At 67.0% G+C, this 56080-nt stretch carries 54 protein-coding genes and 1 pseudogene (2 of these 55 only partly in view); 21 read left to right on the forward strand and 34 right to left on the reverse strand.

From position 1 onward, the window contains the following. Window positions 1–12: the end of a LysR family transcriptional regulator gene (locus tag KVT39_RS02715; RefSeq protein ID WP_034180949.1), read on the forward strand. Its footprint begins 882 nt before the window's first position; 12 of the gene's 894 nt are visible here — the last part of the coding sequence; its start codon lies beyond the left edge, outside the window; its stop codon occupies window positions 10–12. A gap of 75 nt (window positions 13–87) precedes the next feature. On the opposite strand, the gene KVT39_RS02720 is transcribed toward KVT39_RS02715, so the two are convergent. After that, window positions 88–1452 carry an MFS transporter gene (locus tag KVT39_RS02720; protein ID WP_217587699.1) on the reverse strand — a complete coding sequence of 455 codons (1365 nt, stop codon included), beginning with the start codon at window positions 1450–1452 and terminating at the stop codon, window positions 88–90. Between the two features lie 432 nt (window positions 1453–1884). On the opposite strand from KVT39_RS02720, the gene KVT39_RS02725 reads away from it, so the two are divergent. The 4 genes from KVT39_RS02725 to KVT39_RS02740 all read left to right on the forward strand — a co-directional run bounded on the left by KVT39_RS02725 (window position 1885) and on the right by KVT39_RS02740 (window position 5520). Next, window positions 1885–2904 carry an AraC family transcriptional regulator gene (locus KVT39_RS02725; protein ID WP_217587701.1) on the forward strand — a complete coding sequence of 340 codons (1020 nt, stop codon included), beginning with the start codon at window positions 1885–1887 and terminating at the stop codon, window positions 2902–2904. A 98-nt stretch (window positions 2905–3002) separates the two neighbouring features. Next, window positions 3003–3566: a GNAT family N-acetyltransferase gene (locus KVT39_RS02730; RefSeq protein ID WP_034180330.1), complete on the forward strand. Its 564-nt coding sequence runs from the start codon at window positions 3003–3005 to the stop codon at window positions 3564–3566. Between the two features lie 9 nt (window positions 3567–3575). Next, window positions 3576–4415 (forward strand): MerR family transcriptional regulator, encoded by an 840-nt coding sequence (locus tag KVT39_RS02735; RefSeq protein ID WP_217587703.1) that lies wholly within the window; start codon window positions 3576–3578, stop codon window positions 4413–4415. Between the two features lie 124 nt (window positions 4416–4539). Next, the gene (locus KVT39_RS02740) at window positions 4540–5520 is read left to right on the forward strand and encodes a sulfonate ABC transporter substrate-binding protein (protein ID WP_174416934.1); all 981 of its coding nucleotides are present in this window, start codon (window positions 4540–4542) and stop codon (window positions 5518–5520) included. Window positions 5521–5851: 331 nt separating this feature from the next. Here the strand turns inward: KVT39_RS02740 and KVT39_RS02745 are convergent, their stop codons facing one another. From KVT39_RS02745 to KVT39_RS02755, 3 genes are all read right to left on the reverse strand, one after another. Beyond that, window positions 5852–5992 (reverse strand): hypothetical protein, encoded by a 141-nt coding sequence (locus KVT39_RS02745; protein WP_181152276.1) that lies wholly within the window; start codon window positions 5990–5992, stop codon window positions 5852–5854. A 251-nt stretch (window positions 5993–6243) separates the two neighbouring features. Further along, entirely contained in the window at window positions 6244–6540 is a 297-nt protein-coding gene (locus KVT39_RS02750; RefSeq protein ID WP_081938434.1) for a cupin domain-containing protein, read from the reverse strand. Between the two features lie 104 nt (window positions 6541–6644). Further along, entirely contained in the window at window positions 6645–7472 is an 828-nt protein-coding gene (locus tag KVT39_RS02755; protein ID WP_034180334.1) for an SDR family oxidoreductase, read from the reverse strand. 99 nt (window positions 7473–7571) lie between these two features. Here KVT39_RS02755 and KVT39_RS02760 point away from each other — a divergent pair, with 99 nt between their 5' ends. Beyond that, window positions 7572–7946, forward strand: a complete 375-nt coding sequence (locus KVT39_RS02760; RefSeq protein ID WP_217587705.1) for a heavy metal-responsive transcriptional regulator — start codon at window positions 7572–7574, stop codon at window positions 7944–7946. Window positions 7947–8174: 228 nt separating this feature from the next. Here KVT39_RS02760 and speB read toward each other — a convergent pair whose 3' ends face one another. Beyond that, window positions 8175–9143, reverse strand: a complete 969-nt coding sequence (speB, locus tag KVT39_RS02765) for an agmatinase (protein WP_217587706.1) — start codon at window positions 9141–9143, stop codon at window positions 8175–8177. 408 nt (window positions 9144–9551) lie between these two features. Here speB and KVT39_RS02770 point away from each other — a divergent pair, with 408 nt between their 5' ends. The 5 genes from KVT39_RS02770 to KVT39_RS02790 all read left to right on the forward strand — a co-directional run bounded on the left by KVT39_RS02770 (window position 9552) and on the right by KVT39_RS02790 (window position 14826). Further along, window positions 9552–10223, forward strand: a complete 672-nt coding sequence (locus KVT39_RS02770; protein ID WP_175747540.1) for a lysoplasmalogenase — start codon at window positions 9552–9554, stop codon at window positions 10221–10223. A 247-nt stretch (window positions 10224–10470) separates the two neighbouring features. Then, window positions 10471–12051, forward strand: a complete 1581-nt coding sequence (locus KVT39_RS02775; protein WP_175747538.1) for an NAD(P)/FAD-dependent oxidoreductase — start codon at window positions 10471–10473, stop codon at window positions 12049–12051. A gap of 21 nt (window positions 12052–12072) precedes the next feature. Continuing rightward, window positions 12073–13008 carry an SDR family oxidoreductase gene (locus KVT39_RS02780; RefSeq protein ID WP_131949467.1) on the forward strand — a complete coding sequence of 312 codons (936 nt, stop codon included), beginning with the start codon at window positions 12073–12075 and terminating at the stop codon, window positions 13006–13008. Continuing rightward, complete coding sequence (locus KVT39_RS02785; protein WP_217587707.1) at window positions 13005–13910, forward strand: metal-dependent hydrolase; 906 nt, start codon at window positions 13005–13007, stop codon at window positions 13908–13910. The genes KVT39_RS02780 and KVT39_RS02785 overlap by 4 nt, the downstream gene beginning before the upstream one ends. A gap of 4 nt (window positions 13911–13914) precedes the next feature. After that, the gene (locus KVT39_RS02790; RefSeq protein WP_217587708.1) at window positions 13915–14826 is read left to right on the forward strand and encodes an alpha/beta fold hydrolase; all 912 of its coding nucleotides are present in this window, start codon (window positions 13915–13917) and stop codon (window positions 14824–14826) included. Here KVT39_RS02790 and KVT39_RS02795 read toward each other — a convergent pair. After that, a complete protein-coding gene (locus tag KVT39_RS02795) occupies window positions 14781–15341 on the reverse strand; it encodes a putative glycolipid-binding domain-containing protein (RefSeq protein ID WP_105392474.1) in 561 nt (186 codons plus the stop codon). The two genes, KVT39_RS02790 and KVT39_RS02795, sit on opposite strands and share 46 nt — an antisense overlap. 266 nt (window positions 15342–15607) lie before the next feature. Here KVT39_RS02795 and KVT39_RS02800 point away from each other — a divergent pair, with 266 nt between their 5' ends. From KVT39_RS02800 to KVT39_RS02820, 5 genes are all read left to right on the forward strand, one after another. Continuing rightward, window positions 15608–16501 carry an urea transporter gene (locus KVT39_RS02800; protein WP_217587709.1) on the forward strand — a complete coding sequence of 298 codons (894 nt, stop codon included), beginning with the start codon at window positions 15608–15610 and terminating at the stop codon, window positions 16499–16501. Next, window positions 16476–17252 carry a class II aldolase/adducin family protein gene (locus KVT39_RS02805; RefSeq protein WP_105392472.1) on the forward strand — a complete coding sequence of 259 codons (777 nt, stop codon included), beginning with the start codon at window positions 16476–16478 and terminating at the stop codon, window positions 17250–17252. Before KVT39_RS02800 ends, KVT39_RS02805 begins: the two co-directional genes overlap by 26 nt. A gap of 60 nt (window positions 17253–17312) precedes the next feature. Then, window positions 17313–17501, forward strand: a complete 189-nt coding sequence (locus KVT39_RS02810; RefSeq protein ID WP_105392471.1) for a 4-oxalocrotonate tautomerase — start codon at window positions 17313–17315, stop codon at window positions 17499–17501. A 105-nt stretch (window positions 17502–17606) separates the two neighbouring features. Further along, on the forward strand, window positions 17607–17828 hold the full coding sequence (locus KVT39_RS02815) for a hypothetical protein (protein WP_034180346.1): 222 nt from the start codon (window positions 17607–17609) through the stop codon (window positions 17826–17828). A gap of 143 nt (window positions 17829–17971) precedes the next feature. Then, window positions 17972–22813 carry an NAD-glutamate dehydrogenase gene (locus tag KVT39_RS02820; RefSeq protein ID WP_217587712.1) on the forward strand — a complete coding sequence of 1614 codons (4842 nt, stop codon included), beginning with the start codon at window positions 17972–17974 and terminating at the stop codon, window positions 22811–22813. 14 nt (window positions 22814–22827) lie between these two features. On the opposite strand, the gene KVT39_RS02825 is transcribed toward KVT39_RS02820, so the two are convergent. From KVT39_RS02825 to KVT39_RS02840, 4 genes are all read right to left on the reverse strand, one after another. Further along, the gene (locus KVT39_RS02825; protein WP_217587713.1) at window positions 22828–23700 is read right to left on the reverse strand and encodes a class I SAM-dependent methyltransferase; all 873 of its coding nucleotides are present in this window, start codon (window positions 23698–23700) and stop codon (window positions 22828–22830) included. 65 nt (window positions 23701–23765) lie between these two features. Then, the gene (locus KVT39_RS02830) at window positions 23766–24635 is read right to left on the reverse strand and encodes an arylamine N-acetyltransferase (protein ID WP_217587714.1); all 870 of its coding nucleotides are present in this window, start codon (window positions 24633–24635) and stop codon (window positions 23766–23768) included. A gap of 123 nt (window positions 24636–24758) precedes the next feature. Beyond that, window positions 24759–25445, reverse strand: a complete 687-nt coding sequence (locus KVT39_RS02835) for a hypothetical protein (RefSeq protein ID WP_217587715.1) — start codon at window positions 25443–25445, stop codon at window positions 24759–24761. Between the two features lie 262 nt (window positions 25446–25707). Beyond that, the gene (locus KVT39_RS02840; protein ID WP_217587716.1) at window positions 25708–27192 is read right to left on the reverse strand and encodes an amidase; all 1485 of its coding nucleotides are present in this window, start codon (window positions 27190–27192) and stop codon (window positions 25708–25710) included. A 369-nt stretch (window positions 27193–27561) separates the two neighbouring features. On the opposite strand from KVT39_RS02840, the gene KVT39_RS02845 reads away from it, so the two are divergent. Together KVT39_RS02845 and KVT39_RS02850 are read left to right on the forward strand one after the other, a co-directional pair. Then, complete coding sequence (locus KVT39_RS02845; protein WP_217587717.1) at window positions 27562–27996, forward strand: universal stress protein; 435 nt, start codon at window positions 27562–27564, stop codon at window positions 27994–27996. Window positions 27997–28625: 629 nt separating this feature from the next. Continuing rightward, on the forward strand, window positions 28626–28874 hold the full coding sequence (locus KVT39_RS02850) for a hypothetical protein (protein WP_034180352.1): 249 nt from the start codon (window positions 28626–28628) through the stop codon (window positions 28872–28874). A 33-nt stretch (window positions 28875–28907) separates the two neighbouring features. Here the strand turns inward: KVT39_RS02850 and KVT39_RS02855 are convergent, their stop codons facing one another. Further along, window positions 28908–30290, reverse strand: a complete 1383-nt coding sequence (locus tag KVT39_RS02855; protein ID WP_217587718.1) for a lysozyme inhibitor LprI family protein — start codon at window positions 30288–30290, stop codon at window positions 28908–28910. A 225-nt stretch (window positions 30291–30515) separates the two neighbouring features. Between KVT39_RS02855 and KVT39_RS02860 the strand changes: the two genes are divergently transcribed. Then, window positions 30516–30989, forward strand: a complete 474-nt coding sequence (locus KVT39_RS02860) for a nuclear transport factor 2 family protein (protein WP_217587721.1) — start codon at window positions 30516–30518, stop codon at window positions 30987–30989. A 744-nt stretch (window positions 30990–31733) separates the two neighbouring features. Beyond that, window positions 31734–34319 (forward strand): bifunctional aconitate hydratase 2/2-methylisocitrate dehydratase, encoded by a 2586-nt coding sequence (gene acnB / locus KVT39_RS02865; RefSeq protein ID WP_034180355.1) that lies wholly within the window; start codon window positions 31734–31736, stop codon window positions 34317–34319. A gap of 104 nt (window positions 34320–34423) precedes the next feature. On the opposite strand, the gene KVT39_RS02870 is transcribed toward acnB, so the two are convergent. The 18 genes from KVT39_RS02870 to KVT39_RS02955 form a co-directional block, all read right to left on the reverse strand. Beyond that, window positions 34424–34837, reverse strand: coding sequence for a PPC domain-containing DNA-binding protein (locus KVT39_RS02870; RefSeq protein WP_217587723.1), 414 nt, complete (start codon window positions 34835–34837; stop codon window positions 34424–34426). 128 nt (window positions 34838–34965) lie between these two features. Then, window positions 34966–35988 (reverse strand): 2Fe-2S iron-sulfur cluster-binding protein, encoded by a 1023-nt coding sequence (locus tag KVT39_RS02875; protein ID WP_217587725.1) that lies wholly within the window; start codon window positions 35986–35988, stop codon window positions 34966–34968. A gap of 13 nt (window positions 35989–36001) precedes the next feature. Beyond that, on the reverse strand, window positions 36002–37669 hold the full coding sequence (hcp, locus tag KVT39_RS02880) for a hydroxylamine reductase (RefSeq protein WP_217587727.1): 1668 nt from the start codon (window positions 37667–37669) through the stop codon (window positions 36002–36004). Between the two features lie 196 nt (window positions 37670–37865). After that, window positions 37866–38084, reverse strand: coding sequence for a DUF3079 domain-containing protein (locus KVT39_RS02885; RefSeq protein ID WP_034180359.1), 219 nt, complete (start codon window positions 38082–38084; stop codon window positions 37866–37868). Between the two features lie 200 nt (window positions 38085–38284). Next, entirely contained in the window at window positions 38285–39685 is a 1401-nt protein-coding gene (locus KVT39_RS02890; RefSeq protein ID WP_217587729.1) for an MFS transporter, read from the reverse strand. 27 nt (window positions 39686–39712) lie between these two features. Then, a complete protein-coding gene (locus KVT39_RS02895; protein ID WP_217587731.1) occupies window positions 39713–40957 on the reverse strand; it encodes an NAD(P)/FAD-dependent oxidoreductase in 1245 nt (414 codons plus the stop codon). Further along, window positions 40954–41916, reverse strand: coding sequence for a VOC family protein (locus KVT39_RS02900; protein ID WP_217587732.1), 963 nt, complete (start codon window positions 41914–41916; stop codon window positions 40954–40956). Before KVT39_RS02900 ends, KVT39_RS02895 begins: the two co-directional genes overlap by 4 nt. Before the next feature lie 18 nt (window positions 41917–41934). Next, complete coding sequence (locus KVT39_RS02905; protein WP_105392105.1) at window positions 41935–43425, reverse strand: aldehyde dehydrogenase; 1491 nt, start codon at window positions 43423–43425, stop codon at window positions 41935–41937. Window positions 43426–43514: 89 nt separating this feature from the next. Continuing rightward, window positions 43515–44330: an aspartate dehydrogenase gene (locus KVT39_RS02910; RefSeq protein WP_175747506.1), complete on the reverse strand. Its 816-nt coding sequence runs from the start codon at window positions 44328–44330 to the stop codon at window positions 43515–43517. Next, window positions 44323–45990, reverse strand: a complete 1668-nt coding sequence (locus KVT39_RS02915; protein WP_131949453.1) for a thiamine pyrophosphate-binding protein — start codon at window positions 45988–45990, stop codon at window positions 44323–44325. The genes KVT39_RS02910 and KVT39_RS02915 overlap by 8 nt, the downstream gene beginning before the upstream one ends. Further along, window positions 45983–46780 carry an SDR family oxidoreductase gene (locus tag KVT39_RS02920; RefSeq protein ID WP_217587733.1) on the reverse strand — a complete coding sequence of 266 codons (798 nt, stop codon included), beginning with the start codon at window positions 46778–46780 and terminating at the stop codon, window positions 45983–45985. Before KVT39_RS02920 ends, KVT39_RS02915 begins: the two co-directional genes overlap by 8 nt. Next, the gene (locus KVT39_RS02925) at window positions 46777–47631 is read right to left on the reverse strand and encodes an IclR family transcriptional regulator (protein WP_034180367.1); all 855 of its coding nucleotides are present in this window, start codon (window positions 47629–47631) and stop codon (window positions 46777–46779) included. Before KVT39_RS02925 ends, KVT39_RS02920 begins: the two co-directional genes overlap by 4 nt. After that, window positions 47628–48524 carry an alpha/beta fold hydrolase gene (locus KVT39_RS02930; protein ID WP_105392101.1) on the reverse strand — a complete coding sequence of 299 codons (897 nt, stop codon included), beginning with the start codon at window positions 48522–48524 and terminating at the stop codon, window positions 47628–47630. Before KVT39_RS02930 ends, KVT39_RS02925 begins: the two co-directional genes overlap by 4 nt. 18 nt (window positions 48525–48542) lie before the next feature. Further along, window positions 48543–49070 carry a cupin domain-containing protein gene (locus tag KVT39_RS02935; RefSeq protein ID WP_105392100.1) on the reverse strand — a complete coding sequence of 176 codons (528 nt, stop codon included), beginning with the start codon at window positions 49068–49070 and terminating at the stop codon, window positions 48543–48545. Between the two features lie 29 nt (window positions 49071–49099). Then, window positions 49100–49870, reverse strand: coding sequence for an SDR family oxidoreductase (locus tag KVT39_RS02940; protein WP_217587734.1), 771 nt, complete (start codon window positions 49868–49870; stop codon window positions 49100–49102). Beyond that, window positions 49863–50933: an aromatic ring-hydroxylating dioxygenase subunit alpha gene (locus KVT39_RS02945; RefSeq protein ID WP_105392098.1), complete on the reverse strand. Its 1071-nt coding sequence runs from the start codon at window positions 50931–50933 to the stop codon at window positions 49863–49865. The genes KVT39_RS02940 and KVT39_RS02945 overlap by 8 nt, the downstream gene beginning before the upstream one ends. A gap of 55 nt (window positions 50934–50988) precedes the next feature. Beyond that, entirely contained in the window at window positions 50989–51300 is a 312-nt protein-coding gene (locus KVT39_RS02950; protein WP_131949524.1) for a recombinase-like helix-turn-helix domain-containing protein, read from the reverse strand. Between the two features lies 1 nt (window position 51301). Then, window positions 51302–51619, reverse strand: a complete 318-nt coding sequence (locus tag KVT39_RS02955; RefSeq protein WP_027789384.1) for a non-heme iron oxygenase ferredoxin subunit — start codon at window positions 51617–51619, stop codon at window positions 51302–51304. 447 nt (window positions 51620–52066) lie between these two features. Between KVT39_RS02955 and KVT39_RS02960 the strand changes: the two genes are divergently transcribed. Continuing rightward, a complete protein-coding gene (locus KVT39_RS02960; RefSeq protein ID WP_131949447.1) occupies window positions 52067–53146 on the forward strand; it encodes a porin in 1080 nt (359 codons plus the stop codon). Window positions 53147–53230: 84 nt separating this feature from the next. Here KVT39_RS02960 and KVT39_RS02965 read toward each other — a convergent pair whose 3' ends face one another. The 5 genes and pseudogenes from KVT39_RS02965 to KVT39_RS02985 form a co-directional block, all read right to left on the reverse strand. Then, window positions 53231–54124 carry an IclR family transcriptional regulator gene (locus KVT39_RS02965; RefSeq protein ID WP_034180374.1) on the reverse strand — a complete coding sequence of 298 codons (894 nt, stop codon included), beginning with the start codon at window positions 54122–54124 and terminating at the stop codon, window positions 53231–53233. Between the two features lie 288 nt (window positions 54125–54412). Next, window positions 54413–54949 carry a type 6 secretion system effector deamidase TecA gene (gene tecA, locus KVT39_RS02970; RefSeq protein WP_254640307.1) on the reverse strand — a complete coding sequence of 179 codons (537 nt, stop codon included), beginning with the start codon at window positions 54947–54949 and terminating at the stop codon, window positions 54413–54415. 40 nt (window positions 54950–54989) lie between these two features. Beyond that, a pseudogene (locus tag KVT39_RS02975) lies at window positions 54990–55241 on the reverse strand (YbaB/EbfC family DNA-binding protein); the annotation flags it as partial. A 123-nt stretch (window positions 55242–55364) separates the two neighbouring features. Further along, a complete protein-coding gene (locus KVT39_RS02980; RefSeq protein ID WP_034180396.1) occupies window positions 55365–55571 on the reverse strand; it encodes a hypothetical protein in 207 nt (68 codons plus the stop codon). Window positions 55572–55913: 342 nt separating this feature from the next. Further along, window positions 55914–56080 carry the end of an alpha-ketoglutarate-dependent dioxygenase AlkB gene (locus KVT39_RS02985; protein ID WP_175747496.1) on the reverse strand. It continues 439 nt past the right edge of the window, so only the last 167 of its 606 coding nucleotides appear in the window; its start codon lies off the right edge, out of view; it ends in the stop codon at window positions 55914–55916.

Here is a 56080-nt window from a genome sequence, read left to right on the forward strand (position 1 = left end):
GGGCGGCTCTGACGCCGCAGCCCCTTCGGAACCGCCGTTGCGGGCCGGCCGTGATCCCCGGCCGGTTGCGCCCTGCCGATGCGCCGCTCAGGACTGCCGGACAGGCGACGCCTGACGCTCGCCGGCACTGGCCGGGCGATCGCGATGCGACGCCGAGCGCCGATGATCGATCAAGCCGACCGCGACGGCCGCCGCCAGCGCGGGCAGCCCGATCGCCATGAAGTTCTGTTCCAGCGGCAGATCGATGCCGACCAGCAAACCGATGACGATCGGCGCCAGGATCGCGCCGCTGCGGCCCACGCCCAGCGTCCAGCCGATGCCGGTCGAGCGGATCGCCATCGGATAGAACTGCCCCGCATACGCGCAATTGACGATCTGCGTGCCGATCGTCGACGCGCCCGCGAGGCCGACCAGCACGAACAGCAGCGCGGTCGGCATCTTGTAGCCGAGCAGCGTGATCGATACCGCGGCGAGCAGATACATCGACACGAGCACCGTCTTGATCGGAAAGCGATCGGCCAGCCAGCCGCCGCCGATTGCGCCGACCATCGCGCCGGCGTTCAGCACCAGCACGAACGTCAGCGCGGAGCCGAGACTGTAGCCGGCGCTCGCCATCAGCCGGGTCAGCCACGAGCTGAGCGCATACACCATGAACAGGCACATGAAGCACGCGATCCAGAACATGACGGTGCTGAATCCGCGGCCGTCGTCGAACAGCTGGCGAACCGGCGCGCTGCCGGCGTTGCCTTCGCGCGGGACGACATAACAGTCGCCCGGTTGATGCCGGTATGCGGGATCGAGCCGACGCGCGATGCGCGCGAGCTCGTCGGTCCTGCCGCGCCGGATCAGGAACGGCAGCGATTCCGGCATCCATTTCACGAGCAGCGGAACGAGCAGCACCGGCGCACCCGCGGCGACGAACACGGACTGCCATCCGTACGCCTCGATCATCCCCTTGCCCATGACCGCCGCCAGCATGCCGCCGACCGAATAGCCGCTGAACATCAATGTCACCAGCGTGCTGCGCAAGCGGCGCGGCGCGTACTCGGTCATATGGGCGATCACGTTCGGCATCACGCCGCCGATGCCGATGCCCGCCAGGAAGCGGGCGGCGCCGAACAGCGTGGGCGTCGGCGCCAGCCCGGCCGCCGCGGTAAAGACGCTGAACAGCGTCAGGCAGGCCGCGATGGCCCAGCGGCGCCCGATCCGCTCGGCGACGGTCCCGAACACGATGTTGCCGAACATCATGCCGAACAGCGCCGAGCTGACCATGAAGCCGGCCTGCGCCGGGTTGACGCCCATCTCCTTCATGATCGCCGGCAGCGCGATGCCGGCCACCGCGAGGTCGTAGCCGTCGAACACGATGATCAGCGCGCACCAGAACAGCACGACGCCGTGCAGCGGGCCCAGCCGCGCATCGTCGGACAGCGCCTGCAGGTTGATTTGACGCATGGAGCTTCGTTCCTTTTTCCAGTGGGGATCGGGCCCGGCAGTAGCCGTCGCATCACACGCGTTCGAAGTAATACGATCGCTCAGCTCATCGATTTAGTAGCTGTACGAAATTTCATCGTGAAATGCGCCGCTTTCCGTCCGGATGCCGGCGCAGTGTAGGAAGCCACAATGATTCCCACTATCCGGAATTTGCACGTGCTCGCGAACTCAGTCCGCTTTTTCTAGTGCCGCGTACCGCGGGCCGCGCGCTATCCGGATTTTTCCCTGGCGGAAGCGGGACTATCCGATTCTTGCGATACTTTCGACAAGTCTGACGAAGATCAATATCATCCTTTCAGGATATCTCGCTCACAAGAGAAACCGATGTGGCACGACGCGCATCCACGGCCCGCTGGATGCGCTGCACGAAAAACGCCACACAGGAGACGCCCCATGCCCCTCACCCCGAATGCGGAAGTGCTGTCCGCGCTGTATCGGAATTGCGTGTTCCGATCCGGATTGCGCGCGGACGCGCACGAGCAGGTCTCGCTCGAACTGGCCGAGCATGCGCTGCGCTGGAAGCAGGGTGTGCCGGACGCAGCGCTGTTCAAGGGGCAACTGAATCATCTGAGCGTCTACGCGCTGCAGTACGGCGCCGAAGTCGAGGTCGCCCCGCGCCCGTTCGACGGCTTTTCGCTCGTCCACACGTCGCTTGCGGGCGGCGCCGAAATCGAGTGCGACGGGCACGTGATGGGCGTGTCCGAAGGGCGCACCGCCGTGCTGGCGCCGACGTCGCGCGTCCGCCTTCGCTGGCGGTCCGGCACCCGGCAACTGATCGTCAAGGTGCCCGATTCGCTGATGCGCGCGGTCTGCGGCCGCCGGCCCGACGACGCGGCGCCCGGCCTCGCGCCGGGATTCCTGTTGCCGACGGCGCTCGCGTCGCAATGGGATCTGATCGCGCAATCGCTGCTCAACGTGCTCGCCGTCGCCGACGACGGCGGCATCCGGGCCGAATGGCGCGACCATTTCGAACGAAGCCTCGCGCTGTTCCTGCTCGTGCATTGCCCGCCGTCGCCCGCCGCCGCGCATGCCGGCGCGGTGCCGCCAGCGCTCGGCGCGCCGACGCAAGCCGGGTCGCGTGGCGGCATCCGGCAGATGGATGCGCTGCACGAATTCATCCACGCGCGGCTCTGCGCGCCGATCTCGCTCGAAGATCTCGCCAGGGCGGCCGGCGTCAGCCTGCGGACGCTGAACGTGCTGTGCCGGCGCTACCACGGCGCGACCCCGATGGAGCTGCTGCGCAACATCCGGCTGGACGCCGCGCGCGTGCAGTTGCTGACCGACCCGGTGGCCAGCATCACCGATACGGCGCTGACGTTCGGTTTCGGGCACCTCGGCCGCTTTTCCGCGTACTACTTCGCCCGCTTCGACGAGTTGCCGCGCGACACGCAGAAGAAGCGGCCGCCGAACTGAACGCCGCGGCGCCGGGAATGCGGCCGCCGCTTTACGCGCCACGCGATCGCCCGCATAGTCATGGTTTGCCCGCATCCCCGCCCTGTCGCCCCATCACCATGTCTGATACGCCTGCCGTCTGCATCGTCCGCGATTCGACCGAAGCCGATCTCGCCGCCATCCACGCGATCTATGCGCACCACGTCCGCCACGGCGTCGCGTCGTTCGAGGAAACGCCGCCCGACGCCGCCGAGCTGCGCGCGCGCCGCGACGCAGTACTGGGCCACGGGCTGCCGTATCTCGTCGCCGAATGCGACGGCCGCGTGGCCGGCTACGCGTACGCAACGCCGTACCGCACGCGCAGCGCATACCGCTTCACGATCGAGGATTCGATCTACATCGACGATGCGCAGCGCGGGCGCGGGATCGGCCGCGCACTGCTCGCGGCGCTGATCGCGCGCTGCGAGGCCGGCCCGTGGCGGCAGATGATCGCGGTGATCGCCGACGGCGGCACCGGCGGCTCGACGTCGCTGCATCGCGCGCTCGGCTTCGAGCCGGCCGGCACGCTGAAGGCGGTCGGCTTCAAGCACGGCCGCTGGATCGACACGGCGCTGCTGCAGCGCCCGCTCGGAGACGGCGCACGCACGCTCCCCGCCTCGCCCGAGCCTGCCGCGTCGCGCTAGAATGGCCGCATGTCAAAACAGACTCATTCCCCCCACGACGAGGCTGCGGCGGATTCCCGCAACGAGTACACGGTCGACGAACTGGCGCGCGTGTCCGACACGACCGTGCGCAACGTCCGCGCGTACCAGGATCGCGGTTTGCTCGCGCCGCCCGAGAAGCGCGGGCGCGTCGGCATCTACGACGACACGCACGTCGCGCGCCTGAAGCTGATCAACCACCTGCTCGCGCGCGGCTACACGCTGTCGAACATCCAGGACCTGATCAAGGCGATCGACGAAGGCCACGACCTGCGCTCGATCCTCGGCCTCGAAAACGCGATCGGCGGCCGCTGGTCGCATGAACTGCCGAAAACCTATTCGCTCGCCGCGCTTGCGCAGATGTTCGGCCCGCAGGCGACCACGCAGCTTTCGCGCGTGACCGAGCTCGGCCTGCTCGAACGGCACGGCCTGTCGTTCGTCGCGAAGAGCCCCGCGCTGCTCGAGGCGGCGGCCGCGATGACGAAGGAAGGGATCCCGCCGCGCGAACTGCTCGACGTGATCAGCCTCGCGCGGCCGCACTTCGACGCGATCGCGCGGCTGCTCGTCGATCTCGTCGTGAAGCGGCTCGACCGCTACGACGCCGACACGCTGCCGCCGGCCACCGACGTGCCCGAACTGGTCGACGCGATCTGGCGCCTGCGCCCGCTCGCGGCCGTGTTCGTCGAAGGCGAGACGAACCGCGCGCTCGAAACCGCGGCGGGCGCGTATCTCGGCGGCCGCGTCGCGACGATCCTCGACAAGAAGCTCAGCGACGAAGCGGCGCGCCAGTCCGGTACGCCCGATACGCAAGGCGACGACGACAAAGCATAGGGCCGCCGCCGTCATATTCTTATCGGCAATGCTTCGTTTGCGGGCGCAACCGCCCATGCGACGATTCTTCCAACCGAGCGGCACCGGCCGCTCTCCCGAAGACGTTTCGCATGGAGTCCGTTCGATGATTCGTTTCACCCGCTGGATCACCCGCACCGCCGCCGTCACGCTCGTCGCGCTGTCCGCCGCGTCGGCCTTCGCGCAGGGCGGCGCCGACAAGGTCGTGCGCATCGGCTATCAAAAGGCCGGCCTGCTGTCGATCATCAAGGCACAGGGCTCGCTCGAAGCGCGGCTCAAGCCGCTCGGCTATGGCGTGCAATGGTTCGAATTCCCCGCTGGCCCGCAACTGCTCGAAGCGCTGAACGCGAACAGCATCGACTTCGGCTACACGGGCGCGCCGCCGCCCGTGTTCGCGCAGGCAGCGGGCGTGCGCTTCGTGTACGTCGGCGCGGAACCGCCGTCGCCGCACAACGAAGCCGTGTTCGTGAAGGCCGATTCGCCGATCCGCTCGCTCGCCGAGCTGCGCGGCAAGAAGGTCGCGCTGCAGAAAGGCTCGAGCGCGAACTACCTGCTGCTGGAAGCGCTGAAGAAGGCCGGCGTGCGCTACGACGAGATCCGCCCCGTGTACCTGCCGCCCGCCGACGCGCGCGCCGCGTTCGAAAGCGGCAACGTCGATGCGTGGGCCGTCTGGGATCCGTATTACGCGGCTGCGCAGAATTCGCTGAAGATCCGCACGCTGTCCGACTACACGGGCCTCACGCCCGCGAACAACTTCTACGAGGCGACGCGGGATTTCGCGGAACAGCATGCCGACGTGGTCGGCGCGATCCTGAAGCAGGCGCGCGAGACGGGCCTGTGGGTCAACGGGCATCCGGCCGAGACCGCCGCGCTGATCGCGCCGAAGGTCGGGTTGCCGTTGCCGCTCGTCGAAACGTGGATCAAGCGTGTGCCGTTCGGTGCGGTGCCGGTCGACGAGAAGATCGTCGCGGTTCAGCAGGGTGTCGCCGATGCGTTTTATGCGGCGAAGCTGATTCCGCAGAAGCTGAGCGTTGCGGACAACGCGTGGAGCGATAAACGCGTGGCAAGCGCGCTCGCGGCGAAGTAACGCACGGCGCGGCTCAGCGCGCACTTATACGAGAAAGGCCGACTGGCACCCTGCCCGTCGGCCTTTTTTGGTTCTTCCCGAATTTTCGGGGAATGTCGGGCGAACTGTTGGCGTTCGGCCAGAAGAGGACAATCGTTGACGCCGCCGCCCGGACCTTCAAACGTCGGCTATGCACGCAACAAAGGACATCGGCAAGCGTAACGGTATGCGCATGAAGAGCCACGCCTGCGTTGTGGCAAGCGACGCTTCGTTGAAGCCTCGACGGGTGAACTTGCGACAACGTTGTCGGGCATCGATGCGATGCCGACGATTTGCCTGGGCAACTTCATCCTCAGCGCTTTTTTTGCCCTTCCGCAGGACTAAACCGCACGCTGGGCTGGACCGATTTGGAAGGTGACAAAACGGGCGGCGGCTTCTTCTGCTGCTTCGGTTTCTTTGCTTCGCGATTGCTGCGCAACTGACCTTTTGCCATCACACTACTCCAGTGGTATTAGTGCTCGACAGAAAGCTCGAGTACACAAACAGTATGCGCTGATTTCAGCTCGCCGTCGCGAAGCGTGTTCACCGATCTGTCCGTAGCACAGCCCCGTTTTCGACTGACAAAACTATTCCGAGGCAAAAATGCTGGAGCCCGCTGATCCAGTAACTCAGATGGACAGGTGTGGGCCAGAAGCTCTCAGTCGGCTTGGCCGCTTCGAAGCGGCCGTTCGTCTGTGCTTCCTCTCAAGAGCTGCCTTGGCGAATCTCCACCTCGATGAATACCACCTCGCGGTCGGTCGCGTTGACGACGTTATGTTCCACTCCCTTCAACCCGGCGTAACTTTGCCCCGCGCGCAGTTGCGACTCCCGGTTGCCTTGCGCTGTCTCGAGGAGAAGTTCGCCGTCCGTTTGCGGCACCACGACATAGTCATGCCCGTGAACATGCCAGCCGGTCTCGGCGCCAGGTGCAAATCGCCACTCGGTGACTATCACGCGTTCATTGAATACCTGCTGCGTTGGAACTGCCTGCGGACGATCCATGAGCGTTTCCTCGGCGAAGTGGGCAACGAGGTTAGTCGGGTATCCGCCGAAGACGATCTGCGGATCGCAACGTCGAGAGACTACCATCTGAAAACAGCGCAGCCCTAAGCCTTCAGATCTGTTGCCGCGAAATCCGGATCTTCTCTTGGCCGAAGGATTTTTTCAACGAGCCGAGCCGACATCTGGCGGCTCAGTAGTCTCTGCAAGTTCGCCAGCAGTCGATTTCGCGCCCCCACAACCCGATAGCTCAGGTTGCGATCGAGCGCCCACAACGCATCCCGCACCACGTTCGCGACCGGCATCGGCACGCCGACAGCAGCCTCCTTCGCGCCAACAACGTCGAAAAAGGCCGTTTGCGTCGCGCCAGGACATAGCGCGACGACCCGGATGCCCCGATGCCGGTTCTCAGCCCAAACAGCTTCCGAAAATGACAGGAGAAAGGCCTTCGTCGCGCCGTAGACGGCCATATACGGATCGGGCTGGAATGCCGCGGTTGACGCGACGTTGATGACTGCGCCACCGGATCGCGCTTGCATCCCCGGCAGCAGAAGATGAGTCAGCTCGAGCGCGGCGACGCAGTTCACCAGGACTTCATCGCGCTGGCGCGTCAACGGAATCGTTTCAAAGCGCCCGTATGCTGCGAAGCCCGCATTGTTGATCAGCACATCGACGAACGTGCCGGTCTCCTTCAGATGACGATCGATCGTGTCGACGGCGTCGGCCGCGCTCAGGTCGACCGTCAGAAAATCGGCGTCGCACGCATGGTCGCGCCGCAGTTCTGCGGCCAGATCGCGCAGCTTGTCGCGAGAGCGTGCGACCAGCAGGAGTCTCGCACCGCGTTCGGCCAACGCATAGGCAAACGCGCGCCCGATACCCGACGATGCACCGGTGACGAGTGCTGTTTTTCCGCGAAAATCGAAAGATTGACTCATGGCTTGCTGATGGAGTGGAACGGGAGTTGCACTCTAAACCGTTGACTATAGGCAACGGTCAAGCGTAAATGACGCTCCACGACATTGATTGGAGGCAGCATGCGCATCGGCGAGCTATGCAAGCGGACGGGTGTATCGCGCGACACCGTCCGTTACTACGAGCGCTTGGGTCTGCTGGACAAAGCAACACAACCGAACGCGACGAACACTTACAAGCGCTATTCCGAACTTTCGTTACAGCGGATACGGCTGATCGTCCACGCGAAGGCGTTGGGCTTCACGCTGGCGGAAATTGGCGACGTTGTCCATGTATGGGAAAGTCCGACGTTCGGCGTTGACCAAAAGGTCGCGTGCCTGCAAGCAAAACTCGCCGAACTCGACGCGAAGAGTCTCGCGTTGATCACGCTGCGAACAGGGCTGCTGAATGCATTGGCCAAAGTTGGCGGCGATTGTGTCGAAGAAGAAATAGCGTGATGAGTCGCGGCTGCGCAAATGTCATGCTGCATCGAACAGGAACGTCGATGGCCGCGTCAGGTCGGAAAGCGCCATCCACGGAAATCCGCGAAGCGCCTTTTTTGCGTGCCCCACGGCGGGCAATCAGCACACGGCCATCGATCCGGCGAAGTCACGCGTAGCGCATGAAAAAAGCCGGCGGGCACCCTGCCCGTCGGCCTTTCGCATTGCGTGTTCGTGCGCGCCGCCCTACTTCAACGCGCCCGCCACCTTCTTCTGCCGCCACAGACACAGCAAATCGCACGCAACGTGCGCGGCCGCGATCGCCGTGATATCCGCATGATCGTAAGCAGGCGCCACCTCGACAACATCCGCCCCAACCAGATTCACCGCCCCGAGCCCACGCACGATCGCCAGCGCCTGCGCGGACGACAACCCGCCCGCGACCGGCGTGCCCGTGCCGGGCGCGAATGCCGGATCGAGGCAGTCGATATCGAACGTCAGGTACGCGGGCCGCGCGCCGACGATGTCGACGATCCGCTCGACCGCCGCGCGCGAACCATGATCGTGCACCCACGCTGCATCGAGCCGCTCGATCCCGAGAAAATCGTCGTTCCACGTGCGGATACCGACCTGCACCGACGTCGCGGGATCGATCAGCCCTTCCTTCACGGCCTTGTAGAACATCGTGCCGTGATTGAGGCTGTCCGGATCGTCGTCGGCCCACGTATCGCAGTGCGCGTCGAAATGGATCAGCGACAGCGGCTTGCCGTAGCGCTCCGCGTGCGCGACCAGCAACGGATACGTGATGTAGTGGTCGCCGCCGAGCGTCAGCATCTTCGCGCCCGAGCGCAGGATCGTGCGCGCATGCTCGACGATCGCGGGCTTGATCGACAGCGGGTTGTGCGCATCGAACCAGCAGTCGCCGTAGTCGACGGCCGCGAGATCGTCGAACGGATCGAAGCCCCACGGATACGGATTGAGCTCCGCGAGCTGCACGCTCGCCGCGCGGATCGCGGCCGGCCCGAGCCGCGCGCCCGAGCGATAGGTCGTCGCGAGGTCGAGCGGCACGCCGGAAATCGCGACGTCGACGCCGTCGAGCACGCGCGAATAGTTGCGGCGCATGAACGACAGCACGCCCGCATAGGTGTTTTCGATCGAGGAGCCGTACGGCGTCGTGCGACGGATCGCACCGTCGCCGTGGAGAAGTTCGGTCATGGTCGAACCTGTTTTCGTGGGGGCCGGCTCGGCCTCGCGTTGCATGGGCGCGCGGGCCGGGCACGGCGTGGATTCATCGGGCACGCACGGCTTGCGCATCCAGTCGCGCGGCCGTGCGGGACAACGACAACGGCAATACCGCGGCGATCATAGCAAGCCGAACTGGAGCCGTTGCCCCGGTTCAGCAGGGGCAACGCGTTGAAAAAATCCGGCGGCAACGCCCGCGCATCGTCACCCGGCAGCACCGGATCGCGGCGGCGGCGGGCACACACCTGCACGTGCCGTCCCGACTGCGTCCTAGAAGGATTCGCCGGTTTTCGCCCGTCCTTTCTTCCGGATAATGGCCGCAGCCGCGCCCTCGACGGCGCGCCGTCCACCGCAGACAACAACAAACCGGAGACACCCGCCTTGATCGCCACGCTTCCCGCCACCTACCGCCGGCTCTGGCCGCTCGCCATCGCCGCCGCGCTGCTGTACGGGCTGTCGCTCGCCGCCGCGCCCTATCCCGGCCAGGCCGCCACGAAAGCCGCAATGGGCATCCTGCTGCTCGCGGCAGGCAGCACCTGCGGCGCGCCGCGCGAACGCGCGTGGCTGTGTGCAGCGCTCGCGACGGCCGTGCTCGGCGACGTGCTGCTCGCGCTGCCCGACTGGCCGCTGTCGTTCGTCCTCGGCCTCGGCGCGTTCCTGCTCACGCATCTGTGCTATTGCGCGATCTTCATGCGCTGGCGCGCGCGGCCGCACGGCTGGCGCATCGTCGCGCTGGTCGGGCTGTGGATTGCCGCGCCGGCGTTCTACCTCGCCTTCCTGCCGCACCTCGGCGAGCTGCTGGCGCCGGTCGCCGTCTACATGCTCGTGCTGTGCGCGATGGCGAGCTTCGCGCTCGCCGCCCGCACGCATGGCGCGCTGGTGGCCGTCGGCAGCCTGACCTTCGTCGGCTCCGATACGCTGATCGGCGTCGGCCGGTTCCTCGGCGGTTTTCCGGGCATCGATTACCTGATCTGGGGCCTCTACGCGCTCGCGCAGGTCACGATCGTGGCCGGGGTTTTCCATGAGACGGCCGCCGGATCGATCCGCCCCTGATTCCGTTTCAAACAGACCGCCGCACGCCGGCGGTCTCGTCTCCGCCCCGCTCCGCCCGTGTCGACGAGCCTTTCCGCGTATCCCGCATTGCGGAAAGTGCGCTGTTCCAAACCCCGCTCAGCCTTTTCCCGCCTGGTTTCCGGCCCTTAGAGCGCGGCTTCTAGCCTCTTGCGGTTTCCGGGCTCACCCTCTATCGTTACATCAACCAATGTAACATTAAAAAATGAGCCAAATCGGAGACACCCGGATGAATGCTCGCACGTTGCCTTTCGGTCCGCCCGGCCACGACGGCCTGGACGAATCCATCGACATCGCCATCATCGGCACCGGCTTCGCCGGTCTCGGGATGGCGATCCGCCTGCGGCAGACAGGCGTGACCGACTTCGTCGTCCTCGAGAAGGCCGCGTCGGTCGGCGGCACGTGGCGCGACAATCATTACCCCGGGTGTGCATGCGACGTGCAATCGCACGTCTATTCGTTCTCGTTCGCGCCGAACCCGCGCTGGACGCGCATGTTCGCGCCGCAGCCGGAAATCCGCGCGTATCTGGAAGACTGCGTGCAGCGCTTCGGGATCGGCCCGCACCTGCGCCTGAACCACGAGCTGCAGCGCGCCGAATACGACGAGGCCGCGCAGCGCTGGCGCCTCACGTTCGCGAACGGCAAGCGGCTGTCCGCGCGCGTGCTGGTGTCGGGGATGGGTGGCCTGTCGCGCGCCGCGCTGCCGGCGATTCCCGGCGTCGAGAATTTCAAGGGCCGCGCGTTCCATTCGCAGCAGTGGGATCACGATTACGCGCTCGAGGGCAAGCGCGTCGCGGTGATCGGCACCGGCGCGAGCGCGATCCAGTTCGTGCCGCAGATCGCGCCGCGCGTGAAGGAACTCGCGCTGTTCCAGCGCACGCCGCCGTGGATCATGCCGAAGCCCGACCGCAACCTGACCGGGTTCGAGAAATGGCTGTTCCGCACGCTGCCGTTCACGCAGAAAGTGGTGCGCAGCGGCATCTACTGGATGCTCGAATCGCGCGTGCTCGGCTTCGCGATCCATCCGTCGCTGATGAAGAACGTGCAGAAGCTCGCACTGCGCCACATCCGCAAGCAGATTTCCGATCCGGAACTGCGCAAGACCGTCACGCCGAACTACACGCTCGGCTGCAAGCGCGTGCTGATCTCGAACGACTACTACCCGGCGCTGTCGCGCAAGAACGTCGACGTGATCACGACCGGCATCGACCACATCGAGGCCGACGCGGTCGTGACGACCGACGGCCGCCGCCATGAAGTCGACTGCCTGATCTACGGCACCGGCTTCCAGGTCGCCGATCCGTATCCGCGCGGCGCGATCGTCGGCCGCGGCGGCCTCGACATCGTCGACGCATGGCGCGACGGCGCGCACGCGTATCTCGGCTCGACGCTGCCCGGCTACCCGAACTTCTTCATGATCGTCGGCCCGAACACGGGCCTCGGCCACAACTCGATGGTGTTCATGATCGAGTCGCAGATCGAATACATCCTCGGCGCGCTGCAGGCGATGCGCCGCGAGCGCGCGGATGCGATCGAGGTGCGCCCGCTCGTCGAGGCGCAGTTCAACAGCGACCTGCAGGGCAAGCTGAAGAAGGCGATCTGGTCGACGGGCGGCTGCAAGAGCTGGTATCTCGACCCGCGCACGGGCAAGAACACGACGCTGTGGCCGGGCTTCACGTGGCGCTTCCGCCAGGCGACCGCGCGCTTCTCGATCGCCGATTACCACGCGTATCGCGCACCGCACGACACGATCGCGCGGCCGGTCGCCGCGCCCGCCGCTTCCGCATCCACTTCCGCCGAAGCGGCCTGAGCCAGACAAGGAGCCAACGACATGAGAGATTTCGCCAACAAGGTCGCCGCGATCACGGGTGCCGGCTCGGGCATGGGCCGCTCGCTCGCGATCCAGCTCGCGCAGGCCGGCTGCCATGTGTCGCTCGCCGACAAGAACGGCGTCGGCCTCGCGGAAACCGAACGGATCGTCCGCGCGATCGCGCCGAACGTGCGTGTGTCGACACGCGTGCTCGACGTCGGCGAGCGCGACGCGATGTTCGCGTGGGCCGACGACACCGCGAAGGAACACGGCAAGGTCAACCTGATCTTCAACAACGCGGGCGTCGCGCTGTCGAGCACGATCGAAGGGATGGACTACAGCGATCTCGAGTGGATCGTGAACATCAACTTCTGGGGCGTCGTGCACGGCACGAAAGCGTTCCTGCCGCACCTGAAGGCATCGGGCGACGGCCACGTGATCAACACGTCGAGCCTGTTCGGGATCTTCGCGCAACCTGGGATGAGCGGCTACAACGCAACCAAGTTCGCGGTGCGCGGCTTCACCGAATCGCTGCGCCAGGAGCTCGACATGATGAAGTGCGGCGTGTCGGCGACCTGCGTGCATCCGGGCGGCATCCGCACGAACATCGCGCAGGCCAGCCGCGTGTCGAAGAACATGGTCGGCTTCATGGTCGCGAGCGAGCAGCAAGGCCGGGACACGTTCGAGAAGTTCTTCATCACGACCGCCGACGACGCCGCGCGCACGATCCTCGCCGGCGTGCGCCGCAACAAGCGCCGTGTGCTGATCGGCCGCGATGCGAAGGCCGGCGACTGGATGGCGCGCATCCTGCCGTCCGCGTACCAGGCGCTCGTCGTGCTCGCGACGCGCCGCGAGGCCGCGAGAGCCCGCCGCGACGCCGCCCGCGGCGCGCCGGCGCCCGCACCGCTGCACGCAACCTACAACAACGCAGGTAATCAGGGAGGAGAACAATCATGACGACCCCGAACATGATGCCCGTGCGGCGCGACATCCGTTTCGCGCTGCCGCCCGAACGCGCGAAGGACTGGCACGTGCAGGGCGTACCGGTCACGCACTTCATGAACGCGCTGTCGCTGCTGTTCCCGGCCGGCGAACGCTTCTTCATGGATTCGGTGCGCAACTACCGCGACCGGATCGAGGATCCCGAGCTGAAGAAGCAGGTGCTCGGCTTCATCGGTCAGGAAGCGATGCACACGCGCGAGCACATCGAATACAACGACCTGCTGCAGGCGTCGGGCCTGCCCGCGCACAAGCTCGACAAGCGCCTGTGGACGATCCTCGGCTGGTTCAAGAAGGTACTGCCGCATTCGATGCAGCTCGCGATCACGATCGCGCTCGAGCACTACACGGCGATCCTCGCGAACCAGCTGCTGTCGGGACACGAGCACCGCATCGACGGCTCGGTCGAAGGCTACCAGCAGATGTGGATGTGGCATGCGATGGAGGAAACCGAGCACAAGGCTGTGTCGTACGACGTATGGACCACCGTGATGAAGCCGGGCCTCGGCAGCTACCTGCTGCGCACGGGCACGATGCTGACGACGACCGTGTTCTTCTGGACGATCGTGTTCGACTTCCACGTGCGCCTGATGCGCGCGCACCGTCGCGAACACGGCAAGTTCGGCGGCATGTGGCGCCTCGTGAAGTACCTGTACGGCCCGAAGCACGGCGTGTTCCCGAGCATCGCGCGCGAATGGCTCGACTACTTCCGCCCGGGCTTCCACCCGTGGGACCACGACAACCACCAGTACCTGCAGGGGCTCGACACGCTGCTCGAGAACATCGACGCGACCAACGCGCGCTACGCGGCGCAGGCCGCCCCGCGCCGCGTGCCGCTGCACCCGGTTCCTCAGGCATGACGCGATGGCGCGCGCTCACGAGATGCTGACCGTCCAGTCCGGCGACGTGAAACTCGCCGTCTACGTAAGCGGATCGCGTCGCGCGCCGCCGCTGATCCTCGTGCACGGCTACCCCGATTCGGCGGCCGTGTGGGCGCCGATCCGCGCACGGCTCGCGAAGCGCTACCGCGTGATCGCGTACGACGTGCGCGGCGCCGGCGCGTCCGATGCGCCGCGCCGCCGTGCCGACTACACGCTCGCGCGGCTCGCCGACGACCTGAAGGCGGTGGCCGACGCGACCTGCGGCGGCCGGCCGTTCCATCTCGTCGGCCACGACTGGGGCTCGATCCAGTGCTGGGAGGCCGTGACCGACCCCGCGTTCCGCGGCCGGATCGCGTCGTACACGTCGATCTCGGGCCCGTGCCTCGACCACGTGTTCCGCACGAAGCTGCGGCTCAAGCAGAGCCTGAAATCGTGGTACATCGCGTTCTTCCACCTGCCGCTCGTGCCGTCGCTGGTGTGGCGGCTCGGCGGCGCGGCGCTGTGGCCGCGCTGGCTGCAGCTCACCGAACGCGTGCGCGCCGAGCGCGATCCCGTGCAACTGAAGAATGCGCTGAACGGCCTGCAGCTTTACCGTGCGAACTTCCTCGCACGGGCACGCAAGCCGCGCGAACGGTATGCGCAGGCGCCGGTGCAGATCCTGGTGCCCGTGCGCGACCGCTACGTGACGCCCGAGATGTCGGTCGATCTCGATCGCTGGCTCGGCGACCACGTGCGCGAGGAGATCGACGGCACGCACTGGATCGTGCTGCGTCACCCGGACATGATCGCGTCGCGGATCGACCGCTTCGCGTCCGCGCAGGAGCGGCCGGCGATCACGAATGCCGCGGTTCAGCGCCCCGCCGGCGCCGGTAGGCGCCTGAACAGCGTCTCGTAGTCGACGACGAGCCCGTCGTCGTCGATGTCCATCTCGGCCGTGAAATTCCGGAAGATGCCTTCGTAGCGGTAGCGCCGGCCCGGCTCGATGCACGCGTAGGCCTGCTTGACCGGCGTGACCTTCAGGTCCGGCGTCGAGATGTACGCGACGTCGATCGGCCGCCGCTCGCCGCGCGCGAGCCCGAGGCGGCCGATCGGCAGCGAATTCGTGAACGGCGTCGCCGCGATGTCGATGTCGATGCAGCCGTCGAGCTCGTGCAGCGCGCGGCCCGCGCCGTCGTGCCAGTGGCCTGCGCCGTCGCCGCGCAGTTCGAGCGTGCCGCCGCCCATCACCTTGAGCACCGCATACGTCACGCGCCAGTGCGAATCGCACTCGACGCGATACGCGAGCCCGTATGCGCGACCGTACCGCTGGCCGACCACCGCGCTTTCGACGACGATCCCGCCGCCGCTCCGGTCGAACGTCAGATGTTCGACCCCGTCGCCTTCGAGCGACGCCCAACGCACTTCGCGCATCGTTCCGCCTCCCGGTTTACTCAATACGGGGGATCGTCGCACAAATTCCCGAACGAAGACGTCAACAAACGCGTACTTGCGTGGAAAGGCTAGCGATTGCCCAAATTCGCTACCGAAACCGACAAATCGCCCAAAAACGTTAACGCAGGCCGGCTGGCACGCCCCAATTCCGAGCATCAACCACAAATCCTGACTATCCAGGATTCCCTATTCCGGTGCATGGAATTGTGTCCTATGCTCGCGGCTCGTCCTGTCCCGCCGCCACCATGCCTACCGCCCGCTCCGCCTCGCCGTCGATCGACCTGCGCATCCTGCTGCGCGGCATCGGGCAGATCGTGCTGCAGGCGAATGCATTCACCGGCGCGCTGCTGCTCGCCGCGCTGGCGCTGACCGACGTGCGGCTCGCGTGCGCAGCGCTGGTCGGCTCGGCCGCCGCGAGCATGACCGCCGTGCTGACGGGCGCCGAGCGACGCGACGTCGAACTGGGGCGGCACGGCTTCAACGGCGCGCTCGCCGCGCTGATCGCCGTGCTGTTCGCGCCCCATCCGCTCGCCGCGCTCGCGCTGGTGCCGCTGGTCGCAATCGGTGCGGCGCTCGTGCAACGCGCGATGCGCGCGCCGCTGGCCCGCTGGCGCCAGTGTCCGTATTCGAGCCCGTGCCTCGCCGTTACCGCGCTGTGGATGTCGTTTGTTGCGCCGCCACATGCGAGCGGCGCAACGGCTGGCGCAACCCTGACGCTGTCTTCCATCGCCGACGCGCTGCTCTCGGGTATCGCGCAGACCACCTTCGCGCAAGGCGCGTGGGCCGGCGCACTGATCGTCGCAGGCATCGCCGCCGCGTCGCGCCGCGCGGCCGCGTTCGCGCTCGGCGGCGCCATCGTGTCGGCCGTGCTGCTGCTCGCGCTCGGCGCGAACGGCACGTCGTTCGCCGACGGCCTGCTCGGCTTCAACGGCGCGCTCGCCGCGCTCGCGTTGGCGCCGCGCGGCCCGCGCGCGGCATTCGCGGCGGCCGCCCTCGCCGCACTGATCCAGTGGCTCGCGACATGCGCGGGCATCCCCGCGTTCACGGCCCCGTTCGTGCTCGCGTCGTGGGTCACGGTGGCCGTCGCGCGCCGCTTCACCCTCGGAGAACACGATGTCGTCATTCGCACACCGTCCTGATGCCGTGAAACCCGGCGCCCCGATCTCGGACGCCGAACGCCGGCTGCGCGTCGATCTCGCCGCCGCGTATCGGCTCGTCGCGCTGAACGGCTGGGACGACCTGATCTACACGCACCTTTCCGCGACCGTGCCCGGCGAGCCCGGCCATTTCCTGATCAACCCGTTCGGCCTCGCGTTCGACGAGGTCCGCGCATCGAACCTCGTGAAGATCGACCTGGCCGGCAACCGGATCGGCGACAGCGAACACGCGGTCAACGTGACGGGCTTCGCGCTGCATGCGGCCGTGCATGCCGCGCGCGCCGACGCGGTGTGCGTGATGCATCTGCACAATACGGCCGGCATTGCCGTGTCGATCCAGCGCGACGGGCTGTTGCCCGCATCGCAGCACGCACTGCGCTTTCATGGCGACCTCGCGTACCACGACTACGAGGCGCTCGCGTTCTCGCCGGCCGAAGGCGCGCGGCTTACTTCAAGCCTCGGCGCGAAATCCGCGATGCTGCTGCGCAATCACGGCACGCTGACGGTCGGCCGCACCGTTGGCGAAGCCTATGTGCTGATGGATACGCTGATCAAGGCGTGCGACATCCAGATCCGCGCACAGGCAGGCGGCGGGCCGCTCGTGCTGCCCGACCCGGCCGTCGCCGATCGCACCGCCGAACAACTGCGCGACGGCGGCGCGATCGAAGGCGAACTGGAATGGCCGGCGCTGCTGCGCCGGCTCGACCGGATCGATCCTTCGTATCGCGACTGACGCCGCAACCATGGCCGCCACCCGCGGCCGAATCGTTCAAACCCAACCGGAGCACCTGTCATGCCGACTTTCAATATCCAGTTGTTCGAAGGCCGCACCGTCGAACAGAAGCGCGAATTCGTCGAAGCAATCACGCGCGTCACATGCGAGACGCTCGGCTGCGCGCCGGGCTCGGTCGACATCATCCTGACCGACGTGAAGAAGGAGAACTGGGCGACGGCGGGGAAGCTGTGGAGCGACGAGGGCTGACAAACGCCGCCTCCGCCCCGGCGGAACCTGCCGGGCAATATGCGCTCGAACTGCGGTGACACCCGAACGAACGCGCCGCACGACACGGCACTCGATGGAGACCGCATGATCGAAGACAAGCACATCGCCACGACGCTCAACGAAATGATCCTGTCGATGGGCGCGAAACTGGATCAGTCGCTCCATCAGGTCAAAGAGACGTGCACCGAGCACGAATTCGTCGCCTACCGCGAATTCGTGTCGCAAGTGCTGACCACGATGCTGGCCGACTTCATGAATCCGCTGTACGCAAGGCATCCCGACCTGAAGCCGCCGGAACTGACCTGACCCGCCTCTGCAGCGCCCTGCAACGGGCGCTGCCCGCGGCCTCCTCCCGCCCCTCCCGTTGTGCGCCCGCACATCGCTTTGTCACGCAATCGGCGCATAATGCCGGACAGACGCAGCAGCCAATGGCCACCCGGGAGACCGCCATGGAAGCGAAGAACGAGGAAGTCGTCGCACACCTGCTCTCCGACGTCGTCGAATTCGCGCGCGAGCGCCTGCCCGAAGCCACATTTCGGATCGTCGAACCCTTCCTGCATCATTACTACGATTTCGTCGACGCCGACGATCTCCAGGACCGCAGCATCGCCGACCTGTACGGCGCCGCGATGGCGCACTGGCAGACCGCCCAGAAATACGTGCCCGGCAGCGAACGGCTGCGCGTATACAACCCGATCCTCGAACAGCACGGCTGGCATTCCGACCACACGGTGATCGAGATCGTCAACGACGACATGCCGTTCCTCGTCGACTCGGTGACGATGGCCGTCAACCGCCTCGGGCTCGCGCTGCATTCGGCGCTGCATCCCGTGTTCCGCCTCTGGCGCGGCGCCAACGGCGGCATCGAGCGCGTCGACGCGGGCGGCGCAACACCCGGCGACGGCCAGTCGCAACTCGCGTCGTTCATCCATTTCGAAGTCGATCGCTGCGGCGACGCCGCGCTGCTCGACACGCTGCGCGAGGACATCGCGCGCGTGCTCGGCGACGTGCGCGCGTCGGTCGAGGACTGGCCGAAGATCGTCGACATCGCGCGCGCGACGATCAAGGAGATGAAGACGCGCGAATCGACCGCGGAAGACATCGAGGCGCGCGCGTTCCTCGAATGGATGGCCGCCGATCACTTCACGTTCCTCGGCCACCGCGACTACGCGCTGGTGTCGGACGGCACCGGCTTCGGCCTGCGCGGCATCGAGGGCACGGGCCTCGGCATCCTGCGCGAATCGCTGCGCACGTCGGGCGCGTCAGACGTGACGCCGCTGCCGAAGGCCGCCGCCGACATCATCACCGGCTCCTGGCCGATCTTCCTGACCAAGGCGAATTCGCGCGCGACCGTGCACCGGCCCGGCTATCTCGACTACGTGGGCGTCAAGCTCGTCGGCGCCGACGGCAAGATCACCGGCGAACGCCGCTTCATCGGGCTCTACACGTCGACCTCCTATTTCGGTTCGTATACCGAGATCCCGATCGTGCGCCGCAAGTGCGCGAACATCGTGCGGCGCGCGGGCTTCCTGCCGAAGGGGCATCTCGGCAAGACGCTCGTGACGGTGCTCGAAACCTACCCGCGCGACGAACTGTTCCAGGCCGACGAAGACCAGCTCTACGACATCGCGCTCGGCATCCTGCGGCTCCAGGAACATCAGCGCACGCGCCTGTTCGTGCGCCGCGACCGGTTCGACCGCTTCGTGTCGTGTCTCGTGTTCGTGCCGCGCGACAAGTACAACACCGACCTGCGCCGACGCATCGCGAAGCTGCTCGTCGACGCGTACAACGGCGTGAACGTCGAATTCACGCCGCTGCTGTCGGAATCGGCGATCGCGCGCATTCATTTCGTCGTGCACGCGGAGCCGGGCACGATGCCCGACGTCGATACGCGCGAGCTCGAGACGCGGCTCGTGCAGGTGGCGCGCCGCTGGCAGGACGATCTCGCCGACGCGCTGCTCGACGCATTCGGCGAAGAGCAAGGCAACCGCCTGCTGCAACGCTATGCAGACTCGTTCCCGGCCGGCTATCGCGACGACTATCCGGCGCGCACGGCCGTGCGCGACATCGAGCTGATCGAGCGCGTGAAGGATTCGGGCCAGCTCGCGATGAACCTGTACCGGCCGATCGAGGCCGGGCCGCGCGCGTTCCGCTTCAAGGTCTATCGCACGGGCGACCCGATCGCGCTGTCGCGCAGCCTGCCGATGCTCGAGCATCTCGGCGTGCGCGTCGACGAGGAGCGGCCGTACCGGATCCAGACGCCGGACGCCGCGCACGCATGGGTGCACGACTTCGGGCTCGAACTCGCCGACGATACCGAGTTCGACATCGAGCGCGTAAAAGGCTTGTTCGAGGATGCGTTCGACCGGATCTGGAGCGGCCGGATCGAGAACGACGATTTCAACCGCCTCGTGCTGCGCGCGCACCTGAGCGCGCGCGAAGTGACGATCCTGCGCGCGTATGCGAAATACCTGCGGCAGGTCGGCTCGACGTTCAGCGACGCGTATATCGAACGCGCGCTGACCGGCAATCCGGCGATCGCGCGCCAGTTCGTCGAGCTGTTCCTGCTGCGCTTCGACCCGCGCACCGGCGACACGCGCGACGTGCAGGCCGAACGGCTGCTGAAGGCGATCGAAGGTGCACTCGACCAGGTGCCCAACCTCGACGAGGACCGCATCCTGCGCCAGTTCCTCGGCGTGATCAACGCGACCGAGCGCACCAACTACTTCCTGCTCGACGCGAACGGCGAATCGAAACCCTACCTGTCGTTCAAGTTCAATCCGGCAAAAGTGCCGGGCCTGCCCGAACCGAAGCCGATGTTCGAGATCTGGGTGTATTCGCCGCGCGTCGAAGGCGTGCACCTGCGCGGCGGCCGCGTCGCGCGCGGCGGGCTGCGCTGGTCGGATCGCCGCGAGGATTTCCGTACCGAGGTGCTCGGGCTGATGAAGGCGCAGATGGTGAAGAACGTCGTGATCGTGCCGGTCGGCTCGAAAGGCGGCTTCGTCGTGAAGAACCCGCCGCCGCAGAGCGATCGCGAAGCGTGGATGCGCGAAGGCATCGCGTGCTACCAGACGTTCCTGCGCGGCCTGCTCGACCTGACCGACAACCTGGTCGGCAACGCGATCGTGCCGCCGCCCGACGTCGTGCGACACGACCCCGACGATCCGTATCTGGTCGTCGCCGCCGACAAGGGCACGGCCACCTTCTCCGACTACGCGAACGCGATCTCGCACGAATACGGCTTCTGGCTCGACGATGCGTTCGCGTCCGGCGGCTCGGTCGGCTACGACCACAAGAAGATGGCGATCACCGCGCGCGGCGCGTGGGAATCGGTGAAGCGGCACTTCCGCGAGATGGGCGTCGATACGCAGACGACCGACTTCACGGTAGTCGGCGTCGGCGACATGTCGGGCGACGTGTTCGGCAACGGAATGCTGCTGTCGCCGCATATCCGGCTCGTCGCCGCGTTCGATCACCGGCACGTATTCCTCGACCCGAACCCCGATCCGGCGGTCAGCTTCGCGGAGCGCCAGCGCATGTTCGCGCTCGAACGGTCGAGCTGGGCCGACTACGACCCGGCCGCGATTTCGGCGGGCGGCGGCGTCTATCCGCGCACCGCGAAGACGATCCCGCTGTCGCCGGCCGTGCAGGCCGCGCTCGGCATCGACGCGCACGCGCTGCCGCCGACCGAGCTGATCCGCGCGATCCTGCAGGCGCCGGTCGATCTGCTGTACAACGGCGGCATCGGCACCTACGTGAAGGCCGCGCGCGAAACCCACCTGCAGGTCGGCGACCGCGCGAACGACGCGGTGCGCGTGAACGGCGCGGACCTGCGCTGCAAGGTGGTCGGCGAAGGCGGCAACCTCGGCTGCACGCAGTTCGGCCGCATCGAGTTCGCGCAGCGCGGCGGCCGCATCAACACCGATGCGATCGACAACTCGGCCGGCGTCGATTGTTCGGATCACGAAGTCAACATCAAGATCCTGCTCGGGCTCGTCGTCTCCGACGGCGAGATGACCGGGAAGCAGCGCAACGCGCTGCTCGCGGAGATGACCGACGAAGTCGGGCTGCTCGTGCTGCGCGACAACTACTACCAGACGCAGGCGCTGTCGATCGCGGGCCGCTACGGCGTCGAGCAGCTCGACGCCGAGGCGCGCCTGATGCGCTGGCTCGAACGCGCGGGCCGCCTGAACCGCGTGATCGAATTCCTGCCGACCGACGACGAAGTCGCCGAACGGCAAGCCGCGAAGCTCGGCCTCACGTCGCCGGAGCGCGCGGTGCTGCTCGCGTACAGCAAGATGTGGCTCTACGACGCGCTGCTCGAATCCGACGTACCCGAGGACCCGCTCGTCGCCGCGATGCTCGTCGACTACTTCCCGACGCCGCTGCAGCAACGCTTCAGCGAGCCGATGCATCGCCATCCGCTGCGCCGCGAGATTCTCGCGACACATCTGACCAATGCGCTCGTCAATCGCGTCGGCTGCGCGTTCGTGCATCGGCTGATGGAGGAAACCGACGCGAAGCCCGGCGACATCGTGCGTGCGTGCATCATGGCGCGCGACGTGTTCGACCTCGATGCGGTGTGGCGCGACATCGACGCGCTCGACAACCGCGTCGCCGACGACGTGCAGGCGCGCATGTTCGTCGACGTCGCGCGGCTGCTGGAGCGCGCAGCGCTGTGGTTCCTGCGTCATCTGCAGTCCGGCGCGGTGGCCGACGGCGGCGTTGCCGAGCTGATCGCGCGATGCCGCGACGCGGCGCAGCGGCTCGCGCCGCAACTGCCGTCGCTGCTGCCGGCCGACGCGCTCGAAGCGCTGTCCGAGCGGCAGCGCGTGCTGGTCGAAGCCGGCGTCGACAGCGTGCTCGCGGTACGCGTCGCGAGCGGCGACATCTCGGCCGCGCTGCTCGACATCGCCGAAGTGGCCGCGACCTGCAACCGCAGCCTCGAACTCGTCGCGGGCGTCTATTTCTCGCTCGGCACGCTGCTCAATTACGGATGGATCGGCGAACGCGCGGCGACGCTGCCGACGCCCACGCACTGGGACATGCTCGCACGCGCGGCCGCGCTAGCGGAAGTCGCGCGGCTGAAGCGCACGCTCGCGACGAGCGCGCTCGCTGAATCGCCGGATTCGACCACGCCGGAGACGATCGTCGGCGCGTGGCGCGAGCGCCGCGACGCCGCGCTCGCGCGCTACGAGCACCTGCTCGCGGACTTGCGCGCGTCGGGCGGCGCCAGCCTCGCGGTGCTGCTCGTGATCGTGCGGGAGATGGCCGTGCTCGAACGCGCGTAACGGTTCGGGCAGGATCAGACCGTCGCGACCAGCAACTCTTCCGCGTTGTTCGGCGGCCGCAGGCCGTCCGTGCGATCGGCGAAATAACGGCGCGCCAGCTCCGCGGCCGATACGTGCGCGGCTGTCGCGAAGCCGGCCTCCAGCGCGAGCGCCTGGATCTGAGCCGGCATGAAGAAGCTGATGAACGGCGTGCCGCTCGCGCGCGCACCCTTTGCAGCCATTTCCAGCCCCGGGCGCACGTCCGAATCCGCGTTCTCCAGCGGCAGCAGGAACGTCATCGCAAGCGTCGAGCCCGGCGCGAGCGACGCGACTTCGCGCAGCGCGGCCGCGTTCGCTTCGCGCGTCAGGTACATACTGACGCCGGTGGACACCACGACCGCCGGCTTGCCGGCATCGAAGCCCGCGCCGACGAGCGCATCGCGCCACGACTGCTTCGCCTCGAAATCGACCGGCACGAAACGCAGCCAGTCGGGCACGCCGAAGCCGAGTTCGGTCAGGCGGCGCTGCTTCCATGCCTGCGGCGCCGGCGGATCGACTTCGAAGACGGTCACGCGCGATGCCATCTCGGGCCGGCGCTGCACGAAACTGTCGAGGCCAGCGCCGAGAATCACGTACTGGCTCACACCGAGCGCGGCCTGCTCGGCCACGAGATCCTCGATGAAGCGCGCCCGCGCGACGATCGACGCGCGAAACGGCCGCGTGAACTGCGGATCCATGTCGCCGCGCTGCTGCCAGCCCGGCGCCGGCGCCGGCGCGAGCAGTCGAAGCCCGACTTCGTCGGCGAGCACGTGCGGCGGCGCGTCGAGTTCGACGTGCAGCGCGCGCCACAGCGCGACGCGCGCGGCGGTGCTGTCGGGGGCGTCTTCGCGGGGTTCGGTATCGGTCATGTCGGCGTCACTCGTGCTGGTTGCGGGTAGTCGGGTAGACGGCGTCAATTCGTCCGGATGAAATATCACGCCTTCCGGGTGGACGGCCCGGCTTCCCGCAGCGATACGGCTGCGGCCCGCGCCGCCAGCCGCGCAAACAGCGCGTCGAGATCGAACCCTGCCGTATCGATGCCGATCGTGTCGCGCAGGCATGCGCCCCACGCGGCCGCGTCGTCGAACGTGACGGTGCGCCCGGCCCCCGCCGCGTCGCGCAGCGTCAGCGCGGTGTTGAGCAGCGCCGCGCGGCCGTCCGGCAGCACGCGGCACGCGATCAGGTCGTTCACGAAGATCGATTCCGGATACGTCGACGTAAACCAGTTCGCGGCGTCGTAATCGATCCACTCGGCCGGCTTCAGCGAGAAACGGTAAGTGGTCTGCCAGCCGTCGGGGATCTCGAACTGCATGTCGAATTCGCCGTCGACCGGCGCGTCGATCACGCGAAACGCGCCATGCGGCGTCAGTTGCCGCTCGCCCGGCACGAAGCGCAGCGGCGCGGTCAGCGTCGCGCTGCCGAAGCCGATGTCCGCGAGCCAGACCGCATCGTCGAGATCGATGCGCAGCAGCATGTGCGTCTGCGCGGTGACGATCTCGGGCGGCCGCATCCAGCGCACGCGCGCGATCAGCGGCGTCACGCGAAAACCGATCGTCGTGAGCGCGGTATAGAACAGCTTGTTGAGTTCGAAGCAGTAGCCGCCGCGGCGGCGCCCGATCACCTTGTCGACGATCGCGGGCAGGTCGAGCGCGACGCGCGCGCCGGTCAGCGGATTGAGGTTTTCGAACGGAATCGCCTGCGGGTGCAGCAGATGAAGCCGGCGCAGCACGTCGAGCGTCGGCTCGGCCGGGCCGTCGTAGCCGATGCGGGAGAAATAGCGCGAGAGGTCGAACGAGTCAGTCATGAACCTGCACCGATAAAAGGGACACGCCACGATAGCATCGCGCGAAATCCCCATGTTGTGCGGGGCGATTGTCCGTCATCGCGCGCGATGCCGGCACCGCACCGCACGCAGCCCCGCGCAACGTTACGGCAGCAGCTTCAGCGCCGACGACGCGACCGACGGCACCGAAATGCCCTGGCTCGTCGCGAACTGCACGGCCTGGCTGAGCGTCGCCGCGAGCGACTGCAACTGGCCCGGCGCGCTTTGCGCGATATACGACGCGGCCTGCATGTTCTGCGGATTCAGGCCTGACTGCAGCAGCGACGCGGCGCTCGTCGAACCGAGATTGCCGAGCCCCGACTGCAGTTGCGAGTACTGCGTGAGCCCCTGGCCGAGCGACGCGAGGCCGTTGCTGAACGCCTGCTTGTCGATCGGGCCGTGCGACGCGCCGCCGCTCGCGAAAGCCTGGCCGAGCGCCTGCGACACCGACTGCTGCGCGCCGCCCATCTGCGACAGCGCGGCCGGCGTCAGCGCATCGCCGCCGGCCAACTGGCTCGCGGCCTGCTGCGCCTGCCCGGCCGCGCCGGTCAGCCCCATCGCCGACGCGAGCGACGACTGGCCGGACAGCACTTGCTGGTTCGCACCGACGTAGGCCTGCAGCAACTGCGCGAGGCCGCCTTGTGCGGGCGCAGCCTGCTGCTGGCCGCCGCCGAGCAGCGACGCGCCGAGCGACTGCAGGTCGAGCTGCGCGTGCGCGGCGCCGCTCACCAGGATGCCGAATGCGATGCCTGCCGAGGCCAGATGCCTGCCCGTCGCGCGAATGTGCTTCATGTGTTTCCCTCGTGCCGGAATGATTGAGGCCGATATTGTCGAAGCGCGCCGCGCGCCGCCGCAACGACTGAAACACATCGAAACGAAATCACGCGGCGCGGCCGCTTGCAATTCCGCGACCGACGGACACGGCCGAGTGGATTCGTCCGCGGTTGATGCGCGATATCACGCCTGTGCCGGAATTCGTTCTCCAGTTGCATGAATGACGGCGGGTTTCGGGCTTTGCGGGCGGTGCCGCAAAACGTATCGCGGCCGGGAAACGTTACGCAGCCATCCATGCCGGCAGCCGCCGGCCGACCCAGTCGGCCGCCTGCTCGTAGCCGCGCGCGAGCTGCAGCACCGCGAGATCGGCGCGCGGGCGCCCGATCAGCTGCATCCCCATCGGCAGCCCCGCGTCGTTGAAGCCGACCGGCACGTTGATCACCGGGCAGCCGGCCAGCGTCCACGGCACGACCGTTTCCATCCAGCGGTGATAGGTATCCATCGCGCGGCCCGCGATTTCCTTCGGCCAGCGCTGGTCGACGTCGAACGGAAACACCTGCGCGGTCGGCGCCGCGATGAAGTCGTAGCGATCGAAGAAGCTCAGCACGGCCTGGTGCCACGCGGTGCGCTCGACGCTCGCATCGAACACGGCCGCGCCCTGCATCGCGAGCAGCCCTGCGACCTCGTAGATCGCCTCGGGCTTCAGCAGCGCGCGGCGCGCCGGATCGCGATAGTGCGCGAGCAGCCCGCCGCCGGACAGCAGGTGCCGATGCACGAGCCACAGGCGCCAGATCCGCTCGGGCGCGAATGCCGGCAGCGCGGCATCGACGTCGCAGCCGATCTCGCGCAGCGTTGCCAGCCCCTGTTCGCACTGCGCGAGCACGCCGGCCTCGGTCGCGAGATAACCGTTCCAGTCGCCGACCCACGCGATGCGCTTGCCGCGCAGGTCCGCGTCGAGCGGCTGCGCGAACACGGCCGGATCTTCCGCGCGCGACAGCGGATCGTTGCGGTCGTAGCCGGCCTGGATCGCGAGCAGCTGCGCGACGTCGCCGACCGTGCGGCCCATCGGCCCTTCGATGCCGAGCTGCTGCACGAACACGTCGACGGCCGGCCAGCGCGGTACGCGCCCCTGCGACGGGCGGAAGCCGTAGATGTTGCAGAACGCGGCCGGATTGCGCAGCGAGCCGCCGAAATCGCTGCCGTCCGCCACCGGCAGCATCCGCGACGCGAGCGCCGCCGCCGTGCCGCCGCTGCTGCCGCCCGCACTCTTCGTCAGGTCGTACGGATTGCGCGTCGCACCATAAACCTCGTTGAACGTGTGCGAACCGAGCCCGAACTCCGGCGTATTGGTCTTGCCGATGAAGATCGCGCCGGCCGCGCGCATCCGCGCGACGCCGACGGAATCGGCCTGCGGCACGTTCTCGCGGAAGATCGGCGAGCCGTAGGTGGTCCGCAGCCCCTTCGTCATCGCCAGATCCTTCGGCGCCTGCGGCATCCCGTGCATCCAGCCCTGGTACTCGCCGCGCGCCAGCGCGGCATCCTTTTCCGCGGCTTCGGCGAGCAGCGCATCGCGCTCACGCAGCGCGACGATCGCATTGACCGCGCCGTTCACGCGCTCGACGTGGTCGAGATACGCGCGCATCGTCTCGACGCACGAGACCGCCTTGCCGCGGATCGCCGACGCGAGCTCGCCGGCCGACAGGCGCACGATCGGGTCGACGGAGATGGAGGCGGGAGCGAGAAGCTGCGGGGCGCCGTGCGGCATGCGAGTCTCCTGAAATCGGAATGGAATGGCAGGCCGCGTGGCGGCGGCGGTCGCCCCCGAACCGGCCGGGAGGGGCCGCGCCGCGGCCGACGCTCTACTCTACGCGACGCCGATTCGGCGACCTTCGATATTTTCCGTCGCGATTCATTGCGGATCCGACTGAATCGGGGCTGGGCGTACCGGGCCGCCCACGCCGGCCCGATCGATGAAATCGTTTATGCGCATAAACTAAAATTTCTTATATTTCTAATAGGCGCGACACGAGACGGCGCGCGTTAACGACATTTTTACGCGACCGCCCGATCTCTTTAGATGGTTCGTTCCGGCGGCGCGCTACGCTGGAAGCATCTCGTTCCCTGGACATCGTTCATGCTCAAGCTGCTGGTTCCGGTCGGTCACTCGCCCCGCTCGCTGCAGGCGGTTCGCCACGCGACATTCCTGTATCGCGAGCGGTGCGCGTCGGAGATCGTGCTGATCAATGTTCAGGCGCCGCTCGAATCGACGCGGCTCGAGGCCTACCACCCGCTGTCGCGGCTGCGCTCGATCGAGGAAAAGTTCGCGGCCGACGATCTGGCCATGGCGGAGCGGATTCTGCAGGACGCCGGCGTCAAGTACAGCGTCGTGAAGAAGGTCGGGCCAGTGGCAGATACGATCGCGGCCGTGGCGGCCGAAACCGGATGCGACGAGATCGTGGTCGTCGCGCCGAGGCACGACCCGCTTCATGCACTGATGTCGGTGTTTCGCCGCAGCGTGATGGGCCGGCTGGTGCGGATTTCGAATGTGCCGGTGACTGCGGTGCAATGACAGCGATGATGTGCGGCGACAGTCTCATGACAGGCCGCAGGCTTGCACCGGCGACGGACCAATGAGCGGTGCAGTACGTGTGCGCGTTGCGCGCCGCACGTGTACTGCCCGTCACACAGCGCTTATTTGATGACCTTGCGCCAAAACACGAAATAGGCGGCCGCCGAAGACGCAACCAGCAGGATTGCCCACATCGGAGCGAGACTGATCAGCACGGAAGAGACGTTAAGCATTTGGATTCCTCACTATTTCGACAGCGATGTTCAACACGCACCTGCTTGCCGGAACCGATGCATTCATCCGTCATCGCGTTCCGTCAAATCATGCATTCATGCTATCGCTTTGAGCGGCGGCACGACCGTCCCCTCCCGCCCGTACCCTGACATTCGTCAAACTCGCGCGAATCACGCGTCTGTCGTGCCGAAATCCGTCGCGCGATCGCCGCGCTGCGTGCCTATCCTCGTCTCCGGCCGCCAGCCTGAAAGCCCGTTCCTTTTGCACGCGAAACCACGAAAAACGTGACGGGATCACGCCGCCCCGCCACCGATTCAGCAGACGTTTACCGGGGGAACCACCAAGTGCTTCGTCGAACGTGTCCGCGTTACGCTTGAGCGACGAGGAGACGAACCATGAGACGAGCCGTACATATCGCTGTTTTCGCGCTGCTGGCGTATCTCATTGCCGATCGCGCGATCCTGCATGCGCAGGGCCGCGACGCCAGCCCGCTTGCATGCGAACAGGGTGCCGCGCAGGTGAAGGCCGACGCGCTCGGCCGCGGCTTCGGCGAAGCAGCCGCCGGCAGCCAGAGCGAGGCGTTCATGTCGGGTTGCCTGGTAACGGGGCGAGGCAATCGGGACGTCGCGATGGCGAACCGTTGATGCGCATCCGGTGACGTTCCGGGCTCGTTCGAGTCAATTCCCGCTGTTTGCCGTCATTTTCTCGACCGATGTCGCGACGGATGTCACGCTCCGGACGCCGTTCACGCTGAACGTCTGCTCGTGGCCCGTATCGTCGCGGGGAAGACGCATCGACATCTGCGCCATCAGGCCATCCTTGCCGTAAGCGCCGAACCAGTCGACCAGCCTGCCGATGTAGCACGTGCCGCCCACATGAACCGGCATGTCGCCGACAATCTCGTACGCGTAGTGGCCGGGCCCATAGCTCATGTACTCGCTGCGATCGTCGCCTTGCACCGAAGGCGGAACCGGACACAGCGGCGTGTCGGAGCCGGCATCGCGCGCGGTGCTGTCGCTGACGTCGCGCAGCGCCTGTTCGAGGGCCGCATGCAGCGTGCCGTCGAGCACCGTCGCGCCCTTCTTGCCTTCATCGTGCTGCTCGATCGGCACCGACAGGCGGTAACGGTAATGCACCGTCAGCTTCGGCACCTGGTCGACGACGGTAAACGGCCGCAGCAGGAAAAACTCGTCCACGCCATAGTGACTGTCGCTATAAAGCGCATAAACGCGCCCGCGCAAGCCAATCCATTCGGCCGCCTGATTCGCGCCGCGACCATTCGTCGTGTACAGGCTGCGGTCGATCGCCTCGTTCGAATCGCCGGGAACCTCGAACTTGCCGCCGTTACGGCGCAAGATGTCGACCGACGACCACAATCCGGTTCCGCTCGCCGCCGTTTCGATGACCAGATCGCGCTGCCCGTCGCCATCGAGGTCGATCAGCGTGTAGAACGCGCTCATTGCGGTGTCGTCGCTGTCGATGTGCGACGCCTTCAACGCTTTCCATTCGTCGGCTGTCACCCCGTTGGGCCGGGCCGTCGGAGAAACCGTGCGCTGCTCGTCGCCGGATGTACTGGAAAATTGGGTGACCGCCGACTTGATCCGCAACCGTTCGATGACTTTCTCGACCGGCGAACTTGAATCCGTTCGCCTCGCCTGCTCGACCAACGCACGCAAATCGTCGAGCGCGGCACTGTCTTCGGCATCGGGGCGATACGCGAGCACCGCAGCCAGCCGCGATTGCAGATCGCCGATCCGCGACAGATAGCGCTGCTCGATACAGCCGTGATCCGCGCCGCATTGATCGCGGGTCTTCAACCAGCCGAGCTGCGCGGTGCGCAACGCAGCGCGCTGCCCCTGCGGCAACGCATCGGACAGTTTTCGGTAATAGGCCGATAGCCTGCCGTCGTTCAGATGCAGGATGTTCGACGCGCAGACGGCCTGTTCCGTCGGGCTGGTTGCCTGCGCGCAGTCGAGTCCTGCCGCGACGGTTCGGGTTGCGTAAACAAGCAGCGTCAGCAACAGGATGTTCCGGAACGGGATTTCAACGCGGAATTTCATGGATGGGTACTCGACGATCAACGCATGCTCTCTGGTCGAGGCTCCTACGGCCTCCAGCGCGGGATTTTCCATCAATCGACCGGCCGGCGAAACTGGCGGAAGCAATCGACGCGCGCGGCCGCGTCCGCTGGCGACAGCCTGTTCGATTTCCGATACAGTGGCTAGCCCGCTATCGGGCCATCGCGTCGAGACGCCGCTTCATCTACAACAACAGTCAATCAAAAGATGAGTCATCCCAACACCGATTTGATCCAGCGCTTTTACACGGCCTTTCAGCAGCGCGACATCGACGCGATGCTCGCCTGCTATGCCGACGACATCGTCTTCAGCGATCCTGCGTTCGGCGAGTTGCGCGGCGAGCTCGCGCGCGACATGTGGCGCATGCTGGTGGCGCGTGCGCAGGAATTTTCGTTGACGTTCGGCGAGGTCGACGCGGACGAACAGACCGGGCGCGCGCAGTGGGTCGCGCACTACCGGTTCGGCGCGACCGGCCGCACGGTGGTCAACCGGATCGACGCGCGTTTCCGGTTCCGCGACGGGCTCATCGCCGAACATCGCGACAGTTTCGACCTGTGGCGCTGGGCACGTCAGGCGCTTGGGCTGAAGGGCGCCCTGCTCGGCTGGACGCCGTTCGTGCAACGCGCGATCCGCGCGCAGGCGCGGAAGAATCTCGACGCGTATCGGGCAAGGCGGAGATAGGACACGCGCCGCCATCGCTTCATCATGGCGTTGATCCGGTCGCCGGCCATGTCCGGCAGAATGCCGGCCGGGTTCGTGAGACGGCACTGGCAATTCCAGCTTTCATCGCCTTCGGGATGCGGGCCGGCGAGCCCGACGCGCCCTTTGCCATCGCGATAACTCGCGACCGCGATTTCGTTATTCGGATAAGTCGCCGGCGTGACGCCTCCGGAGCCCGCCTTGGCGGCCGTGAGTATCGCGCCGTCCTGGTGTAGATCCAGCGCTTTCGCGACACCATACGACCGGCGTCACCGCGTCCGCGACACCGTGAATCGTCGAGCCCGGCCGGTCGAGCCCTGATTCGAGAGCAAGGCTTCCTTGGCCGGAGGCATGCCGTCATCCAGCGCAGCCCCGCACGGCCAGCCTCTGTTCCACATCACAAAAGCCGGCCCCGACAGGACCGACCTACCGCCAGCGGACGCACCCACCCCGCAGCCCGCCTCCCCTCCTGCCGACTACCGCAAGAACCACACGAAATACCTCGCCCGCAAAGGCTCCCAGCCCACCCTCCGGAGCACGCACGGAAACGCCGTCTCCCCCGTGCCGCCACGCTTCCCCGCGTCTTGCCCGCCAACTCTTATATAAGACATAAGACATTTGACGTTAAAGATCATTGAGATTAGAATCCCGCTCAAAGCAGTGCCTGGAACAGCCCCGGAGTGCCGGAACGGCCTTCCCCTCAAACGCCTATCAGCAGGTCTCCCCATGCTTGAAAACTTTCGTGCTCACGTGGCCGCCCGCGCCGCGCTCGGTATTCCCCCCCTGCCGCTGACGGCTCAGCAAACCGCCGAACTGGTGGAACTGCTGACGAACCCGCCCGCCGGCGAAGAGCAGACGCTGCTCGAACTGATCACCTACCGCGTGCCGGCCGGCGTCGACGAAGCCGCCCGCGTGAAGGCCGGCTTCCTGGCCGCCGTGGCCAAGGGCGAGACCGCCTGCGCGCTGATCTCGCGCGAACGCGCCACCGAACTGCTCGGCACGATGCTGGGCGGCTACAACATCCAGCCGCTGATCGAACTGCTGTCCGACGACGCAGTCGCGGCCGTGGCCGCCGACGCGCTGAAGAAAACCCTGCTGATGTTCGACCAGTTCCATGACGTGAAGGAACTCGCCGACAAGGGCAACGCGCACGCGAAGGCCGTGCTGCAAAGCTGGGCCGACGCCGAATGGTTCACCAGCCGTCCGGAAGTGCCGCAAAGCCTGACCGTCACCGTCTTCAAGGTAACGGGCGAAACCAACACCGACGACCTGTCGCCGGCACCGGACGCCACCACCCGCCCGGACATCCCGATGCACGCACTGGCGATGCTGAAGAACGCGCGCCCGGGCATCACGCCGGAAGAAGACGGCAAGCGCGGCCCGGTCAAGTTCATCGAGTCGCTGAAGGAAAAGGGTCACCTGGTCGCGTACGTGGGCGACGTGGTCGGCACCGGCTCCTCGCGCAAGTCGGCCACCAACTCGGTGCTGTGGTTCACCGGCGAAGACATCCCGTTCGTTCCGAACAAGCGCTTCGGCGGCGTGTGCCTCGGCGGCAAGATCGCCCCGATCTTCTACAACACGATGGAAGACGCAGGCGCGCTGCCGATCGAACTCGACGTGTCGCAGATGGAAATGGGCGACGTGGTCGAACTGCGCCCGTATGACGGCAAGGCGCTGAAGAACGGCGCAGTGATCGCCGAATTCCAGGTCAAGTCCGACGTGCTGTTCGACGAAGTGCGCGCCGGCGGTCGCATTCCGCTGATCATCGGCCGCGGGCTGACCGCGAAGGCACGCGAAGCGCTGGGCCTCGCGCCGTCGACGCTGTTCCGCCTGCCGCACCAGCCGGCCGACAGCGGCAAGGGTTTCTCGCTCGCGCAGAAGATGGTCGGCCGCGCATGCGGTCTGCCGGAAGGCCAGGGCGTCCGCCCGGGCACGTACTGCGAACCGAAGATGACCTCGGTCGGCTCGCAGGACACCACGGGCCCGATGACCCGCGACGAACTGAAGGATCTCGCCTGCCTCGGCTTCTCGGCCGACCTCGTGATGCAGTCGTTCTGCCACACCGCCGCTTATCCGAAGCCGGTCGACGTCAAGACGCACCAGACGCTGCCGAACTTCATCAGCACGCGCGGCGGCATCGCGCTGCGTCCGGGCGACGGCGTGATCCACTCGTGGCTGAACCGCATGCTGCTGCCCGACACCGTCGGCACCGGCGGCGATTCGCACACGCGCTTCCCGATCGGCATCAGCTTCCCGGCAGGCTCGGGCCTGGTGGCCTTCGCGGCCGCCACCGGCACGATGCCGCTGGACATGCCGGAATCGGTGCTGGTCCGCTTCAAGGGCAAGATGCAGCCGGGCGTCACGCTGCGTGACCTCGTCAACGCGATTCCGCTGTACGCGATCAAGCAAGGCATGCTGACGGTCGCCAAGCAAGGCAAGAAGAACATCTTCTCGGGCCGCATTCTCGAAATCGAAGGCCTGCCGGACCTGAAGGTCGAGCAAGCGTTCGAACTGTCGGATGCGTCTGCCGAGCGTTCGGCCGCCGGTTGCACGGTCCACCTGAACAAGGAACCGATCATCGAATACCTGAACAGCAACGTCACGCTGCTGAAGTGGATGATCGCGCAGGGCTACCAGGATCCGCGCAGCCTGCAGCGTCGTATCGCGGCAATGGAGCAGTGGCTGGCCGACCCGCAACTGCTGTCGCCGGATGCCGACGCCGACTACGCGGCCGTCATCGAGATCGATCTCGCCGACATCCATGAGCCGATCGTCGCATGCCCGAACGACCCGGACGACGTGAAGACGCTGTCCGACGTCGCGGGCGCGAAGATCGACGAAGTGTTCATCGGCTCGTGCATGACCAACATCGGCCACTTCCGTGCGGCGTCGAAGCTGCTCGAAGGCAAGCGCGACATCCCGGTCAAGCTGTGGGTCGCCCCGCCGACCAAGATGGACCAGAAGCAGCTGACGGAAGAAGGTCACTACGGCGTGTTCGGCACGGCCGGTGCGCGTACCGAAATGCCGGGCTGCTCGCTGTGCATGGGTAACCAGGCACAGGTGCGCGAAGGCGCGACGGTCATGTCGACGTCGACCCGCAACTTCCCGAACCGCCTGGGCAAGAACACGAATGTGTACCTCGGCTCGGCGGAACTGGCGGCAATCTGCTCGCGCCTGGGCAAGATCCCGACCAAGGACGAGTACATGGCCGACATGGGCGTGCTCAGCGCCAACGGCGACAAGATCTACAAGTACATGAACTTCGACCAGATCGAAGACTTCAAGGAAGTGGCCGACACCGTGCAGATGTAAGCACGCTGCCGGACTGCGGCGGGTCTTTCCCGTCGCAGCGACACGCAATGGCGCCGCAGGCTGCATGCCCGCGGCGCCATTTTTTTATGCGGCTCCGGCGACGTTCACCCGGCATCGCCGCCCGGCTCGCGACGGATCACCAGCTCGTTGAAGCCGGTACCCGCGTCGGGTTCGCGAGAGAAGCGATGCGCGGGAAGCAGCACGAGCAGGATTTCGGCGGTCGTGCGCACCACGCAGCCGCTCGCCACATGGCCGCCCGATACGCGGCCGCCCGCATCGGAAACGGACATGTGCAGGTGCGCGCCGTCCGGCGATACCGAGCCGGCCAGCGTCAGGATTTCGAGGTCGCCGCGCAGTTCGGTCGGCAGGTCGGCGCCGGCAAAGCGCAACTGCGCGACGCTCAGGCTGCCGATGCCCTGGATCACGAATGCCGCGTGCGCACCGAGCGAACGCGACGCTTCCTCGATGGACGCGCGCAGATCGTCGCCGGGGGACAGACGCAGAGGATGGGCTTGCATGGTCGAGAACCCGCTGGTGGATCGTGGTGTCGACAAAGAGTACGTTCGGCCCGTGAATCCGGCAAGTCACCCTCGCCCGGCAAAACCACCCTCGCGTCGCGGCAACGCGCAGGCAAGCCCCGCAGGCATCACCCGGTAAAGCGCTCGCTCGCAAACTGCGCATCCGGCACGCCTGCCGCAACGGCCACGTCCCGCACACCCTGCACGAGCGGCGGCGGCCCGCACACGTAGATGTCCGGCAGCGCGCCGGCCTGTGCAAGCGCCGCACGCAACGCGTCGACCGGCGTGCCTCGCAACCCGGCCCACTCCCCGCCGGGCCGCCATACGCAGAGATCGACCTGCAACTGCGGCAGGTCGGCCTGCAATCGCGCAAGCTCGTCGAGCATGAACAGTTCGGTTTCCTGATTGACACCGAAGAACAGCCGCGCATCGGCCATCTCCTGATACTCGGCCATGCGCCGCAGCATCGACAGGATCGGCGCGAGCCCCGTGCCGCCCGCGACGAACCAGCGCGGCCGCAGGCTGTCCGCGAACAGCCCGAAGCCGCCCATCGGAACGCGCACGGTCAGCGGATCGCCCGGCCGTGCGCGCTCGCGCAGGTACGTCGAGAACCAGCCGTCCGGCCGCAGCCGGATCAGGAACTCGAGGCGGCCGTCCCAATTGCTCGTGTTCGCGAGCGAATACGGCCGGCGCAAGCCGCTGCCCGGCACCTCCAGCTCGGCGAACTGGCCGGGCTCGAACTCGATGGCCGAGCCGAATGCGTCGTCGGGTTCGACTTGCAACTCGACGCGCACTGTATCGGCCGCGATCGCATCGAGCGCCGCGATCCGCGCGGTGCGCACGGGCACCGGCTGCAGCAGCACCTTGGTCCGGTCGTATGGCGCGGCGACCCGCAGATCGCCGCGCGGCGTGGTCCGGCACAGCAGGACCGCACCCTGCTGGCCGGCCGGCAGCACGCCGGCGCTGTCGGCCTGCATCTCGTACGCGCCGTCGACGACGGTCGCCTGGCACGCGCCGCAGCTTCCGCGCCGGCATTGCGACGGCAGCGTGATGCCGGCGTCCGCCGCTGCGGTGAGCAGATCCTGTTCGGCGTCGCATCCGAAGCCGAACTGCTCACCGTCGCGCGTCGTGATCTCGATTCGATAGGTCATCGAACGATCCCGCTCAAGCGGCCTTGCGCGCCAGCGAAGCGGCAAGGTCCACGCCGGCGTCGCCGATCGGCTGGATGCCGAATTGCTCGACCAGCACCGCGAGCACGCCCGGCGTGACGAACGCCGGCAGCGTCGGTCCGAGTCGGATGTTGCGCAGGCCGAGCGCGAGCAGCGTCAGCAGCACGGCCGCCGCCTTCTGTTCGAACCACGAGATCACGAGCGACAGCGGCAAATCGTTCACGCCGCAATCGAACGCGTCGGCGAGCGCCGTCGCAATCCGGATCGCCGAATAGCTGTCGTTGCACTGCCCGACGTCGAGCAGGCGCGGAATGCCGCCGATATCGCCGAACGCATGCCGGTTGAACCGGTACTTGTTGCAGCCGAGCGTCATCACGACCGTATCGTCGGGCGCCTGCTCCGCGAACTCCGTGTAGTAGTTACGGCCCGGCGCCGCGCCGTCGCAGCCGCCGATCAGGAAGAAGTGGCGGATCTGTCCGGCCTTGACCGCGTCGATGACCTTGTCCGCGACGCCGAGCACCGCATGGCGGCCGAACCCGACCGTGATCGTCTGCTCCGGCGCCGTGGCCGGGAAACCGGGCAGTGCCTGTGCGGCGCGGATCAGCGTCGAGAAATCGTGATGTTCGAGATGGCGCACGCCCGGCCAGCCGACCGGCCCCGTCGTGAAGATCCGCTGCCGATATTGCGGCATCGGCTCGATGATGCAGTTGGACGTCATCAGGATCGGCCCGGGGAAATGCGCGAAGTCGCTCTGCTGGTCCTGCCACGCACCGCCATAGTTGCCGACGAGATGAGGAAATGCGTTGAGCGCCGGGTACGCGTGGGCCGGCAGCATTTCGCCGTGCGTGTACACGTGGATGCCCGTGCCGGCCGTCTGTTCGAGCAGCGCGTGCAGATCGCCGAGATCGTGGCCCGACACGAGGATCGCCTTGCCCGCCACCGGCGACACGCGCACGGCGGTCGGCTGCTGCGCGCCGAAACGGCCGGTGTTCGCGCTGTCGAGCAGTTCCATCACCGTCAGGTTCAGCCGGCCGAGTTCGAGCGCCTGCGCGAGCAGCGCGTCGACGTCGTCGGGGTCGCGCGCGAGAAACGCGAGCGCCGCTTCGACGCCCTCGTAGATGTCGTCGCGCTCGTAGCCGAGCACCCGCGCATGATGCGCGTAAGCGCATACGCCCTTCAGCCCGTACAGGACCAGCGCACGCAGGCCGACGATATCCGCGCCCACCTTGTCGAGCCCCGCGTCGATGCCGACGGCGGCGGCCTGTTCCAGCAGGCCGGCGAGATCGCCCGCCGGCTGCCACATCGCGGGCCCGTGCAGCACGGGGATGACCGCTCCCATGGCCCGCGCCTTCGCTTCGCATGCGGCCTTCACGCGGTCGCGCGTCTGCGCCGCGTCACGCAGCAACGCGACGAAGCGCGCCGCATGGAAGTTCACGTTGGTCAGCGTCGTGAACATCGCGTACAGCACGAACCGGTCGGCGTCGCGATCGGGTGCGCCCAGTGCACGCGCGACCGCGCCGTATTGCGCAATGCCCTTCACCGCATGGACCAGCAGGTCCTGCAGGTCGGCCGTCGTTGCATCCTTGCCGCAGTTGCCTTTCGCCGATGCGCAGCCGGGCCGCGCGCCGGTCCGGTCGGTCTGTTCGCATTGATAGCAAAACACGGTGCTCTCCTTTCTCGATCATGGGGGCGCGGGTCGGCGCAAACGGCGGCGGAACGCGGGTTCCTTGCCGCCGGGCACCCCGCCCGCTTCAAGATGCGTTTCTTATGCATCTTTTTCATGATGTTTCGGCACGCGTTTCGCCACCGTGATGCAGATCAAGAAACGGGACGCTCGCCGGTGAGGCAACTTGTCGCTGTCACTGCCCTCCGGCTTCGGTCGTGCGTTCGTTTTCGGTATCCGCGCATTCGATGCCCCAGTCGCCGTATCGATACCAGTCGTCGCCGAGCAGTTCGCTCGGGTGCTGCGTGCGGCTGGAACCGTTGCCGCAACGCATCGCGTGCGCCGCGCAGTAGTTGTCGCATCCCCAGCAGATCCTCTCCGGATGCACGGGGTGCAGCGGAAATTTCCTGGCCATCGCGCGTTGCCCTCCCGGTGTCGTTTCGTTCGCTACCGTTCGACTCTAGTGCACCGATGCACACCGGCAATGCGGCATTCTTTCGCAGTGGCGGCAGTGCATCGGCCAGGCACGCCGCGCAACGCAATTGGATCGCCTCAAACAAAAAAGCCCGGACATCGTCCGGGCATTCACACATCGTCCGTTACCGCCGGCCGCGCTTACGCTTCGAGCGCCTCCAGCACCTTCCCCTTCGTCTCGATCCCGACGAAGTGCACGGTCACCGCCGCGATCAGCGGCACGATGCCGATCAGGTAGAACGCGGGTGCAAGGTTCCCGCCGATGATCGCGTGCGGCACGACCATCGGCGCGACGAACGACGCGATCTTCAGCCACGCGCTGCCGAGCCCGCAGCCCGACGCGCGGATGCTCGTCGGATACTGTTCGGGCGTATAGACGTACGCGGTAATGAACCCCGACGCCATCAACCCGAGCGACAGCGAGCAGAAGACCGCGACGACATACACCGACGATGCGTGATAGATGCCCGCAAGCGCCAGCGACAGCGCGCACAGCACGAACGACCACACGATCACCGGCTTGCGCCCGAGCTTGTCGACGAGCAGCGCCGACGCCAGCGACCCGAGCACGCCCATCACCGAACCGATCACCGCGAGGTTCAGCGCGAGCTGCAGCGGCGCGTGATAGAAGTTCTTGTAGATCGTCGGCAGCCACGTCGACAGCCCGTACTGGATGAACCCGCAGGTCGCCCACAACGTCGCCACCGCGAGCGTGCGCCTGCGATACGCAGCACTGAACAGGTCGCTCATCCTGCGCTTCGGATGCTGGCGCACCATCTCGTCGAACGCGGCCGCCTGCGTGACCGGCGGCAGCTCGCCGCGCACCGATGCTTCGAACACGCCGACCGCGCGCCCGGCTTCCGCGAGCCGTCCGCGCGATGCGAGCCAGCGCGGCGATTCCGGCACGAGACGCGTGAGCACGAGCGACAGGATCAGCGGCAGCCCGCCGACGAAGTACATGATTTCCCAGCCGAACCGCGGCACGAGCCACGCACCGAGCGCCATCGACACGAGCAGGCCGATCGGGAACACGATCTCGTACAGCAGCACGAAGCGGCCGCGGCCATGCGCGCGCGTGATCTCGTTGATGTACGTCGCGGCGACCGGCAGCTCGCCGCCGAGCCCGAGCCCCTGCAGGATCCGCAGCAGCACGAACACCTCGAAAGTCGGCGCGAAGCCGCATGCGACGCTCGTGATGCCGATCACGGCCGAGCTCCACGCGATCGCCTTCACGCGGCCGTGCTTCTCGGCCAGCGCGGGAAACAGGAATGCGCCGATCAGCTGGCCGATTGCGCCGGACGCAATCAGCATGCCGATCTGCGTCGGCGACAGCCCCCATTTGTGAATCAGCAGCGGCAGCGTCGCCGCGATCGTGATCACGTCGAAGCCGTCGAAGAACGTCGCGGTGCCGATCAGCACGCGTGCGCGGATCTGCATCGCGTTGCCGGGAAGCCGCTCGAGCCGCGCGATGATCGCGCCGGGCGTGGAGGCGGCAGCTTCCATCGTGGCGCGACCGGCCACGACGTTGTCGAAAGTGCTCATGCGGGGTGTCTCCTGGTCTTTCGCCGGTCAGGCAAGCGCTTTAGTAGTGTCTGCCAGGGCTTCCGTATCCACTGCCCGGCCCTGGTTCATCCACTTGCGCGCGAGCTTCAGCTCGCGTGCGTTGTTCACGGCGATGACACCTCTCACGTGCCCGTCGCCAAGGAAAAACAGCGTCGCGCGACGCGCGGCGAGATCGCCGCGCACGACGAGCTGCGCATCGGCCGGCAGATCGCCGAGGATCTGCAGGTTCACGTCGTACTGATCGGACCAGAACCACGGAATCTCCGCGTACGGCGCGCGCACGCCGAGCACGGCCTTCGCGGCCGCGATCGCCTGGTTCTGCGCGTTGGCCCACGATTCGAGCCGCACGCGCCGCTTCAGCCAGCCGTTGTGATGATTCGCGACGTCGCCGCACGCGAAGATCGCCGGGTCGCTCGTCGCGCCGAATTCGTCGACGACGATGCCGTCGTCGACGGCCAGCCCCGCATCGCTCGCGAGCGACGCATTCAGCGCGAGGCCGATGCCGGCCACCGCGAAATCGGCGTCGATCGTCGTGCCGTCGGCTAGCGTCGCGCGCACCTTCGATGCATCGCCAGGCTGCGCATCGAGCGACGCGAGCGCCGCGCCGACACGCACATCGACGCCGTTCGCGCGATGCAGGTCGAGCAGGAAATCCGACACGATCTGCGGCACCGAACGTCCGCACAGCCGCGGCGCGCCTTCGACCACGACCGCCTCGACGCCGAGCTTGCGCGCGGTGGCCGCGACTTCGAGGCCGATCCAGCCGCCGCCGATCACGAGTACGCGTTGGCTCGCGCGCAGCTTCTCGCCGAGCGCGGCCGCTTCGTCGAGCGTGCGCAGGTAGTGCAGGTTCGGCGTCCTCACGATTGCGTCCGGCAGGCGGCGCGACGTGCCGCCGGTCGCGATCACGAGCCGGTCGTATTCGATCTCGCGGCCGCTGGCGGTCGTCACCACGCGGCGCGCGCGGTCGATCGATGTGGCGCGTTCCGGCTGCCATGCTTCGATATCGAGCGCGTCGAATTCGTCCGGGCGCACGACGCGTACGGTTTCGATATCGGCGTCGCCGGCCAGCACGGCCTTCGACAACGGCGGACGCTCGTACGGCAGGTGCGGCTCGTCGGCGATCATCACGAGGCGGCCCGTGTAACCTTCCGCGCGCAACGTCTTCAGCACCCAACCGGCGGCCTGGCCGCCGCCGATCACGACGACCGTACCGGGCGCGGGCTGCGCGGGCGTATTCGCTTCGGTCATGATTTGCGCTCCGTCATGAACTTGCCTTCCGGCGCCTTCGCGTTTTTCTGCCGGCGCGTGTTGCCGTCGAGGCCGCCGTCGACGGCCCATTCGGCGAACACGGTCGGGCCCGGCTCGAATTCGCGCGGCTGCCAGTCGGGCGTCAGCACGTCCTCGTCCGCGTAGTACTCGATCAGCGCGCCGGCCGGATTCTGGAAGTACCAGAAGTACGCGGACGACACCGGGTGACGGCCCGGGCCGAGTTGCGTTTCCCAGCCGCAGCGGTCGATATGCATACCGCCACCGAACACTTCATGGATGTCGCGCACGGTGAACGCGACGTGGTTCAGGCCGCGCTTGCCATTCGGCAGCGCGAGCAGGAACAGGTCGTGATGGCCGCCGTGCGGCGCACAGCGCATGAACGCGCCGCGGCCCGGGTAGCGATCGGACGTCTCGAAGCCGAGCAGTTCGTGATAGAACTTCACCTGTTCGTCGAGGCAGTTCGTGAAGAACACGACATGCCCGACCTCGACCGGCTCCGCGCGTGCATAGATCGGACTCGGCTGGTCGACGCGCAGCGTCTGGCCCCACACGTTCGACGGCGAGCCCGTGATGTCGAGTTCGCGTTTGCGCGTGACTTCGACGCGGATCGCCATTCCGTTCGGGTCGATACAGCCGACCGCATCGTCGTGCGAGTAATAACCGGGCTGGCCGGCGAGCTTCGTGCGCAGCGCGTCGAGTTCGCCCTGCATCGCGACGCCCCACGTCACTTCGCGCAGCGTCGGGCCCGCTTCGAACGCGGGCGGCAGCGCCGGATCGTCGGCGTTGACGGCCAGCACGGTGCAGCCGTTCATCGTCTCGAAGCGCGCGTGCGTGTCGTCGTGCGCGACTTCCTTCAGCCCCCAGTCGGCGAAAAAGCGCCGGCAGGTCGCGAGATCGTCGACGCCGTACGTGATCTGCTCGATTCCCAAAATGCTCATTGCGTCATTCCCCTTCGCTCAGTTCGCCCACGGCAGCGGCGCGTCGTTCAAACCCCAGTAGAGGCTCTTCTGCTGCATGTACTCGCGGATGCCGAGGCGCCCCTTCTCGCGCCCCATCCCGCTCTCCTTCCAGCCGGAGAACGGCGTGGAGATCGAAAACAGCTTGTACGTGTTGATCCAGACGGTGCCCGTCTCCAGCGCACGTGCGATGCGCCACGCACGCTTGTAGTCGCGCGTCCAGATGCCGGCGGCAAGGCCGAACACGCTGTCGTTCGCCTGCGCGATCAGCGACGCTTCATCGTCGAACGGCATCGCGACGAGCACAGGCCCGAAGATTTCCTCCTGGCAGATGCGCGCGCTGTTCGGCAAGCCTTCGAGTATCGTCGGCTGGTAGAAGAAGCCGTGCTCGCGCCCGTCGCCCGACGGCCGCTCGCCGCCGCACAGCAGGCGGCCGCCTTCTTCCAGGCCGAGCGCGACGTAGCGCTCCACCGATTCGCGGTGTTTCGCGGTGATCAGCGGCCCCATCTGCGTATCGGGCCGCGTCGGGTCGCCCACGCGCAGCTTGCGTGCGCCCGCAACCAGGCGCTTCATGAATTCGTCGTACACCGCGCGCTGCACGAACAGCCGCGAACCCGCGATGCACGCTTCGCCCGACGAGCTGAAAATGCCGTACAGCACGCCGTTGACCGCATGATCGAGATCGGCGTCGTCGCACACGATCGTCGGCGACTTGCCGCCGAGTTCGAGCGACACGGGCATCAGCTTCTCGGCCGCGATGCGCGCGATGCCGCGGCCCACTTCGGTGCCGCCCGTGAACGACACCTTCTTCACCAGCGGATGGCGCACGAGCACGTCGCCGATCACCGAGCCCTTGCCCGGCAGCACGCTCAGCACGCCCTTCGGCACGCCGGCTTCCTCGCAGATGCGCGCGAGCGCGAGCGACACGAGCGGCGTGACTTCGGCCGGCTTGAGCACCACCGCGTTGCCGCCGGCAAGTGCCGGCGCGAGCTTCTGCGCGTCGGATGCGATCGGCGAGTTCCATGGTGTGATCGCGGCGATCACGCCGATCGGCTCGTACACGCTCATCGTCAGGTAGTCGCCGCGCGACGGCGTCAGTTCTTCGTCGAGCGTTTCGAGGCAGGCCGCGAAATAGCGGAACGTGTTCGCGGCGCTGGCCACCAGCACGCGCGTCTCGCCGATCGGCTTGCCGTTGTCGCGGCGCTGCAGGTTCGCGAGCGCCTCGTGGCGCTGCATGATCAGATCCGCGATGCGGTACAGCACCTGCGCGCGCTGGTGCGGCTTCAGCCCGGCCCAGTCGGCGCGGCGCCATGCGGCATCGGCGGCTTCGACGGCTTCTGCCGCGTCTTCCGCGTTAGCCGTCGACACTTCCATGTTCACCGACTGGTCGGCAGGATAGATGCTGGCGTAAGGCGCGCCACGGCCGCGCCGCCACTCGCCGCCGATCAGGATGTTGCCGTCGGGTACCAGGCTCGTATCGAAAGGTGTCATGTCACAAGTCCCACAAATCTGTCTCTGCGCACCCGCCCTCGCCGTGGCGCGGACGGACGTTCAATAGTCCGAATCTCTCGAAGCGCCGCTCAGATCACGCAGCGGGCCGCGCGGTTGCGCAGCGCGCGAATCGCGCTGAACGCCGTCAGCGCGGACGTCTTCGGGTTGTCGGGCAGCGGCTTGCCGCTCATTTCCAGCGACATCTCGCCGAATGCGCCGCGCGCGGTGAAGCGGTGCACGTTGCGCGCGACGGCCGGATCGGCAATCAGGCGCACGCGCGTCGCATCGAGGCCGAGACCCGCGAGCGCGACGGTCGCCGCGACGTTCGCGTTCTTCGGATACAGCCGCGCGGCGTCGCGCGCGGTGCCTTCGAAGATCACCTTCTCTTCGGCCATCGTGCGCAGGTCGCACAGTTCCTCGGCCGGCGTGCCGAGCCAGCCGAGCGGCGGCTTGCGGCCGACGTACAGCACTTCGTCGAGGCCGCCCTGCTTCGCGGATGCCAGCGCGTCGATGCCGCCGATCGCGCCCGACAGCAGCGTCAGCGTCGCGTCGCCTTCGTCGGCAGCCTGCGACAGCACGTCGAGCAGCGCGAGATCGGACAGCGCGCCGATCGATGCGACCGCGCAGTCGGTGCCGGCCTTCAAGAGCGGCACGACGTGATCGACGAGCGCACTGTGGCCTGCGCATTCGAGCGCGAACTCGGGGCGGCGGGCCAGTGCGTCGACCGACGACACGACCTCCACCGCGCCGCCCAGCACGCCCTGCACCGCGGCGCGCTGGTGGTCGGGCACGATCACGTGCGCGATGCGCAGCGCCGCATCGTGCTCGACCGCGTGGTACACGGCCGCGCCGATCGCACCGAAGCCGATCATCGCGACGTCGACGGGTGCGTGCGCGTTACGCATACTGGCGCTCCGTGGGCGCTTCCTTCTTCACCGGCGGGCCCGCGAACTGCGACGCAAACGAGCCGACCGACAGCATGTCGACTTCGACCATCACCGGCCCTTCCTTCGCCATCCCGTCGCGCACGATCGCTTCGGCCTGGTCGAGCGACGTGATTCGGTAGTGCGTGAGGCCGAAGCTCGCGCAGAACTGCGCGAAATCTGGCTGGTGCAACTGCACGAAGCAGCGGCGGCCGCCGTAGTGCGCATCCTGGATGTTGCGAATCACGCCGTAGCACTGGTCGTTCATCAACACGATCATCACGTTCGCGTTCTCCTGCACGGCCGTCACCAGCTCGCCGACGTTGACCATCAGGCCGCCGTCGCCGACGAGGCAGACCGTCTTCGCGGCGGCGCCCGCCAGCGCCGCGCCGATGCCCATCTGAATGCCCTGGCCGATGCCGCCGCCGAGCGCATGCACGCCGGCGCGCGGTTCGAAGATCTTCAGCAGGCGGTTTCCCCATGTGCTGTTCGAGATCGTCACGTCGCGCACCCAGTTGTAGTCGCGGCCGACCGCGCCTTGCAGCGTATCGACGAGCTGCTTGTACGGCCCGAGGCCCTTCGCCACATCGGCGACCGCCTGCTCGCGGGCCGCCGCGAGATCGGATGCGAACTGCGGATCGACCGACAGGCGGCCTTCGAGGCGATCGGCCAGCTCGGCCAGCACGCGCTTCGAATCGCCGTGCACGAACAGCTCGTTGCGGTAGCCGCGGTTGTCCGCGAGCGCATCGGCATCGATGCGGAACAGCGGCTGCGGCAGCGCGAGCTTGTACTTCAGCGTCTCGTTGCCGCGCAGGCGCGAGCCGACCACGACGAGTGCGTCGCAGGTCTTGTAGAACGCTTCGACGGACGCATGCACGTTGAACGCGCCGAGCGTCGCCGGATGATCCTCGGGCAGCACGCCGCGGCCCTGCACACTCGTCACGACGCCGAAACCGAGCTTCACGAGGCGTTCGACTTCGTCGCGGGCGTGGCGCGCGCCGCCGCCGAGCCACAGCAGCGGGCGGCGCTTGGCCGCGAGTGCATCGGCGAGCTTCGCGACGCGTGCGGCGTCATGCTCGCTCACCGCGACGTGCGCCGGCGCGAGGTCTTCCGGCCATTCGATTTCGGCGGCCTGGATATCGATCGGAATCTCGACCGACACGGGGCCCGTCGGCGCGGTCTGCGCGATGCGCACGGCTTCGCGGATCGTCGGCAGCACGGTCTCGACCGTGCGCACGCGGAACGCGGCCTTCGAGATCGCGTCCAGCATCGTCAACTGGTCGGGCGCTTCGTGGATATAGGCGAGATCCTGGTCGAGGTACGGCGTCTCGATCTGCCCCGTGATGTGCAGCATCGCGGTACCGGCCGTCAGCGCCTCGACCATCGCGCCGGCCGCGTTGCCCGCCGCCGTGCCGGTGCTCGTGAATGCGACGCCGAGGCCGCCCGACACGCGGGCCAGGCCGTCGGCCATGTTCACCGCGCCCGCTTCGCCGCGCGCGCCGACATAGCGGATGTTGCCGCGCGAGTTGATCGCGTCGAGGATCGGCATGTTATGGATCGAAATGACACCGAATGCGGTTTTCACGCCGCACTGCTCGAGAAAGGCGGCAATCAGCTCGCCAACCGTGGTTTTTTTAGACATGGCGTGCAAAGCCTCCAGAAACGTCGATATGGCTGCCCGTCGTGTAGGACGACAGATGCGTTGCGAGATAAAAAAGTGCCCAGGCGGCCTCGTCGGGCTTGCCGAAGCGATTCAGCGGAATGTTCTTCTTGCGTGCGAGCGCACCCGTCCAGTCTTCCCAGCTTTCGCCGGCTTGCGCCTGCGCTTCGTAGCGGCGGCGCCACTGACCGGACTCGACGATGCCGATCAGGATCGAGTTCACGCGGATGCGCTGCGGCGCCAGTTCGGTCGCGAGCGACTTCACGAGGCTCAGCACGCCTGCACGCGCCGACGACGTCGCGACCATGTGCGGCTCGGGCTGCAGCGCGAGCAGCGAGTTCACGCAGGTGATCGTCGGTGCCTGCGCATCGCGCAGCAGCGGCAGGAACGCGCGCGTCGGGCGGATGATGCTGAAGTACTTCAGTTCGAGCTCTTCGCGCCACGCGTCGTCGGTCGTATCGGCGAAGGTCGACACGCGGCCCTGGCCCGCGTTGTTCACCAGCATGTCGGCACGGCCGAAGCGTGCGGACACCGCTTGCGCGAACGCGGCCACGTCGGCTTCGTCGAGCACGTTGCAGCGCTCGGCGAGCAGTTGCGCGCCCGGATATTTTTCGCCGAGCATCGCCGCGGCGCGTGCGAGTCGGTCGCTGTCACGGCCGCAAATCGCGACCGACGCACCGGCCTGCAGGAACCGTTCGGCCGTCGCGAGGCCGATGCCGGACGAACCGCCCGTCACCACCGCAACCTGCCCGGTCAGATCGATCTGAATCATCGGAGTCCTAACGCCTTCATAAACGTGTGCTCGTCATCCGAGCGGTAATTGAGCCGCCGCGACAATTCCGCCGCCGCGCGCTGCACCTTGTCGATCAACCCGTCCGCGATCAGCGCCGCGTCGATCTCCGGCCGCGGCACCGTCACCGTGATGCACGCGACGATCCTCTGTGTCTCGTTGCGCACAGGCGCCGTGACCACCGAGATGCCGCGTTCGAACGACGAATTGCTGACGCCGTAGCCGCGCAGCGCATCCTCGCGGATCACTTCGTACAACGCATCGACCGTCTCCGGCGTCGCGCTCGTCATCCGGTTCAGCGTGCCTTCCGGATACAGCGAGCGCAGCTCCTTCAGCGACAGGTCGCCCATCAGCACGTGGCCGTGCGTCGTCGCATAGGCGGGCAAGCGGGTGCCGACGTTCACGCGGATCGAGCTGAACACCGGCGACTGGCTCTGCGCCTTCGCGACGAACACGACGTCGCGGCCGTCGCGGATCACGATGTGCGTCGTGAAGCCGGTCGCGTCCCGCAGGCTCTCGATCACCGGCAGGCCGAGATCGGTCAGCTCCAGCGAACTCAGGTATTCGAAGCCGAGCCGCAGCACGGCGATGCCGAGCTTGTAGTTGCGATCCTTGTCCGCACGCTCGAGGAAGCCGAGCGATTCGAGCGTCTGCAGCAGACGGAACACCGTCGTGCGCGGAATGCCGAGCCGCTTCGACAACTCCGGCGCGCCGAGCACGGGCTCGCGCGGCGAGAATTCGGCGAGAATCCGCAGCCCGCGTTCGAGGCCCGGCACCACGTAGCTGGCTTCGGCCTTCCCGTTTTCGGGTTCTTGTTGCAGCGGTTCGCTCATACCAGCCCCCACTGCGTATCGCACTGACGGCAGAACGTGTCGATCAGTGCGGAATAAACGGCCGGCGCTTCCACGTACCCGGCATGACCGGCTTGCGGAATCACCTGCAGCCCGACGTGCGCGGCCGCGGCGATCCGCTCGCATGCGGCGGGCGGCGTGATCGCGTCGTTCGCGCCGACGGCCACGGCCGTGCGGCCGCGAAAACCGGCGAGATCGGCCGCGAGATCGGCGTTCGCGAGCAGATGCGTGGCCTGCGCATAGCCGGCCGGCACGATGCGCGCCATGTTCCAGCGCACCCACGCACGCGCATCCTCGCTCGCGAAACCGGACAGCATGTTGCCGCTGCGCTGCTCGGCGAGCCCGGCCGGGCCGAGTTCCGCGAGCATCGCGAGCCGCGCGTCGCGGCGCGATTCGCGCGTTTCGGCGGGTGCGCTGCCGTAGCCACCGGCAGGCGACACCAGCAGCAGGCCGGCGATCCGCGCGGGCATCACGCGGGCGAGACCGCCCGCGACGATCGCGCCGAGCGAATGCCCGACCAGCACGCAGCGTTCGATGCCGAGTGCCTCGAGCCACGCGTTCAGCGACGCCGCGTAATCGGCGGCGGCCGGCGACGCGCCGTGCACGGGCGTCGACACGCCATAACCGGGCGCATCCCACGCGAGCACGCGCCGCGATGCACCGAGCGTGTCGAGCTGGCGCACCCACGATGCGGCACCCGAGCCGATCCCGTGCAGCAGCACGACGGGCAGCGCGCGGCCCGCATGCTGCGCGCCGGCCTCGCGATAGCCGATCGTGCCCGCCGCGCCGGCCGCGCAGCGCTGCTCGGGAAACTGCCCGAGCAGCGCTGCGAATGCCGCGGTGCGGTCGCGTTCACGTTTGTCGATGACACTCATTGCTTCACCGGCTCCGTCTCAACGCTTGATCTTCGCGAGCGGCGAATCGGGCGGATACGTCGGCGTGATGGGCTTCGGCGAACCGAGCATCACGCACATCAGCGCGTCTTCCTCGCCGATGTTGATTTCCGTGCGATACACGCCGGGCGGCACCGAGATCAGGTCGCGCTCGCCGAGGATCGCTTCCCACGTCTCGCCGTCGCGTTCGCAGATCACCTTCATCTTGCCGCGCAGCACGAAGAAGATTTCTTCCACGTCGATGTGGATGTGGCTCGGGCCGACGTTGCCGGCCGGGATCACCATCGTCGAGAACGTGAAGTTGCCGGCCGGCACCGTGTTGACGTCCTTCGCGACGCCCGTGCCGCCGGTGCCGACATAGCGCATCTGCGCACGGCGGTACTTCGGGTCGTAGTCGGCCTGGAACTTCAGTGCGTCCCAGTCGTAGCGACGCGTCGCGTAGCGCGCCACGCGCCCTTCCATCCAGTCGTTGAAGCTTGCGCCTTCCGGCTGGTCCCACGACTTGCGTTCGAGATCGGCGTCCGCCATCGTCCTCTCCTTCATTCAGAGTGAAAACATCAATTCATTACGAAGCCGCCGTTCACCGGCAGCAGTTGGCCCGTCACGAAGCGCGCGCCGTCCGACAGCAGGAACAGCACGGGGCCCGTCACGTCGTCGGGCACCTGCGCACGCGTCAGCGCGCGGCCCTGCATGTAGAACGCGTGACGCTCGGCCGGCACGTAGGCGGTCGCCTCGACTTCGGTCAGCCCCGGCGCGATCGCGTTGACCGTCACGCCGTGCGCGCCGAACTCGCGCGCCTGCGCATGCGTCATCGCGATCACCGCGCCCTTGCTCGCGACGTACGCGAGCAGCTTCGGCGCGCCCCACAGCGCGGTGTCCGATGCGAGGTTCACGATCGCGCCGCGGCCCGACTTCGCGAGGTGCGGCAGCGCCGCATTGCTGACGAGCCACACGCCGCGCACGTTCACGTTCATCACGGCGTCCCATGTCGCGACGTCGAGCTCCGTCGACAGCTTGCCGCCCGAGTTCGTGATCGCCGCGTTGTTGATCAGCGCGTCGATGCCGCCGAGCGCCGCCGCGCCCTGCGCGACGAATGCGTCGACGCTCGCCGGGTCGGCCAGGTCGAGCGCGAAGAAATGCGCAACGTGGCCGGCTTCCGACAGTTGCGCGGCAAGCGCACGGCCTTCGTCGGCCAGCACGTCGCCGAACGCGACCTGCGCGCCCGCGGCGACGAGCGCCTTCACGAACGCCGCGCCGAGGCCGCGCGCGCCGCCCGTGACGAGCACGCGGCGCCGCGCGAGCGACACGACCGGTGCGAGCTCAGCCATTCGCGGGCTCCGAAGCGGCTTGCGCCGCGCGATGCGCGTCGAGCGCGGACAGGTGTTCCTGCGCACGCTGGCGCAGCATCCGGCGCACGCGCGTGATGCCGACGTCGTGCTGGTACAGGTATTCGTGATCGCGGGCCTGCGGCGCGAGGCTTTCGAGGACGTAGCGGTCCTGCTCGAGCACGTCCCAGTGCAGCCCTTCAAGGCGGTTGCGGTACATGAAGCGCCACACGTCGCGCTGCCAGCCGCTGACCTTGCGCGTGCGCCAGAAGTAGACCTGGCAGTTGTCGCCGTCGACCGGCGTCGCGAAGCCGATGATCCCGAAGTTGCCGCCCGGGCCGAACTTCTGCTTGTACGGAATCGCGAGGCGCATCCACAGGCAGCCGGTTTCGCCGAGTTCGACCCAGTCGAAGTTCACGTCGCGCTGGCCGATCTTCTCGAACATCAGGCCCGTTTCCGTCTTGCGCACGCGCATGTCGGCCTGCTTGTCGCCTTCGGCCATCGAGTGCGACGTCGCGTGCAGGTATGCGCCGTGCATCGGGTCCATCACGTTGTCGATCGCGTACTGGTAATTGCACTTCCAGTTCGACACGCACAGGAAGTGGCCGTACTCGTCGGCGACCAGTTCCTCGGGCAGGTTCAGCGGCGCCGGCTCGCCGTGCGCTTCGTCGCCGAACCACAGGAAGATCGCGCCGGCCTTCTCTTCGACCGGATAGGACTTCACGCACTTCATGCCTTCGAGCGGACAGTTCGACACGGCCGGCACACGGTTGACCGTGCCGCCGCCGTCGACTTCGATGCCGTGATACCAGCACGCGATGCTGCCGCCGAGGTTCCAGCCGAGCGACAGACGCGCGCCGCGGTGCGGGCAGCGATCCTCGAGCGCGTGAACCTTGCCGTCGTGATCGCGCCAAAGCACGATCTGCTCGGACAGGCGCGTCAGGCCGACGGGTGCGTTCGACACCTGCCAGCTCGGCGCGACGGGATACCAGTAGTTCTTGATGCCGCGGTCGAGATAGTCACGGACCGGGTCGTGTTGGGAAGCGTGTTGTGCGGGGGACGTCATCAGTGTGCTCCGGATGCGGTTGTCGTCGGGTCGGCGGATCGCGCGCTCGGCGCGGTCATTCCGCGAGCGCGGCCATTTCGGCGCGGAAGCGCTCCGGTGTCCACGGCGTGCCGTCCGGTGCGCGGAAGCCGATGCGGTTCAGGCCCGCGACGACGTCGTCCAGCTCGGTCGCGCCGGCTTCGAACACGCGTTCGAGCGCATCGCCGAGGTCGTTCTCGTACTGGGTCGGCTCGGCCTTGCGGTTCTGCCAGATCCGGTTCTCGACCTCACCCGGAATCTCGATCTGCCCCTTGCCGGCGACGTTGTTCGGCTGCGGCGCCACCCACGGCTTCAGGAAGGGATTGAAGTTGACGGTCGCTTCTTTCATGTCATTCCACCTTGATCTGGATTTCCTCGCCGGCGAGGCGCACCGCGTACTGCTTCAGCGCGCGTCCGCCCGGACCCTTCAGGCATTCGCCCGTCCTGATGTCGAACACGGCCTCGTGCAGCGGGCATTCGACCGTGCCTTCGTCGACGAACCCCTGCGTCAGCAGCGCGTACGCATGCGGGCACACGTTCTCGAGCGCATACACGTCGTCGCCGACGCGATAGATCCCGATTTCGACGCCGTCGGTCCGCTTGAACTCGATCGGCGTGTCTTCCGACAGCGCGCCGGCGTGTCCGGCGCAAATCCATTGTTCAGACATCTCACACCCTTCCTTCTGATCGACTCTCGGTTTGTTCCTTGTTTGTTCCATATTCGGAACGTCAGTTTATGGATGGTGATTATAGGAGCGACTTTCCACGAGTAAAACAAAAAGCTGTGTGCCCTAGGGAAAACACCGACCATCGGGTCGACCATTGCCACCGCCTGCCCCATCAAATGTGATTTTTTGTTTTGTGGCGGGGAGTTATGCCCTTTTTGAAAGCTTCACGCACCGCTGCGGCGCAGCGCTTTCGATCCCATCCGTCCCGAAAAATTTATTTTTGATCACGCGCTTGACACCCCTATACTCCATTCCATCAGAGGCACGCCGTTCCTTATATGGAACATACGAAATGCCCACCCGGCGGTGAAACACGCGTGACGGCCGGCCGTCCCCGCGCATGCCGCCACGGCACGTTTTCATCAGGTTGGAGAGTCAGGAGATCAAATGGTCAAGCATGCGGTAGCAGCAGCAGTCATCGGGATGGGCGCCGCGTCCGGCGCGTGGGCGCAGAGCAGCGTGGTGCTGTACGGCAGCCTGGATGCGGGCGTCGCGTACGTGAACAACGTCGGCGGCCATGCGAAGTGGGCGATGATCCAGGGCAACACGCAGCCCGATCGGTGGGGCCTGAAAGGCAAGGAAGACCTCGGCGACGGCCTGTCGGCGATCTTCCAGCTCGAAAACGGCTTCTATACGAACAACGGCCAGTTCGCGACCGCGAACACGATCTGGAACCGCGCGGCGTTCGTCGGCCTGAGTTCGGACCGCTACGGCACGCTGACGCTCGGCCGCCAGACGCCGCTGTCGTTCGACTATCTCGATCCGCTCAGCACGGCCTACCTGGCGCTGAGCTGGTACGCGTTCCACCCCGGCAACATCGACGGGCTCGCCGCGACCGGCAACGTGCCGTACAACAACTCGGTGAAATACCGCTCGCCGACCTACGCGGGCTTCTCGGCCGCGGCGACGCTGGCGCTCGGCAACACGACGAACTTCTCGACCGGCAAGTCGGTCGGCGTCGCGCTGAACTATGCGAACGGGCCGTTCAAGGCGTCGGCCGTCTACTCGAACGAACACGACCGCTCGATCCTGATCGGCCAGACGGGTATCGCGTCATTCCAGGGGCAGAACACCGCGAACGGCTACATAGCGAACAAGGTCGAGAACATCGGCGCGGGCGCGTCGTACCAGTTCGGCGACTTCCTCGTGCACGGCCTCTACACGCGCACGAAGATGCAGTCGAACGGTTTTTCGGATACGTTCCAGAGCTATGACGCGGGCGTGAACTACCGCAGCAGCGCGTTCAACACGATCGCGGGCGGCGCGGCGACCACGACGCTGGCCGGCCGCCGCTGGACGCAGGTCGAGCTCGGCGACATCTACGCGCTGTCGAAGCGCACGCAGCTCTATGCGAACGTGTTGTACGAGCACGGGTCGGGCGGCGCGAAGGCCGCGTTCTTCACGGCCGGCGTGTCGAGCACCGCGAACCAGGTGATCGTGCTCACCGGGATCCACCACTCGTTCTGAGCGGTTTCGCGCGTTCGGCGCCTGAAACGACAAGAGCGGCCCGCGGGCCGCTCTTGCTTTTTGCGATGCCGGGCGCGTCGCGAGTCAGAACATCGCGACCTTGTGGCGCGCGTGCGCAAACGTCGGGTCGCTTTCGAGCGGACGATAGTTCAGGCGCTGCGACAGGTCGACCGCCGCACCGCATACGGCTTCGACGAGCCGCTCCTTCTCGCCGGCCTCGCCGATCTCCGAACGCGGCACCGTCGCGGTGATCGCCGCGACGATCGAACCCGAATGATCGCGCACGGGCGCGGTCACGGCCGAGATGCCGCTTTCGAACGCCGCCTCGCTGACCGCATAGCCGAGCCGCGCGTACTGCCGCACGCGTTCGTACAGTTCGTCGACGGTGCCCGGCGTGCGCTCGGTGAACTGCTCGAGCCGCTTTTCCGGATAGAGCTGGCGCAGCGCGTCGCGCGTCAGGTCGCCCATCAGCACGTGGCCGTGCACGGTCGCATGCGCGGGCAGGCGCGTACCGACGTGCACCTTCACCGAACCGAACATCGACGCATTGCTCTGCGCCTTCGCGACGAACACGACGTCGCGCTGGTCGCGGATCAGCAGGTGCGTCGAGAAGCCGGTGGAATCGCGCAGCCGTTCGAGCACCGGCGCGCCGAGATCGGTCAGCTCGAGCGAGTTCAGGTATTCGAAGCCGAGTCGCAGCACGCCGACGCCGAGCCGGAAATGGCGGTCCCCGTTCACGCGTTCGAGAAACCCGAGCGCCTCGAGCGTCTGCAGCAGGCGGAACGTGGTCGTGCGCGGAATGCCGATGCGCTTCGACAGCTCGGGCGCGCCGAGCACGGGTTCGCGCGCCGAGAATTCGGCGAGAATCCGCAGCCCGCGCTCGAGCCCCGGCACCAGATAGGACGAAGCGCCGCCGGACGATTCGTCGTCGCCGGCAGCGGCAGGATCGGGGGCGTCGCTCATCGTTGTCTTGACCATGTGGACATGGACGGAAGGAAATCGGTCACGAAACAGGCCATGGATCGTCGTGGATATTCAGTCATGCTACTCCAGCGCGCGCGCAGGTTCGCACCCGCGCGCTGCGCCGCGACGCAGCATGCGCATCCGCGACCCCATGCAGAGTCATTCACGGTCGAGAGGATAGCAGCGATGGACAGCGCGACGCCATGCGGAAATCGCCGAACGGCGGGAAGACCGCCGCCCGGCCGTTGCCCGCTTCGGGCGGCTGAAAGACGACAAACGGCGCGGCATCCGACGCCGCGTCGCCTACAGGCGCGACAGGTGGACCCGGAGGTTCGCGCGATCGAACGTAAAGCCGCCGGCCGCATCCTGCTCGAGCACCCGTGCAAGGTCGACCGCATACATCCAGCCGCTGCCCAGACGGCCGCCGTTCACGGCCCGGATCCGGCTGCCGCCGACCGCGATCGCGGCATGAAAGACATTGCCGCCGCGGGAGAAACCGACCGCGGTTCCCGCCGGAATGCCGGCGCGCCCGTCCCACTGATCGCCGGTCTCGAAGTTGAACCGCGTCCTCCAGTGCTGACCGATCGTGTCGAGCAGCGTATCGGGCGCGATCATCGCGTCGCCGCGCAGCAGGTACCGGACATAGGCCGCGGCGTCGTAGCAGACGCCGCCGGACACATACTCGTTGATGTCGGCCATGCCGTACATCAGCGCTTGCGCATGTTTCTGCTTTTCGGCGAAACCGGATTGGGCGACATGGCCGCCTAACTGGGTCAGTTGCATGGGTAGGTCCTTTTGAGGAAGAAAGGCATCGTCGTCCCGCCAACGCAATAACCTCATATCTTATTACGATATCCGCCGACGGCGGCCGGCCCGGGCGTCACGGCGCACGCGCCGCCGACGCCGGTGCAGCGGCGGCCACGTCGGGATTCGGCGCGAGCCGCAGGCGCACGCGCAACGGCTGCAGCATGTCGGGCGGCGGCGGCTCGGCCAGCGGGCCGCCGGCCGTGAGCAGTTGCCGCAGCGTCGCGTCCGCGCCGGGATCGCCCAGCGACGCGAATTCGACGCGCGTGACGGCACCGTTCGCGCCGATCCACGCGCGCACGACGATCGCGGGCGGCGGCGCACCGGCGCACCGCATGCGGTATCGCGCGATGTATGTATCGCGGTGGAAGGAAGACGGGAACCGATCAGGAAAAAAACGGCAGGCGGCGGGCGGTGAAGGCGATCCTCGGGCGGGATCGACGCGACGGCGTCAGGCCGTCACGGCGGCGTCATACTCGGCGCGGGCAAGCTGGCCGGCGGCGTACGCCTCGGCTTCGCCGCGAAAGCCTTCCCGGCTGAATGCGACGACTTTCACACCCACGCCGGTCGCCCGCTTCACCGTCAGCGCCCATTGCCATCCGCCGTCTTGTTCGAAGACGTGCAGCGAGGGTTCGAAGGAAGGGTCGAGTACGGTCACGCGTTATGCTCCTGCCCCGTTGCACGTTGCATCGGCAACGCATGGGGGCATGTCGAAAAGATCGCGCCGGGATGCGCGCGTTTCAGCCATTCGACAGTCTAGTCAATGATTGTTGCGACGCACCATCAGAGGTTTCACTCATCTATCGGAACCGGGCGGTCGATCGAATATGTCTGAAACCCATATGGGACGGGCCTCGGAGCCGCTTCAGGCCGCATAACACGACGCTCATGCGGCAACGTGCCGCATGAGCAGCCGATTGCTTGCATCGGCCGTTCGTGGGTCGCAAAAAACGGGGCGCGAATAGCCCGGCCACCCGGGCACCGCTGTGACAGCCTGCCGCTACCGGCCCGTACCGGCGGGCATCACGCGCCGGAATGTCAGGTTGACGCGCTCGCCCTGCACGCTCGGCGCCTTCGGCACGCGATGCTGCCATTCGGCCTGCGTGCGCCCGCGCATCACCAGCAGGCTGCCATGCACGAGGCGATATGCATGCGTGACGCCGGTCG

The sequence above is a fragment of the Burkholderia sp. GbtcB21 genome (assembly GCF_019091065.1).
Taxonomy (GTDB): Bacteria; Pseudomonadota; Gammaproteobacteria; order Burkholderiales; family Burkholderiaceae; genus Burkholderia; species Burkholderia pyrrocinia_C.

Bases quoted from the DNA above. Each gene is read 5' to 3' on its own strand.
- KVT39_RS02740 (WP_174416934.1), top strand. From the start codon at position 4,540: ATGATTCGTTTCACCCGCTGGATCACCCGCACCGCCGCCGTCACGCTC.
- KVT39_RS02925 (WP_034180367.1), bottom strand. From the start codon at position 47,631: ATGAGCGAACCGCTGCAACAAGAACCCGAAAACGGGAAGGCCGAAGCC.
- KVT39_RS02855 (WP_217587718.1), bottom strand. From the start codon at position 30,290: ATGAAATTCCGCGTTGAAATCCCGTTCCGGAACATCCTGTTGCTGACG.
- KVT39_RS02720 (WP_217587699.1), bottom strand. From the start codon at position 1,452: ATGCGTCAAATCAACCTGCAGGCGCTGTCCGACGATGCGCGGCTGGGC.
- KVT39_RS02750 (WP_081938434.1), bottom strand. From the start codon at position 6,540: ATGGATCGTCCGCAGGCAGTTCCAACGCAGCAGGTATTCAATGAACGC.
- KVT39_RS02905 (WP_105392105.1), bottom strand. From the start codon at position 43,425: ATGACACCTTTCGATACGAGCCTGGTACCCGACGGCAACATCCTGATC.
- KVT39_RS02830 (WP_217587714.1), bottom strand. From the start codon at position 24,635: ATGACTGACTCGTTCGACCTCTCGCGCTATTTCTCCCGCATCGGCTAC.
- KVT39_RS02915 (WP_131949453.1), bottom strand. From the start codon at position 45,990: ATGTCTAAAAAAACCACGGTTGGCGAGCTGATTGCCGCCTTTCTCGAG.
- KVT39_RS02745 (WP_181152276.1), bottom strand. From the start codon at position 5,992: ATGGCAAAAGGTCAGTTGCGCAGCAATCGCGAAGCAAAGAAACCGAAG.
- KVT39_RS02870 (WP_217587723.1), bottom strand. From the start codon at position 34,837: ATGCAAGCCCATCCTCTGCGTCTGTCCCCCGGCGACGATCTGCGCGCG.
- KVT39_RS02760 (WP_217587705.1), top strand. From the start codon at position 7,572: ATGCGCATCGGCGAGCTATGCAAGCGGACGGGTGTATCGCGCGACACC.
- KVT39_RS02795 (WP_105392474.1), bottom strand. From the start codon at position 15,341: ATGCGCGAAGTGCGTTGGGCGTCGCTCGAAGGCGACGGGGTCGAACAT.
- KVT39_RS02920 (WP_217587733.1), bottom strand. From the start codon at position 46,780: ATGATTCAGATCGATCTGACCGGGCAGGTTGCGGTGGTGACGGGCGGT.
- KVT39_RS02965 (WP_034180374.1), bottom strand. From the start codon at position 54,124: ATGGTCAAGACAACGATGAGCGACGCCCCCGATCCTGCCGCTGCCGGC.
- KVT39_RS02860 (WP_217587721.1), top strand. From the start codon at position 30,516: ATGAGTCATCCCAACACCGATTTGATCCAGCGCTTTTACACGGCCTTT.
- KVT39_RS02775 (WP_175747538.1), top strand. From the start codon at position 10,471: ATGAATGCTCGCACGTTGCCTTTCGGTCCGCCCGGCCACGACGGCCTG.
- KVT39_RS02890 (WP_217587729.1), bottom strand. From the start codon at position 39,685: ATGAGCACTTTCGACAACGTCGTGGCCGGTCGCGCCACGATGGAAGCT.
- KVT39_RS02960 (WP_131949447.1), top strand. From the start codon at position 52,067: ATGGTCAAGCATGCGGTAGCAGCAGCAGTCATCGGGATGGGCGCCGCG.
- KVT39_RS02805 (WP_105392472.1), top strand. From the start codon at position 16,476: ATGTCGTCATTCGCACACCGTCCTGATGCCGTGAAACCCGGCGCCCCG.
- KVT39_RS02815 (WP_034180346.1), top strand. From the start codon at position 17,607: ATGATCGAAGACAAGCACATCGCCACGACGCTCAACGAAATGATCCTG.
- KVT39_RS02900 (WP_217587732.1), bottom strand. From the start codon at position 41,916: ATGAGCATTTTGGGAATCGAGCAGATCACGTACGGCGTCGACGATCTC.
- KVT39_RS02935 (WP_105392100.1), bottom strand. From the start codon at position 49,070: ATGGCGGACGCCGATCTCGAACGCAAGTCGTGGGACCAGCCGGAAGGC.
- KVT39_RS02945 (WP_105392098.1), bottom strand. From the start codon at position 50,933: ATGACGTCCCCCGCACAACACGCTTCCCAACACGACCCGGTCCGTGAC.
- KVT39_RS02840 (WP_217587716.1), bottom strand. From the start codon at position 27,192: ATGCCGCACGGCGCCCCGCAGCTTCTCGCTCCCGCCTCCATCTCCGTC.
- KVT39_RS02910 (WP_175747506.1), bottom strand. From the start codon at position 44,330: ATGCGTAACGCGCACGCACCCGTCGACGTCGCGATGATCGGCTTCGGT.
- KVT39_RS02895 (WP_217587731.1), bottom strand. From the start codon at position 40,957: ATGACCGAAGCGAATACGCCCGCGCAGCCCGCGCCCGGTACGGTCGTC.
- KVT39_RS02725 (WP_217587701.1), top strand. From the start codon at position 1,885: ATGCCCCTCACCCCGAATGCGGAAGTGCTGTCCGCGCTGTATCGGAAT.
- KVT39_RS02930 (WP_105392101.1), bottom strand. From the start codon at position 48,524: ATGAGTGTCATCGACAAACGTGAACGCGACCGCACCGCGGCATTCGCA.
- KVT39_RS02950 (WP_131949524.1), bottom strand. From the start codon at position 51,300: ATGAAAGAAGCGACCGTCAACTTCAATCCCTTCCTGAAGCCGTGGGTG.
- KVT39_RS02785 (WP_217587707.1), top strand. From the start codon at position 13,005: ATGACGACCCCGAACATGATGCCCGTGCGGCGCGACATCCGTTTCGCG.
- tecA (WP_254640307.1), bottom strand. From the start codon at position 54,949: ATGAGGTTATTGCGTTGGCGGGACGACGATGCCTTTCTTCCTCAAAAG.
- speB (WP_217587706.1), bottom strand. From the start codon at position 9,143: ATGACCGAACTTCTCCACGGCGACGGTGCGATCCGTCGCACGACGCCG.
- KVT39_RS02825 (WP_217587713.1), bottom strand. From the start codon at position 23,700: ATGACCGATACCGAACCCCGCGAAGACGCCCCCGACAGCACCGCCGCG.
- KVT39_RS02735 (WP_217587703.1), top strand. From the start codon at position 3,576: ATGTCAAAACAGACTCATTCCCCCCACGACGAGGCTGCGGCGGATTCC.
- KVT39_RS02955 (WP_027789384.1), bottom strand. From the start codon at position 51,619: ATGTCTGAACAATGGATTTGCGCCGGACACGCCGGCGCGCTGTCGGAA.
- KVT39_RS02755 (WP_034180334.1), bottom strand. From the start codon at position 7,472: ATGAGTCAATCTTTCGATTTTCGCGGAAAAACAGCACTCGTCACCGGT.
- KVT39_RS02940 (WP_217587734.1), bottom strand. From the start codon at position 49,870: ATGGCTGAGCTCGCACCGGTCGTGTCGCTCGCGCGGCGCCGCGTGCTC.
- KVT39_RS02820 (WP_217587712.1), top strand. From the start codon at position 17,972: ATGGAAGCGAAGAACGAGGAAGTCGTCGCACACCTGCTCTCCGACGTC.
- KVT39_RS02845 (WP_217587717.1), top strand. From the start codon at position 27,562: ATGCTCAAGCTGCTGGTTCCGGTCGGTCACTCGCCCCGCTCGCTGCAG.
- KVT39_RS02835 (WP_217587715.1), bottom strand. From the start codon at position 25,445: ATGAAGCACATTCGCGCGACGGGCAGGCATCTGGCCTCGGCAGGCATC.
- KVT39_RS02810 (WP_105392471.1), top strand. From the start codon at position 17,313: ATGCCGACTTTCAATATCCAGTTGTTCGAAGGCCGCACCGTCGAACAG.
- KVT39_RS02875 (WP_217587725.1), bottom strand. From the start codon at position 35,988: ATGACCTATCGAATCGAGATCACGACGCGCGACGGTGAGCAGTTCGGC.
- KVT39_RS02885 (WP_034180359.1), bottom strand. From the start codon at position 38,084: ATGGCCAGGAAATTTCCGCTGCACCCCGTGCATCCGGAGAGGATCTGC.
- KVT39_RS02850 (WP_034180352.1), top strand. From the start codon at position 28,626: ATGAGACGAGCCGTACATATCGCTGTTTTCGCGCTGCTGGCGTATCTC.
- acnB (WP_034180355.1), top strand. From the start codon at position 31,734: ATGCTTGAAAACTTTCGTGCTCACGTGGCCGCCCGCGCCGCGCTCGGT.
- KVT39_RS02730 (WP_034180330.1), top strand. From the start codon at position 3,003: ATGTCTGATACGCCTGCCGTCTGCATCGTCCGCGATTCGACCGAAGCC.
- KVT39_RS02780 (WP_131949467.1), top strand. From the start codon at position 12,073: ATGAGAGATTTCGCCAACAAGGTCGCCGCGATCACGGGTGCCGGCTCG.
- KVT39_RS02790 (WP_217587708.1), top strand. From the start codon at position 13,915: ATGGCGCGCGCTCACGAGATGCTGACCGTCCAGTCCGGCGACGTGAAA.
- KVT39_RS02800 (WP_217587709.1), top strand. From the start codon at position 15,608: ATGCCTACCGCCCGCTCCGCCTCGCCGTCGATCGACCTGCGCATCCTG.